Annotated in this window: 51 protein-coding genes and 1 tRNA gene (2 of these 52 running past the window's edge); 17 read left to right on the forward strand and 35 right to left on the reverse strand. The window is 59.4% G+C overall.

Annotated features, from left to right (window positions below; all coding sequences use genetic code 11):
- A protein-coding gene (locus IPP95_12475; protein QQS71986.1) for a DUF2723 domain-containing protein crosses the window boundary here: on the reverse strand, window positions 1–2,936 show its 5' portion. It extends 439 nt beyond the left edge of the window; the window shows 2,936 of its 3,375 coding nt (coding positions 1–2,936); it begins with the start codon at window positions 2,934–2,936; its stop codon lies beyond the left edge, outside the window.
- A gap of 135 nt (window positions 2,937–3,071) precedes the next feature.
- Here IPP95_12475 and IPP95_12480 point away from each other — a divergent pair.
- A tRNA-Gln gene (locus tag IPP95_12480) sits at window positions 3,072–3,144 on the forward strand.
- Between the two features lie 68 nt (window positions 3,145–3,212).
- Here the strand turns inward: IPP95_12480 and IPP95_12485 are convergent.
- The 8 genes from IPP95_12485 to IPP95_12520 form a co-directional block, all read right to left on the reverse strand.
- Window positions 3,213–3,944 carry a zinc-dependent peptidase gene (locus IPP95_12485; protein QQS71987.1) on the reverse strand — a complete coding sequence of 244 codons (732 nt, stop codon included), beginning with the start codon at window positions 3,942–3,944 and terminating at the stop codon, window positions 3,213–3,215.
- 47 nt (window positions 3,945–3,991) lie between these two features.
- A complete protein-coding gene (locus IPP95_12490) occupies window positions 3,992–4,468 on the reverse strand; it encodes a nucleoside deaminase (protein ID QQS71988.1) in 477 nt (158 codons plus the stop codon).
- A 175-nt stretch (window positions 4,469–4,643) separates the two neighbouring features.
- A complete protein-coding gene (aspS, locus tag IPP95_12495) occupies window positions 4,644–6,389 on the reverse strand; it encodes an aspartate--tRNA ligase (GenBank protein ID QQS71989.1) in 1,746 nt (581 codons plus the stop codon).
- A 47-nt stretch (window positions 6,390–6,436) separates the two neighbouring features.
- On the reverse strand, window positions 6,437–6,835 hold the full coding sequence (locus IPP95_12500) for a hypothetical protein (GenBank protein QQS71990.1): 399 nt from the start codon (window positions 6,833–6,835) through the stop codon (window positions 6,437–6,439).
- A gap of 81 nt (window positions 6,836–6,916) precedes the next feature.
- Window positions 6,917–7,318, reverse strand: a complete 402-nt coding sequence (locus IPP95_12505) for a hypothetical protein (GenBank protein QQS71991.1) — start codon at window positions 7,316–7,318, stop codon at window positions 6,917–6,919.
- A 66-nt stretch (window positions 7,319–7,384) separates the two neighbouring features.
- Window positions 7,385–8,524, reverse strand: a complete 1,140-nt coding sequence (hppD, locus tag IPP95_12510) for a 4-hydroxyphenylpyruvate dioxygenase (protein QQS71992.1) — start codon at window positions 8,522–8,524, stop codon at window positions 7,385–7,387.
- A gap of 94 nt (window positions 8,525–8,618) precedes the next feature.
- A complete protein-coding gene (locus IPP95_12515) occupies window positions 8,619–9,005 on the reverse strand; it encodes a type II toxin-antitoxin system VapC family toxin (protein QQS71993.1) in 387 nt (128 codons plus the stop codon).
- Window positions 9,002–9,214, reverse strand: a complete 213-nt coding sequence (locus tag IPP95_12520) for a DUF2281 domain-containing protein (protein ID QQS71994.1) — start codon at window positions 9,212–9,214, stop codon at window positions 9,002–9,004. The genes IPP95_12515 and IPP95_12520 overlap by 4 nt, the downstream gene beginning before the upstream one ends.
- A gap of 217 nt (window positions 9,215–9,431) precedes the next feature.
- Here IPP95_12520 and IPP95_12525 point away from each other — a divergent pair, with 217 nt between their 5' ends.
- Window positions 9,432–9,896, forward strand: coding sequence for a hypothetical protein (locus tag IPP95_12525; GenBank protein ID QQS71995.1), 465 nt, complete (start codon window positions 9,432–9,434; stop codon window positions 9,894–9,896).
- An 81-nt stretch (window positions 9,897–9,977) separates the two neighbouring features.
- Here the strand turns inward: IPP95_12525 and IPP95_12530 are convergent, their stop codons facing one another.
- From IPP95_12530 to IPP95_12540, 3 genes are all read right to left on the reverse strand, one after another.
- Window positions 9,978–11,111: a Fic family protein gene (locus tag IPP95_12530; GenBank protein QQS71996.1), complete on the reverse strand. Its 1,134-nt coding sequence runs from the start codon at window positions 11,109–11,111 to the stop codon at window positions 9,978–9,980.
- A gap of 203 nt (window positions 11,112–11,314) precedes the next feature.
- On the reverse strand, window positions 11,315–12,472 hold the full coding sequence (locus IPP95_12535; GenBank protein QQS71997.1) for a homogentisate 1,2-dioxygenase: 1,158 nt from the start codon (window positions 12,470–12,472) through the stop codon (window positions 11,315–11,317).
- A gap of 47 nt (window positions 12,473–12,519) precedes the next feature.
- Window positions 12,520–13,656 (reverse strand): rhodanese-related sulfurtransferase, encoded by a 1,137-nt coding sequence (locus tag IPP95_12540; GenBank protein QQS71998.1) that lies wholly within the window; start codon window positions 13,654–13,656, stop codon window positions 12,520–12,522.
- Between the two features lie 111 nt (window positions 13,657–13,767).
- Between IPP95_12540 and IPP95_12545 the strand changes: the two genes are divergently transcribed.
- From IPP95_12545 to gdhA, 5 genes are all read left to right on the forward strand, one after another.
- Entirely contained in the window at window positions 13,768–14,028 is a 261-nt protein-coding gene (locus IPP95_12545; GenBank protein ID QQS71999.1) for a hypothetical protein, read from the forward strand.
- Window positions 14,025–14,459: a PIN domain-containing protein gene (locus IPP95_12550; GenBank protein QQS72000.1), complete on the forward strand. Its 435-nt coding sequence runs from the start codon at window positions 14,025–14,027 to the stop codon at window positions 14,457–14,459. Before IPP95_12545 ends, IPP95_12550 begins: the two co-directional genes overlap by 4 nt.
- A gap of 10 nt (window positions 14,460–14,469) precedes the next feature.
- The gene (locus IPP95_12555; GenBank protein QQS72001.1) at window positions 14,470–15,417 is read left to right on the forward strand and encodes an NAD-dependent epimerase/dehydratase family protein; all 948 of its coding nucleotides are present in this window, start codon (window positions 14,470–14,472) and stop codon (window positions 15,415–15,417) included.
- Between the two features lie 71 nt (window positions 15,418–15,488).
- Window positions 15,489–16,391: a toxin-antitoxin system YwqK family antitoxin gene (locus IPP95_12560; protein ID QQS72002.1), complete on the forward strand. Its 903-nt coding sequence runs from the start codon at window positions 15,489–15,491 to the stop codon at window positions 16,389–16,391.
- 156 nt (window positions 16,392–16,547) lie between these two features.
- Window positions 16,548–17,915 carry an NADP-specific glutamate dehydrogenase gene (gene gdhA / locus IPP95_12565; GenBank protein QQS72003.1) on the forward strand — a complete coding sequence of 456 codons (1,368 nt, stop codon included), beginning with the start codon at window positions 16,548–16,550 and terminating at the stop codon, window positions 17,913–17,915.
- 66 nt (window positions 17,916–17,981) lie between these two features.
- Here gdhA and IPP95_12570 read toward each other — a convergent pair whose 3' ends face one another.
- Window positions 17,982–18,392, reverse strand: coding sequence for a BrxA/BrxB family bacilliredoxin (locus IPP95_12570; GenBank protein QQS72004.1), 411 nt, complete (start codon window positions 18,390–18,392; stop codon window positions 17,982–17,984).
- A 181-nt stretch (window positions 18,393–18,573) separates the two neighbouring features.
- Between IPP95_12570 and IPP95_12575 the strand changes: the two genes are divergently transcribed.
- A complete protein-coding gene (locus tag IPP95_12575) occupies window positions 18,574–22,053 on the forward strand; it encodes a M36 family metallopeptidase (protein QQS72005.1) in 3,480 nt (1,159 codons plus the stop codon).
- 239 nt (window positions 22,054–22,292) lie between these two features.
- Here IPP95_12575 and IPP95_12580 read toward each other — a convergent pair whose 3' ends face one another.
- The 17 genes from IPP95_12580 to IPP95_12660 all read right to left on the reverse strand — a co-directional run bounded on the left by IPP95_12580 (window position 22,293) and on the right by IPP95_12660 (window position 40,001).
- On the reverse strand, window positions 22,293–22,559 hold the full coding sequence (locus IPP95_12580) for a hypothetical protein (GenBank protein ID QQS72006.1): 267 nt from the start codon (window positions 22,557–22,559) through the stop codon (window positions 22,293–22,295).
- 41 nt (window positions 22,560–22,600) lie between these two features.
- A complete protein-coding gene (locus IPP95_12585; protein QQS72007.1) occupies window positions 22,601–23,125 on the reverse strand; it encodes a DUF420 domain-containing protein in 525 nt (174 codons plus the stop codon).
- A gap of 2 nt (window positions 23,126–23,127) precedes the next feature.
- Entirely contained in the window at window positions 23,128–23,835 is a 708-nt protein-coding gene (locus IPP95_12590) for an SCO family protein (GenBank protein ID QQS72008.1), read from the reverse strand.
- Window positions 23,832–24,200, reverse strand: coding sequence for a cytochrome C oxidase subunit IV family protein (locus IPP95_12595; protein ID QQS72009.1), 369 nt, complete (start codon window positions 24,198–24,200; stop codon window positions 23,832–23,834). The genes IPP95_12590 and IPP95_12595 overlap by 4 nt, the downstream gene beginning before the upstream one ends.
- 64 nt (window positions 24,201–24,264) lie before the next feature.
- Entirely contained in the window at window positions 24,265–25,113 is an 849-nt protein-coding gene (locus IPP95_12600) for a cytochrome c oxidase subunit 3 (GenBank protein QQS72010.1), read from the reverse strand.
- A gap of 22 nt (window positions 25,114–25,135) precedes the next feature.
- Entirely contained in the window at window positions 25,136–25,861 is a 726-nt protein-coding gene (locus tag IPP95_12605; GenBank protein ID QQS72011.1) for a cytochrome c oxidase subunit 3, read from the reverse strand.
- Complete coding sequence (gene cyoE, locus IPP95_12610; protein ID QQS72012.1) at window positions 25,858–26,754, reverse strand: protoheme IX farnesyltransferase; 897 nt, start codon at window positions 26,752–26,754, stop codon at window positions 25,858–25,860. Before cyoE ends, IPP95_12605 begins: the two co-directional genes overlap by 4 nt.
- Before the next feature lie 84 nt (window positions 26,755–26,838).
- On the reverse strand, window positions 26,839–28,431 hold the full coding sequence (locus IPP95_12615; GenBank protein ID QQS72013.1) for a hypothetical protein: 1,593 nt from the start codon (window positions 28,429–28,431) through the stop codon (window positions 26,839–26,841).
- Window positions 28,428–29,546, reverse strand: coding sequence for an undecaprenyl/decaprenyl-phosphate alpha-N-acetylglucosaminyl 1-phosphate transferase (locus IPP95_12620; protein QQS72014.1), 1,119 nt, complete (start codon window positions 29,544–29,546; stop codon window positions 28,428–28,430). Before IPP95_12620 ends, IPP95_12615 begins: the two co-directional genes overlap by 4 nt.
- A 14-nt stretch (window positions 29,547–29,560) precedes the next feature.
- Window positions 29,561–31,084 (reverse strand): hypothetical protein, encoded by a 1,524-nt coding sequence (locus tag IPP95_12625; protein ID QQS72015.1) that lies wholly within the window; start codon window positions 31,082–31,084, stop codon window positions 29,561–29,563.
- Window positions 31,085–31,204: 120 nt separating this feature from the next.
- Window positions 31,205–31,993, reverse strand: a complete 789-nt coding sequence (locus IPP95_12630; GenBank protein QQS72016.1) for a hypothetical protein — start codon at window positions 31,991–31,993, stop codon at window positions 31,205–31,207.
- Complete coding sequence (locus tag IPP95_12635) at window positions 31,990–32,244, reverse strand: hypothetical protein (protein QQS72017.1); 255 nt, start codon at window positions 32,242–32,244, stop codon at window positions 31,990–31,992. The genes IPP95_12630 and IPP95_12635 overlap by 4 nt, the downstream gene beginning before the upstream one ends.
- A 93-nt stretch (window positions 32,245–32,337) precedes the next feature.
- Window positions 32,338–33,276 (reverse strand): GDP-L-fucose synthase, encoded by a 939-nt coding sequence (locus tag IPP95_12640; GenBank protein QQS72018.1) that lies wholly within the window; start codon window positions 33,274–33,276, stop codon window positions 32,338–32,340.
- Window positions 33,277–33,372: 96 nt separating this feature from the next.
- Window positions 33,373–34,506 carry a GDP-mannose 4,6-dehydratase gene (gmd, locus tag IPP95_12645; GenBank protein ID QQS74265.1) on the reverse strand — a complete coding sequence of 378 codons (1,134 nt, stop codon included), beginning with the start codon at window positions 34,504–34,506 and terminating at the stop codon, window positions 33,373–33,375.
- A gap of 119 nt (window positions 34,507–34,625) precedes the next feature.
- On the reverse strand, window positions 34,626–35,435 hold the full coding sequence (gene cysQ, locus IPP95_12650; GenBank protein ID QQS74266.1) for a 3'(2'),5'-bisphosphate nucleotidase CysQ: 810 nt from the start codon (window positions 35,433–35,435) through the stop codon (window positions 34,626–34,628).
- A 229-nt stretch (window positions 35,436–35,664) separates the two neighbouring features.
- Window positions 35,665–36,963 (reverse strand): amidohydrolase family protein, encoded by a 1,299-nt coding sequence (locus IPP95_12655; protein ID QQS72019.1) that lies wholly within the window; start codon window positions 36,961–36,963, stop codon window positions 35,665–35,667.
- Window positions 36,960–40,001 (reverse strand): amidohydrolase family protein, encoded by a 3,042-nt coding sequence (locus tag IPP95_12660; protein QQS72020.1) that lies wholly within the window; start codon window positions 39,999–40,001, stop codon window positions 36,960–36,962. Before IPP95_12660 ends, IPP95_12655 begins: the two co-directional genes overlap by 4 nt.
- A gap of 109 nt (window positions 40,002–40,110) precedes the next feature.
- On the opposite strand from IPP95_12660, the gene IPP95_12665 reads away from it, so the two are divergent.
- From IPP95_12665 to IPP95_12680, 4 genes are all read left to right on the forward strand, one after another.
- Complete coding sequence (locus IPP95_12665) at window positions 40,111–40,584, forward strand: hypothetical protein (GenBank protein ID QQS72021.1); 474 nt, start codon at window positions 40,111–40,113, stop codon at window positions 40,582–40,584.
- A 20-nt stretch (window positions 40,585–40,604) separates the two neighbouring features.
- Window positions 40,605–40,913: a cytochrome c gene (locus tag IPP95_12670; protein ID QQS72022.1), complete on the forward strand. Its 309-nt coding sequence runs from the start codon at window positions 40,605–40,607 to the stop codon at window positions 40,911–40,913.
- Between the two features lie 210 nt (window positions 40,914–41,123).
- Window positions 41,124–42,368 carry a GTPase HflX gene (gene hflX, locus IPP95_12675; GenBank protein QQS72023.1) on the forward strand — a complete coding sequence of 415 codons (1,245 nt, stop codon included), beginning with the start codon at window positions 41,124–41,126 and terminating at the stop codon, window positions 42,366–42,368.
- A gap of 54 nt (window positions 42,369–42,422) precedes the next feature.
- Window positions 42,423–44,693, forward strand: a complete 2,271-nt coding sequence (locus IPP95_12680) for a transglycosylase domain-containing protein (protein ID QQS72024.1) — start codon at window positions 42,423–42,425, stop codon at window positions 44,691–44,693.
- A gap of 12 nt (window positions 44,694–44,705) precedes the next feature.
- Here the strand turns inward: IPP95_12680 and IPP95_12685 are convergent, their stop codons facing one another.
- Both IPP95_12685 and IPP95_12690 read right to left on the reverse strand, forming a co-directional pair.
- Complete coding sequence (locus tag IPP95_12685) at window positions 44,706–45,827, reverse strand: acyltransferase (GenBank protein QQS72025.1); 1,122 nt, start codon at window positions 45,825–45,827, stop codon at window positions 44,706–44,708.
- Between the two features lie 4 nt (window positions 45,828–45,831).
- Entirely contained in the window at window positions 45,832–47,652 is a 1,821-nt protein-coding gene (locus IPP95_12690) for an ABC transporter ATP-binding protein (protein QQS72026.1), read from the reverse strand.
- 199 nt (window positions 47,653–47,851) lie between these two features.
- Between IPP95_12690 and rbfA the strand changes: the two genes are divergently transcribed.
- The 5 genes from rbfA to IPP95_12715 all read left to right on the forward strand — a co-directional run bounded on the left by rbfA (window position 47,852) and on the right by IPP95_12715 (window position 54,339).
- On the forward strand, window positions 47,852–48,190 hold the full coding sequence (rbfA, locus tag IPP95_12695; GenBank protein QQS72027.1) for a 30S ribosome-binding factor RbfA: 339 nt from the start codon (window positions 47,852–47,854) through the stop codon (window positions 48,188–48,190).
- A 196-nt stretch (window positions 48,191–48,386) separates the two neighbouring features.
- Complete coding sequence (locus IPP95_12700) at window positions 48,387–49,196, forward strand: class I SAM-dependent methyltransferase (protein QQS72028.1); 810 nt, start codon at window positions 48,387–48,389, stop codon at window positions 49,194–49,196.
- Between the two features lie 99 nt (window positions 49,197–49,295).
- Window positions 49,296–50,477, forward strand: a complete 1,182-nt coding sequence (locus IPP95_12705; GenBank protein ID QQS72029.1) for a hypothetical protein — start codon at window positions 49,296–49,298, stop codon at window positions 50,475–50,477.
- Entirely contained in the window at window positions 50,474–53,017 is a 2,544-nt protein-coding gene (locus IPP95_12710; protein ID QQS72030.1) for an OmpA family protein, read from the forward strand. Before IPP95_12705 ends, IPP95_12710 begins: the two co-directional genes overlap by 4 nt.
- 101 nt (window positions 53,018–53,118) lie before the next feature.
- On the forward strand, window positions 53,119–54,339 hold the full coding sequence (locus tag IPP95_12715) for an FtsX-like permease family protein (GenBank protein ID QQS72031.1): 1,221 nt from the start codon (window positions 53,119–53,121) through the stop codon (window positions 54,337–54,339).
- Between the two features lie 148 nt (window positions 54,340–54,487).
- Here IPP95_12715 and IPP95_12720 read toward each other — a convergent pair whose 3' ends face one another.
- The 3 genes from IPP95_12720 to IPP95_12730 form a co-directional block, all read right to left on the reverse strand.
- Window positions 54,488–54,952 (reverse strand): nucleoside deaminase, encoded by a 465-nt coding sequence (locus IPP95_12720; protein ID QQS72032.1) that lies wholly within the window; start codon window positions 54,950–54,952, stop codon window positions 54,488–54,490.
- Entirely contained in the window at window positions 54,952–56,715 is a 1,764-nt protein-coding gene (recJ, locus tag IPP95_12725; GenBank protein QQS74267.1) for a single-stranded-DNA-specific exonuclease RecJ, read from the reverse strand. The genes IPP95_12720 and recJ overlap by 1 nt, the downstream gene beginning before the upstream one ends.
- 183 nt (window positions 56,716–56,898) lie before the next feature.
- Window positions 56,899–57,671, reverse strand: partial view of a polyphosphate kinase 2 family protein gene (locus tag IPP95_12730; GenBank protein ID QQS72033.1) — the 3' portion only. It continues 103 nt past the right edge of the window; only the last 773 of its 876 coding nucleotides appear in the window; its start codon lies beyond the right edge, outside the window; it ends in the stop codon at window positions 56,899–56,901.

A 57,671-nucleotide genomic window follows, 5' to 3' on the forward strand; every position in this document is an offset into this window, starting at 1 on the left:
AGGCGCAGGTTGGTGGTCATCCGCAGCACGTTCTCGTCCAGGTACACGCCCGGCTCATGATCCATGCCGCCCCATTTGAACTTGTTCATCACGTTGTCCAGCATGATGTCCGTGGCAACGCTGCCGTACGTGTTCGGGTTCGCGGATTTTTCGGATACAGGCACCAACCGGTAGGTGAGTCCTTCCAAGCGGAAGTAGTTCTGCAGGTTCAGGTAGCTGTCCGGCCCTGTGGTGACGGCGAAATAGATGGGCCGCTTCCAATCGTTGTTGGCCAAGAGGTCCATCATCAGGAAATGGTTCTTCAGCACGTACTGCTTCTTGATGCTCCAGCGCACATCGCCGGTGAAGTTGGCAGTGTCCTTGGCGGTGAGCATGCCTTGGGGGCCGAAGACGAAGGCGCTGTCCGCAGGGATGCGGAAATTCTGTGTTGGGATGTAAGCGTCCTTCACGCCCTGCTGGAAGATCTGCTGCAGGTTGCGGTCGTCCGTGGCGAAATCCATCGCACGTTTGAGGTCCAAGTAGCCCTTCACCTTCTCGTTCGGGATCAAGGCCACCACGTCCCGCGTGCCCTGCCGGTACTTGTCGGGGTCCATGTTGAACGGCACCGGCTCGCTGTCATACGCTTTGCGGCGCATCTGGTCGATGTACCAGTCGGTGTTCAAGAGGCTCAGGTTCACTACGCGCACATCCGTGCGGATGTTTTCCACCTCCTGGGCGTACCAGAGCGGGAAGGTGTCGTTGTCGCCGTTGGTGAAGAGGATCGCGTTGGGGGCGCAGCTGTTGAGGTAATCGGCAGCGAGGTCGCGGGCCGGATAGCGGTGGCTGCGGTCGTGGTCGTCCCATTCCGCGCGCACCATCACCACGGGCACCACCAAGCCGATGAGCGTGGCCACCACGGCACTGGCCCGATCGTTCCGAAGGGTCCGCATCAAGTACATGATGCCCATCGCCACGCCGCTCACGATGCCGATATAGAAAAAGCAGTAGGAGATCGAATGGTCCGCACCGGCCACGAGCTCGGTGAGGTACTTCAGGACACCGATGCCCAATGTGCCGCCAACGCCATACAGCAGCTCTTTTTGTGTGATCGACCGCGCCGCATCGAACAGTGCATATACGCCCAGGCCGATCCAGAAGGCGAAAGCATAGAACGAACCCACGTAGGCATAGTCACGTTCGCGGGGCTGGAACGGGTACTGATTGAGATAGACCACGATGGCCATGCCGGTGAAGAGGAAAAGCAGCATCACCACGCTCCAGTTGCGCAGGTCGCGAGTGAGCTGGTACACCAGCCCGATCAAGCCCAGGAGGAACGGCAGCAGATAGAGCTTGTTCATGGCCTTGTTCCCCGTCATGCTCGGCGGCAAATGGTCCTGGTTGCCCAAGCGCTGCGCGTCGATGGCCTTGATGCCCGTGTACCAGTTGCCTTCGGTGATGGCCCCGCTCCCTTGGATGTCGTTCTGCCGACCGGCGAAATTCCATAGGAAATAGCGCCAGTACATCCAGTTCACCTGGTAGTTGACGAAGAAGCGCATGTTCTCCATCTGCGTGGGTTTCTGGATCACGGAGGGCTTGCCTTCGCGATCGGTGGTGCGAACAGGGTAGCCCTTGAAATCGCTCCAATCCTTGTATGCTTGGATGTGGTTGGCCTGCGAACTGTACATCCGCGGGAACATCATGGTGGTGGCGGGATCGTATTCCGGCTCGGAGCCTTTCCGGGCATCGGTTATCACGTATTCATTGTCGATGGTGGTGCCGGGGTTTTGCGACACATAGTGGTCCGCCATCCAGCCGTCATAGAAGACCTTTTCCGTGCGTGAGCCCTTCATCACCTTGTAGGTGGCGGTGTATACGGGTGTGCCGTCACCTCGCACATTGCTCATCGTACTTCCCCAGAACTGGCCCATCAGCAAGGGGCGGTCGCCGTATTGTTCGCGGTTGAGGTAGCTCAGCAGGTTGAAGACGTTCTCCGGGTTGTTCTCGTCGATCGGCGGGTTGGCGTTGCTTCGCACCACGATCATCGCGAAGGTGCTGTACCCCAGCAGTATCACGCTCACCCCGAGGATCACCGTGTTCAGCAGGGCCTTGCCCCGGCGCTGTGTCCACATGAGGCCCCAAACGATCAGGCCGATGATGATGGCCGCATAAATGAAATTACCGCTGTTGAAGGGCAGCCCGAAGTCGTTCACGAAGAGCAGCTCGAACTTACCGGCCAGCTTTATGATGCCCGGGATGATCACCGCTTGGATCGCGCCGAGGATCACGGCGGAGATGATGAAGGTGTAGATCACCCCTTTGCGGGTCACATTGTATTTCTTGAAGTAGTAGACAAAGGCGATGGCAGGGATGCAGAGCAGGTTCAGCAGGTGGACGCCGATGCTGAGGCCCATGAGGTAGGCGATCAGGATCAACCAGCGGGTGTTGTGCGGCTTGTCGGCCTCGCTCTCCCACTTCAAAATGGCCCAGAACACGATGGCGGTGAAGAAGGAGGACATGCCGTAGACCTCGCCTTCCACGGCGCTGAACCAGAAGGAATCGCTCCAAGCATAGGCCAATGCGCCCACGATACCGCTGCCGAGGACGGCGATGATCTTGCCGGAGGTGAGCTCCTCGTCCCCCTTACGGGTGGCCATGCGCAGGGCCATGTGCGTGATGCTCCAGAAAAGGAAAAGAATGGTGAAGGCACTGGCCAAGGCGCTCAAGCTGTTCACCGCCACAGGCACATGCTCTGTGGAAACGAAGGCACCGGCCACGCGGGCCAGCAGCATGAACAGGGGTGCTCCGGGCGGGTGGCCCACCTCCAGCTTAAAGGCCGTGGCGATGAATTCGCCACAGTCCCAGAAGCTCGCCGTGGGCTCGATGGTGGAGAGGTAGGTGAAGGTGGCCACCAGGAAGATTATCCATCCGGTGATGACGTTCAGCTTCTTGAAGTTCATAGGGGTGGCGGGCTTCTGTAAGCGGCGAATGTACCGAAAGTCGCAAGCTGGGTAACTTTTACTGCGGCCGTATTGTGGAACTTTCTAAATTTGCCGCGCTTTCAAGGTGGCGCAAGCCGGTTCTGGAAGCGGTATTGGCCGATGGTGTAACTGGCAACACGTCTGATTTTGGTTCAGAAGAGTCCAGGTTCGAGCCCTGGTCGGCCAACAAAGGAAGCCCCGCGAAAGCGGGGCTTTTTTGTTGTGCAATGTCCCCCGGCGGGACGCTCGGCAAGATCATTGCCCCTGCCGCAACAACCCGCCCAACGTGCCATACAGCTCCGGCATTGCCGCGTGGAACTCCATGGGTTGCTCAAAGAAGTATTCCACCGCCACGGCAAAGAACTCGGCCGAATTGGAACCGGCATATTCCCTGAAGAAGTGTGCCTTTCCGTGGTTGATCCGCACGATCTCCGCCAACGCCAACGCATTCCACTGCTGAAGCAATGCATCGTCCAGGAAATGGTCCTCGCCGTTCTCAATGGCGTTCTCGAACCACAGCGCATGTGCGAATTCGTGCAACCCCACATTGTATGCATTCCGCGGATCGGCATAGCCTTTTACAAAGTCGCTCCAGGAAATGATGATCACCCCCGGCCCGGGGCGCACCTCACCGAGATGCGATCGGCTGTCCCGTATGGAGCGATAGGGGCCTGAAGTCACCGTGATGTGCTTGAAATGTTGCAGACGCACATCGGGAAAACCATGGAGAAGCTGCGCCGCGCATGAAGCGATCATCACCTTCATCTCATCCACCACGGTGATGCCCGAGCCTCGCCATTCCTTCCCGTTCACGAAGTCGGCCACGATCCGCTCAAAGGAGCGTTGCTTGGCGGCATCCAATTGCTGGTAGTAAGTGGCGTAGGTGGTCATCACCCGCCGTTGCTTTCGGGTCAGCTTGCTTGGGCGGTACCGGAAGAAGAGACGCATGAAGACGCTCACGGCCAACAGCCCGGCCAGAATCGCCATCCGGTAGTTCATGCCGTTCTCATCGGTGCCTCGAAGGAATTGTCCCCTCAGTAGCGCACCTTGTCCGCCAATTTCGCCCAGGCCTTGAAGACGTCCACGCCCTCATTCTGCAAGGCTTGCTGGGTGGGAATGCGCCGCTCGGAGATCGGCAATGGCAGCTCGTCGTAGATCAACTGGTCGTCAAAGCCCACCTCGGCGGCATCCGTGCGGGTAGCTGCGAAGACGATGCGGTCCGGCCGTGCCCAATAGATGGCGCCCAAGCACATGGGGCAAGGCTCGCAGCTCGTGTAGATGGTGCAGCCGATCAGTTGGAAATCACCGAGGTTTTTGCACGCGTCACGGATCGCAACTACTTCCGCATGCGCCGTAGGGTCGTTGGTGCTGGTAACTCGGTTGTTCCCGGTGCCTACCACCTTGCCGTCCTTCACCACCACGCATCCAAAGGGGCCGCCATCGCCACGTTCCATGCCTGCGCGTGAGGCCTCAATGGCCATGCGCAGAAAGCGTTCGTCCTGCTCGTTCATCGCCGGAAAGATAATGTCCGGCCCCATGACCGATGGTCCGCGACCAGGTCCGGGCACTTCAGCGTGGCATTACGCAAGTTGAGTTCGCACAACTCCGCGAATTCCGCGCCCTCTGCGGTTAAAAAACACACTCAGCCCGAATTCCTCTGTGCTCTCTGTGCCTCTGTGGTGAACCTTAGCCTTTCAACTCCAGGCCGAGCTCCTTCAACTGGATCGCGTCGATCGTCGAGGGCGCATCGATCATCACATCACGCCCAGCGTTATTCTTCGGAAATGCGATGAACTCACGGATGTCGCTGCGGCCGCCGAAGAGCGCCACCCAGCGGTCGAAGCCGAAGGCCGCGCCGCCGTGCGGAGGGGCTCCGTACTCGAAGGCATCCAGCAGGAAGCCGAACTTGAAGCGGGCCTCTTCATCGGTGAATCCGAGCACACGGAACATCGCCTCCTGCATAGCGCGGTCATGGATCCGGATGCTGCCACCGCCGATCTCCGTGCCGTTGATCACCAAGTCGTAGGCATTGGCCTTCACGTTTCCGGGATCGCTTTCCAACTTGTGCTCATCCGTCGGAACCGGCGCCGTGAACGGATGGTGCATGGCATGCCAACGGCCACTTTCTTCATCCTTCTCCAACAGTGGAAAGTCCACGACCCACAAGGGTTTGAAGACATTCGGGTCGCGCAGGTTAAGCAGATCGCCGAGGTGCAGGCGCAGTTCGTTCAATGCTTTGTGTGTCTTTTCCGCAGGGCCGGCCATAATGCAGAGCAAGTCGCCTTCCTGCATGCCGAAGCGTTCCGCCCAGCGCTGCAGATCTTCGGGTCCGTAGAACTTATCCACGGTGCTTTTCAAGCCTTCGGCACCCCAGCGCACGAAGATGATCCCGGTGGCACCCACCTGCGGGCGTTTCACGAATTCGATGAGGGCATCGGTCTGCTTGCGGCTCCACGCGGCACAACCTTCTGCCTTGATGCCAACAACGAGCTCCGCATCATCAAAAACCTTGAAGTCCTTGCCTTTTGTGATGTTGTTCAGCTCATGGAAGCGCATGTCGAAGCGCAGGTCCGGCTTGTCGCAGCCATATTCCCGCATCGCCTGGTCGTATGGCATCCGAAGGAACGGCTCGTTCATGTCCTTCCCGAGGATGGACTTGAACAGGTGCTTCGCCAAGCCTTCGAAGGTGTTGAGGATGTCCTCGCGCTCCACGAAGGCCATCTCGCAATCGATCTGGGTGAACTCCGGCTGGCGGTCCGCGCGCAGGTCTTCATCGCGGAAGCATTTCACGATCTGGAAATAGCGGTCCATGCCGGCCACCATCAGCAGTTGCTTAAACGTCTGAGGACTTTGCGGCAGCGCATAGAATTCGCCTTGGTTCATGCGGCTGGGCACCACGAAATCGCGGGCACCTTCCGGCGTGCTTTTGATCAGCACCGGCGTTTCCACTTCCAGGAATTGCTGTGCGCTGAGGTAGTTGCGCACCTCTATCGCCATGCGGTGCCGCAGCTCGAAGTTCTTCCGGACACTGGCGCGGCGCAAGTCCAGGTAGCGGTATTTCATCCGCAGCTCATCGCCGCCGTCGGTCTCCTCCTCGATGGTGAAGGGCGGCGTCTTTGCGCTGTTCATCACCTTCAGTTCCGTGGCGAAGATCTCCACCTCGCCCGTGGGCATGTTGGCGTTCTTGCTTTGCCGCTCGATCACCGTTCCGGTCACCTGCACCACATATTCACGGCCCAGGCTCCGCGCGGTGTCGCGCAAGGTGGCGTCGCTATCGGTATTGAAGGTGAGCTGCGTGATGCCGTAGCGGTCGCGGAGGTCCACGAAGGTCATACCGCCGAGGTCGCGCGTGCGTTGGACCCAACCGGCCAAGGTCACGGTCTTGCCAGCGTCGGAGAAGCGGAGTTCGCCACAGGTATGGGTGCGGTACATGGTCTTGAAAGCTGCGGCGAATGTACCGAACCGGCCCGTGATCACGGCTATTGCACCGTCAACGTCAACGCCTGTTGCGTGATGTCGCCGTCGTTTTCATCCACGGAGAACCACCATTTTTCCGTGCCGGCCTGATCGCGTGTGATCACTGTTTTCTCGAAGGTGAACGGGTCGCTGTCCACATGTACGCTGTCTTGCCGGATGCGTGGACCGTTGTCGTAGGCCACAGCCACAAAGAAGGACCGCAGGTTGTCGGAACCTTTTGAAACAGAGACGCCGATGCGCAACGTGTCCGAAAGCGGTACGGTATCGTTCAGCCAAGTGTAGCCACTGTCCGTGCGGAAGTTGATGTCGGCCGCATGGTCGCCGTCCGGCTGGTCCTTGGTGCACGCGGTGCTTGCGGAAAGGACGATCACCGGCAACAAGTAAAACACGAGGCTTCGCATTCGACAAAGGTAGACCGGTGGAATTGCGTGAAAGTTCGATCCCGCTATTTCACACCGCTTCCAACAGCGCACTACCTCCGGTCAGCAGGCGCGCATGCGGTTCCCCCGAGCCTCGTGGGTCACTTCGGCCAAGCCGAGCGCCTCCATCAACGGCGGCAGGTACACCCCGAACCGCCCGCGCAATCCCTTCTTCAGCCCGTACCAGCCCTTCACGGGGTTCTTTTCGCTGCGGCCCCAAGCTTCCACGGTCCCGTCCTTCGCGGGCTTCTGCTCATCGGCGCCTCCCAAGTCCATCCAATCGCCGTGCTTCTTCAGCATCGCGTGCAGGTCAGTGATGCAGCGAATGTCATAGAACAGAACGGTCTTGCCGACAGTGCACACGAGCACTTCCTTGCCATCCTTCTCGTCCACATGCATGGTGTATTCAGATGAGCCGGGCGGGGTCTTCAGATTCCAGGGGTTGTCTTTCGTGCGCTTTTCCATGACGAGTAAAGCTAGTCGATCTTGATCCGAGGTCGAAATGCAACGTTTCGAACGATCAGGAAACTCTCACAGCGTCCCCCGGCTCTCCTGCTCCCGTTCGATCGCCTCGAACAGCGCCTTGAAATTCCCCTTACCGAAGCTCTTCGCGCCCTTGCGTTGAATGATCTCATAGAACAACGTGGGGCGGTCCTCCACCGGTTTGCTGAAGAGTTGCAACAGGTAGCCCTCGTCGTCCACGTCCACGAGGATGCCGAGCTCTGCAAGCGGGCCGAGGTCCTCGTCGATCGGGCCCGTACGCTCCAGTAGACCTTCGTAGTAGCTCGAAGGCACTTTCAAAAATTCCACGCCACGGCTCATCAGGTCCCGCACGGTCTTCACGATGTCGTCCGTGGCCACGGCGATGTGCTGCACGCCTTCGCCGTTGTAGAAATCCAGGTATTCCTCCACCTGGCTCCGCTTCTTTCCTTTGGCCGGTTCGTTAATTGGGAACTTGATACGGCCGTTGCCGTTGCTCATCACTTTGCTCATCAGCGCGCTGTACTCCGTGCTGATGTCCTTGTCGTCGAAGCTCAGCAGGTTTGCGAAGCCCATCACCTTCTCGTAGAACTCCACCCACTTGTTCATTTGGTTCCAGCCCACGTTCGCCACCATGTGGTCCACGTATTTCAGGCCGGTGGTCTGCGGGTTGTAGGCGCTCTTCCAAGGCTTGTAGCCCGGCAGGAAAGTGCCGTTGTAATTCTTGCGCTCCACGAAGATGTGTACCGTGTCGCCGTACAGCTTGATGCCGCTCTTCACCACTTCGCCGTCAGCGTCCTTCTCCACGGTGGGCTCTATGAAACTCACGGCACCGCGCTTGACCGTCTCTTCGTAGGCTTTGCGCGCATCGTCCACCCACAGGGCGATCACCTTCACGCCATCGCCGTGCTGTCGCAAGTGGTCGTTGATCGGATGGTCCTTGGTCATCGGGGTGGTCAGCACCAGACGGATCTTGTCCTGTTCGATCACGTAGCTCGTGCGGTCCTTCACGCCGGTCTCCAAACCTGCGTAGGCTAGGCTCTGGAAGCCGAAGGCGGTCTTGTAATAGTGGGCGGCCTGCTTGGCGTTGCCCACATAGAATTCAATGTGGTCGGTGCCGAGCAGGGGGAGAAAGTCAGCCGCTGCGGGGTTGACTTTCTCGAGTTCGGGGGTTGCTGTCTGGATAGCCATGGGTCAAGGATTCAATGGTCGAACGTGGCCCAAAGTTCGGCAATTTGCAGGGAAGGTTCCGCCCATGTTCGCTGGTGGGACCTTTCGTGCCTGATCACGCCTTGATCAACGGCACATCATAAGCCGCAAAGTGTGGATCTGCCGTGAGTAGATGCATGCCTTCAGTTTTCGCTTGAGCGATCAACATGCGGTCGAAAGGGTCTCGATGATGAAGGGATAGACTGGCCAAGATCATGATATGGGCGGGGAGGATATCAAGGATGTCGAAGTTGGCTTGGTCGATGTCTTTCAGGAAGCCCTCCCTGCCTCCATTAAGTTGGAGTTTCCCCAAGCCATGCTTGATGGCCACCTCCCATACGGACGCAATACTGATGAACCTTTCGTGGTCCGGACTCACTAGCAAGGGTCTTGCAGTTTTCGCAATGCGCGGGTCGTCAAGAATGAACCAGAGGAACACATGCGTGTCCACCAGAAGCCTCATTCCATGTAAGGCTTGAAGTCGTCCAAAGGCGCATCAAAATCTTCAGCGATCACGATGCGGCCCTTCGCCAAGCCCGGTATGCCACCGCCTTTTGACGACTTCTTAGGTAATTTCTTCCGCTGGAGAAGGAACTCTACAAAGTCGATCAACTCCTTGCGCAGATCCGCAGGCAGCGAGTTGATCTTCACAAAGAGGTCAGCGCTCGACATACAGCGAAGTTAGGTATTCCGGGAGGCCATCGATATCCTCTGGGTGAAACTCCGGGGCTCGGGTCGGGCTTGGAATTTACCCCGGGCCACGACCCGGAGTTCCAAATCCTCAGCCGGATTGCCGCCTTCCGGGCTTTCCGGTACAATCCTTCACACGAGGAGTTTCAGTCCTAGGATTCATACGTTGTGCTCGGTCAGGGTACTAAATTTGTGAAAGATGAGCAATCTGAATGGTTGGTACCCCTTGACCTTGTACTTAGTCCTAGCCATGTGTATAGGATTACTTGCCACGCTGCAATTCAATGGTATAGGGTTCATTGAAACCAGTGTTTGGACTCTGGTGTTAGCGCTGGGTCTCGGCATCTTGTTTTGTCGAAGCGCGGCACGTTTTGCATTCAGTGAGCATCAGCTACGCATCCAATATCTCATGTCCAAGGATATCACCATTGACCTGTCTGCGTATGCTCTCGAAGACTACCGTCTGAACTTCTTCTCCATGGATTGGAAGTCGCAGATCTTTATCACGGGGGTACCCGACACTTTACTCTTTGTGAACACGAGGACAGGTGATAGAAAGTCCGTTGTTCTCAATTCAAGGATGTCCGACACACGCAAGCTGCTGAATTTCCTCGACGATTCTCCGGCGGCAGAGGTGCTTCGCGTGAGGGATAGGAGCAAGTAGCCCGCAGCGAGCGAGGACTACTCCGGATAGCCCGCCCCCGGCTGTATTTGAGCCGGGGGCGCACTCAAGTCATTCGCATCCTCATCCTTCAAACACCTTGAAGTATTCCTCGAACCGATAGATGCGCCCCCATTTATTGCCGGTGATCTCGCGTAGAATGCCGATGCGTTCGAAGTCGCTCATGATCTTGTAGGCGGAGGGTGAGCTTTGGCCAGTGGCTTTCATCACTTCCTCGGCCCACACGATCGGTTGCTGGAACAGGTGGTTCAACAGTTTCGGGGCAGCCTGTGTCTGTCTGCCGATGCGGGGGATCCGTACTTCGAGACACTCCTTCTTCAAGCGCAGGATCTCGCGCAAGCCGTTGGTGGCTTTGTTCGCCGTTTCGATCACCCCCACCAGAAAGAAGCGGAACCATTGCCGGATGTCGTTCTGGCTTCTCACGCGGGTCAGGTTATCGTAGTAAGCGCTGCGGTTCCGTTCGAAGAAGTCTGAGAGATAGAGCACGGGCTGATTGAGCACACCGGCGTGTACGAAGTAGAGCGTGATCATCAAGCGGCCGATCCGGCCGTTGCCGTCGAGGAAGGGGTGGATGGTCTCGAACTGGTAATGGGCCAGCGCAGCCTTGAGGACATGTGGCAGGCCGGTGCGATCGTTGTGGAACACGTTTTCCAAGTCGCTCATCAAAGGGCCTACTTCTTCCCAGGTCGGAGGAATGAAGGCGGCATCGACCAAGGTGGCTCCACCGATCCAATTCTGGCTGCGACGGAACTCGCCCGGCATCCTGTGTTCACCGCGCGCACCTTGGAGCAAGGTTGCGTGCGCCTCGCGCAACATCCGCGAGGACAAGGGCAGATCGTGCATGCTTCCCAAGCAGTGCTCCATCGCTTTCACGTAGTTGTTCACCTCGCGGCGATCGTCCCGGCGTTCGGTGGAAACGGCACGCTCATCCAAGAGCGCCTCCTCCATATTGGTCTGGGTGCCTTCGATCTTGCTGCTCACGGTTGCCTCCTTGTACACGTGCATGCGGATGAAATGCCCGATGTTCGGGACCAGTTCCCCGAAGGCGTTCAGTTCCCCAAGCTTCAGCGTAGCCTGCTCCAGAAGTCCTTGTAACTCCATGTCGTCCAGCCGGAAAGGTCGATTGATCAGTTCTGGATGGAAGGCCTTGTACCCTGCAGTGGTGGGAGTGGCTCTGCCAGCGCGGAAGGACTTCATGGTGAGGAGGTTGTGGAGCTGTTTAAAAAGCGACCTCGGCTTTTTAACTAATCGACCACAAACTTAAAAAGAATGAACCACTTTTTCAACTCTGCTGAAAAAGACCTGTCGTGTTCGCCGAGAGAGGAGTGAGCTGAACGTAGAAATCCTAAGCGAACCAAGGCAGCGTCGGAGGACAAGCAGAAATGCTCAGGGCATCCGCCTCACTCCAGCCAGCTCTTCCAGTACTTCCCGTCATCGATCTTCATCGCCTCCTCGGTCACCATCAGCGGCTTGAAGGTATCCACCATCACGGCGAGCTCGTCCGTTACTTTCTTACCGACGCTGCGTTCCATGGCGCCGGGGTGTGGGCCGTGGGTGACGCCTGCGGGGTGCAGGCTGATGTGGCCCGGTGCGATGTCGTTCCGGCTCATGAAGTCACCGTCCACATAGTACAGCATTTCATCGCTGTCGATGTTGCTGTGGTTGTACGGTGCCGGGATGGCGTCCGGGTGGTAGTCATACAATCGGGGGCAGAAGCTGCAGATCACCATGGCACTGCTCTCGAAGGTCTGGTGGATCGGCGGCGGCATGTGTACACGGCCGGTGATCGGCTCGAAGTCGTGGATGCTGAAGGCGTATGGGTAGTTGTAGCCGTCCCAGCCCACCAGGTCGAAAGGGTGCGTGGCATAGACGAACTCGTGGATCACCCCTTGCTTTTTGATCTGCACGCGGAAATCGCCCAGCTCGTCATGTGTTTCCAAGCCGTGTGGGCGACGGATATCGCGCTCGCAGAAGGGGCTGGTCTCCAGCATCTGGCCGAACCAGTTGCGGTAGCGCTTCGGCGTGTACATCGGGTTGTGGCTCTCTACGATGAGCAGTCGGTTGTCGGTCGTGTCGAACTCCAGCGTGTAGATGATGCCGCGCGGGATCAACAGGTAGTCGCCGTACTTGAGATCCAAGGTGCCGAAGGTGCTGCGCAGGCGGCCGCTGCCCTTGTGGATGAACAGCATCTCGTCGCAGTCGGCGTTCTTGTAGAAGTAGTCCACTTTTTTGGCGGTAGGGGCGGCGAGGACCACGGCCACATCGCTGTTCACCAGAATGGTCTTGCGCGCGTCGAGGTGGTCCGCTTCCGGTGTCACGTCGAAGCCTTTCAATCGCAAAGCGCGCAGGTTCTTCTCTATCGCGATCTTGGGGCTGACGTCGCGCGGCGGCTTCATCTCCTTCACCTGTGTGGGGCGGTGGACGTGGTACATCAACGAGCTCATGCCATCGAAGCCGACGGTGCCGAAGAGCTGCTCGTAGTAGTGCTTGCCTTCCGGGCTTTTGAAGACGGTGTGCCGCTTGTGCGGAATGTTGCCGAGGGTGTGGTAGATGGGCATGTGATGGTTGCGAGTTGACGCGTTGCGTGTTGTCTGTTCGCAGAAGCCTACGCGTTGTTGGTTTTCGTTTGATTGACTTTGATCAACTCCGGGTGAAGTGTTCCGTTCCGTGCGAGAAGTTCTTCCTCCACGCGGATCCGTTCACGCAATCCTTCGGGATCGTTGATCGCTTTGGTCTTGCTGCTACGCGTGCTGCGGCCTTTGCGCCAATCGCGCTGTTCTTCGATCGGCAGCAGGTGGATCTCGCGACAACTTGGTGAGCAGCAATCAGCGTATTTCGCCGCGCAGGCTTCGCATTGCACCAGCAGCATGTTACAGGTGGCTTCTTTGCAGTTGCTGATGCGGTCGCTGGCCGCGCCACATTGCATGCAGGAGCTCACCACATCATCGGTGATGCGTTCCGCGAGGCGTTCATCGAACACGAAGTTCTGTCCCTTGTAGCGGCTTTCCAGTCCTTGGGCCTTGATCTGCCGAGCATAATCGATGATGCCACCGTGTAACTGGTTCACCTTCCCGAAGCCGTGATGCTTCAGGTAGGCGCTCGCCTTTTCGCAGCGGATACCGCCGGTGCAGTACAGGAGGATCTCCGGTAGTTCTTCACCCTGAGCCTGCCGAAGGGTCATCACATCCTTCACCTCGTCTATCGCTCCGCGGAAGGTGTCCGCTTTCGGCAGGTAAGCGCCCTCGAAGTGCCCGATCAGGCACTCATAGTTGTTGCGCATGTCGATCACCAATGCGCCTTCCGCCATCTTCCGGTTGAAGCGCCCCGCGTCCAAATGCTCACCCACGTCCGTCACATCGAAGGCATCGTCGGCGAGGCCGTCCGCCACGATCTTCTTGCGCACCTTGATCATGAGCTTCAGGAAGCTCTTGCCGTCGTCCTCCACAGCGATCTTCCAAGGCACATCCTTGAATGCCTCACGCGCATCCAGATTGTTCCGGAAGGCTTCCAAATTCACCGTTGGTAGGCTCACTTGGGCATTGATCCCTTCCTGCGAAATGTAGATGCGGCCGAGGACCCCAAGGGCTTCCCATTCAGCGTAAAGCTCGTGGCGCAGGGCCTCCACTTCCGCAAGGCGGACGTAGCGGTAGAAACTGAGGGTGGTGCGCGCCTTGCCCTCAGATCCCAACCGCTCGCGTAGCAGGTCCGGATGCAGGAGGTTGCGCAGCCTATGGGTTTCCATGGATGCGAAGATATGGAGCATGGTCGGTGGGGGAGTCCGTTCAACCCCGTATTCCCTGAAGATGACTACCGTTATACGTATCCTCGACAGCATACGTATCTTTGCTGCGACATGAAGACGAAGCTCACCTTAAGCATCTCCGAAAAGCGCATCCGGCGGATCAAGGCTTACAGCGCCAGGCATCGCAAATCCGTGAGCCAGCTGGTAGAGGAATTCATCGATTCACTCGAAAAAAGCACGCGTGGGATCGGCGGTAAAGGCAAGCAGGCCCATGCCATCGACCAATTTACCGGCATGCTGACCGGAAAGATCACCGAGGCGGACCTGAAAGCGGACCCTCGTTTGGCGCACATCTACCGCAAGGGTCTATGAAGGTGTTCTTGGACACGAACATCCTGCTGGACGTACTGGATGCGTCGCGCCCGTTCCATGCCAGCAGCACGAAGATCTTTGAGGCAGTTGACAGTCAACCGTTGGAGCTCGTGCTCACAGGATTGAGCTTGGTCAACACCGAATACGTCCTGCGCCGGCAAGGGGTCCCCAAGGCCAAATTGCGTGCTTTTTTAGGGACGCTATGCACGCTTTGCAGGACGGCCAGTACGGACCTGCCGCAGATCGAAGGAGCATTGGGCGTGGATTGGCCGGATTTTGAGGATGCCGTGCAATACCATGCGGCCTTGGCCCACGGGCGTGTTCAAGTAATTGTCACCAATGATATTCCCGGTTTCCGACGCTCCCGGATACCGGTGATGACACCCGGGGAATTTGCTTCGAAGTTTCTCGAAGCCGCAGACCAACAATAAACGATCGTTCATGAAAAAGATCCTCGTTATCGGAGCCAGTGGCCAGATCGGCACCGAGCTCGTGGAAGGCCTGCGCGACCGCTTCGGGGCGGAGGACGTGGTGGCCAGCGACATCAAGGAACCGCAGGCCAAGCAGACCGGCCCCTTCGCCTTGGTGAATGCCATGGACCGGCGCGGCATCGAGCGCGTCATCGACAAGCACGGCATCACCGAGGTTTATTTGCTCGCTGCACTGCTCAGTGCCACGGCGGAAAAGGACCCGGCCTTCGCGTGGAAGCTCAACATGGAGAGCATCCTGATCATCCTCGAGCTGGCCCGGGAAGGCAAGCTGAAGAAAGTTTACTGGCCCAGCAGCATCGCCGTTTTCGGGCCTACTACGCCGAAGGACGCCACGCCGCAGCACACGGTCACTGGGCCGAGCACGGTTTACGGCATTAGCAAATTGGCTGGCGAGGGTTGGTGCGCCTACTACCATGCCCGGTATGGCGTGGACGTGCGCAGCATCCGCTATCCGGGCCTCATCGGCTGGAAAAGCGCGCCGGGCGGCGGCACCACCGATTATGCCGTCCACATCTTCCATGAGGCGATGAAGAACGGTGCCTACACCAGTTTCCTCGGGCCGAAGAGCACGTTGCCGATGATGTACATGCCTGACGCCATCCGCGCCACGATCGACCTGATGGAGGCACCGGTGGAACAGATCAAGGAGCGGGGCAGCTACAACCTTGCGGGCATCAGCTTCAGCCCGGAGGAGATCGCTGCGGAAGTGGCCCGCCACATCCCCGGCTTCCAGATGAACTATGCCCCGGATGAGCGACAGACCTACGCGGACTCTTGGCCGCGCAGCATCGATGACAGCGCCGCCCGCCATGACTGGGGCTGGAAGCCGGAGTTCGACCTCAAGGCCATGGTGGATGACATGATGGCCAATCTGCGCAGGAAGTTGGGATCCTCCTGAGCTGCTCTTGGCGCAACCCTACTGTGCTGTTTCCCGTATCGCACGGGCGTTCCCTTATCAGGGTGTTCCCCATGCGGTCCTTTAAACCATCAATTCCCGTGATCTTCGGCCTGATCCTGCTTTTTGCCGGGCAGGTCGTGGCGGCGCAAGTGAACACAAGCTCTGCACCGGACACCCTGAACAGGCTGGACGACTTAGGGCGCAAGGAGGGTTGGTGGCAGCTTTTAGCACCATTGCCGGAGAAGGTCGGATATGCCGCGGGCGCTGTGGTGGAGGAAGGACGGTACACCGACAACAAGCGGACTGGCATCTGGCGTCACTACTGGCCCAATGGCAAAGTGAAGAGCGAGATCACCTATGCGAAGGGACTTCCCAGAGGCAGCTACATCACCTATTTCGAGGACGGAACAAAGGAAGAACAAGGCGCGTGGGACCTGGACCGGAATACCGGCACGTTCAAGCGTTGGCATCCCAATGGCCGGTTGTCGCAGGAATTCATCTTCGACCAGTATGGCACACGCGACGGCGAGCAGAAGTACTACCACGAGAACGGGCAATTGGAGGCCGATGTCACCGTGAAGCAGGGCAGGGAAGAGGGTAAGTTGAAGCGCTACTATGCCAATGGTGAATTGGAGGAAACGGTGGATTTCGCCGGAGGCCGGGCCGATCAGGCTTCCTTCAAGAGCTATCGCCCTAAGCAGCGGGTACCGGAGCCCAAGCCCGATAAGGCGTCCTTGGCGGCACCGGCCAAGACCGCACAAGAGACCACAAACGCCACGGATTTCCGGGCGGAGGGCTGGAACACCTTGTACAATAACGAACATCGCCTGTCCCAACAGGGCGAGTACCGTAAAGGACGACTGTGGAACGGTAAGGTGTATAAGTATGACCGGAACGGCCTCCTTTATAAGGTGGAAGTGTACGTGGAGGGGAAATATGCCGGCAAGGCCCAGATGACCGAGGATGATCTGTGATCCAGCGGATCACGGACGCTGCATGCCAAACAAATTAAACACCCTGTAAGTAGCCTGTTCGGGAATTCATGTTCTTGACCATCACACACTGCTACATTTGCCGCCTCCATGTTCAAGGCATGGCTCTTCCACCAAAAAAAACCCGAAAAACCACCAATGGCAAAGTCGACAACTGCGGCCACCAAGGCAGTGGACGCGTTCATGGCCTATGTAAAGGCCAAAAACACCAATGAGCCTGAATTTTTACAAGCCGTGCATGAAGTGGCCGAAATGGTCATCCCCTTCATCGAGGCCAACCCCAAGTACAAGGGCAAAATGCTCCTTGAGCGCATGGTGGAACCCGAGCGAACGATCATTTTCCGCGTGCCTTGGGTGGACGATAAAGGCAACACGCAGGTGAACCGCGCCTTCCGCATCGAGTTCAACAGCGCCATCGGACCTTACAAGGGCGGCTTGCGCTTCCATCCCAGCGTGAACCTCAGCATCTTGAAATTCCTCGGGTTCGAGCAGACGTTCAAGAACAGCCTCACCACCCTGCCCATGGGCGGCGGCAAAGGCGGCAGCGATTTCGACCCTAAAGGCAAAAGCGACGGTGAGGTGATGCGCTTCTGCCAAAGCCTGATGAGCGAACTGTTCCGCCACATCGGCCCTGACACCGACGTGCCCGCAGGCGACATCGGTGTGGGCGGCCGCGAGATCGGGTACATGTTCGGCCAGTACAAGCGCTTGGCGAACGAGTTCACCGGCGTCCTTACCGGCAAAGGCGCCTCTTGGGGCGGTTCCTTGATCCGTCCGGAGGCCACCGGATACGGCTGCGTGTATTTCGCGAACGAAATGCTGGGACGCAACAAGAGCAGCTTCAAAGGCAAGATCGTGGCGGTGAGCGGCAGCGGCAACGTGGCCCAGTACGCAATTGAAAAGGCCACGCAGTTCGGGGCCAAAGTGGTCAGCGCAAGCGACAGTGACGGCAGCATCTACGACCCCACGGGGATCACCAAGGAGAAGCTTGCTTTCCTCATGGAGCTAAAGAACGTGAAGCGCGGGCGCATAGAGGAATACGCCAAGAAATTCAAAGGCAGTAAGTATGTGAAGGGCGCCCGGGTGTGGGACGTAGTGGCCAAGTGCGATGTGGCCCTGCCCTGCGCCACACAGAACGAACTGGACCTTAACAACGCAAAGGCGCTGATCAAGAAAGGGGTCAAGTATGTGGCCGAAGGGGCCAACATGCCCACAACTCCGGATGCGATCGAGGCCTTCCACGCAGCAAAAGTGTATTTCGCTCCCGGAAAGGCCAGCAACGCCGGTGGCGTGGCCACCAGCGGTCTTGAAATGAGCCAGAACAGCTTACGCCTGGCCTGGACCCGCGATGAGGTTGACGCCAAGCTCCACGCCATCATGAAGAACATCCACGCCGCCTGCGTGAAACATGGCCAGGAAGGCAACCACGTGAACTATGTGAAAGGTGCCAACATCGCCGGATTCGTGAAGGTCGCGGATGCCATGCTGGACCAAGGGGTGGTGTAAGCCGAAGAGTTTGTAGAACGAAAAAGCCCCGGAACTTCCGGGGCTTTTTCGTTCCAAGGCGGGTGCTCAGCAGAATTCGCTGTACACCATCTTCAGGTGCTCCGCGATCATCTCCGCACTGCGGCCTTCGATGTGGTGGCGTTCCACGAAATGCACCAGCTTACCGTCCTTGAACAGGGCGATGCTGGGGCTGCTTGGCGGGTAGGGGAGGAAGTGCTTGCGGGCCTGCATCACTGCGTCGGTGTCCACACCGGCGAACACGGTGGTGAGGTGGTCGGGACGCTTGTCGCCTTTCAGCGAGGCCTTCACGCCGGGACGGCAGGCGCCTGCCGCACATCCGCAGACGCTGTTCACGACGCACAGCACCGTGCCGGACTGCTTGAACGCGGTATCCACTTGCGCGGGGGTCTTCAATTCGGTGAACCCCACTTCGGTGAGGTCGGCGACCATGGGGGCGGTCAGTTCTTCTGGGTACATGTGTTGATGGGGCTAGTGTGAAGAGAAAGTGCCTACCCTACCAGGATGGCACGCGTAGGTGCAAAGATACTTTCCATGGGGATGAACCACCGTGACCTCCGTCAGCTTTGCCCGCCTGCCGCAGATCGTTGCTTGCCCCGTTGTACCGTACGGGCTAATTTGCGGGCTTGATCTTCAAGATATGCGCTTTTCTTTCCACCTGCTCCTCCTCGCGGCCCTCTCCTTCTTCACTTCACCCACAAAGGCACAAGAGCGCTCCAAGGAGCCTTCGGAGCTGGTGCGTGCCCGTTTGGTCGACAATGGATACAAAGCTGACGACCTTGCGGACCTGTTGGTCAAAGACCATTACCGCGACGCCCATAACGGGGTGGAGCATACTTTCCTGCGCCAGCGTTGGCACGGCATCGAGGTGTTCAATGGCGACATCGCGGTGCATCAGGCGGCTGACGGCCGTGTGATCGCGATGAACAACGGGGCTTGGGCCTTTTGCGGAAAGACGGCTGAAGCGCCTGAGCCCATGATCAGCGCGGAACAGGCACTGGCGAACGTATTGCGCAAGGACCTTCCCTCCGCCACGGTCCCTTCCTTGGTGTCGTCCGAGGACGGAGGGCAAAAGCTCGTGTACGATGGAACAGCCTTCAGTGGGGAACCGGTCAATGTCCAATTGATGTACCTGCCATCGGACAAGACCTTGCGTCTGGTCTGGAACGTCAATTACTACCAACCCGGCGGGGCGCATTGGTGGAGCGTGCGCATCAGCGCGAACACTGGCGAGGAACTGGACCGCAACGATTGGGTGAGCCAGTGCGGGTTCGATGAGATCATGAATAAAAGGGCGCACGATGAAGCCCCGGCACCCCCGATGATGCCTGCCGCGCCGAACGACTATAACGTCTATCCCGCTCCGTTGGAAAGCCCGAACCACGGTTCCCGTGCCATACGCAATGCACCTTGGACCGCCGCAGGCATTGCCTCACCGTACGGTTGGCACGATACCAACGGGTCGGCGGGCGCCGAGTACACCATCACCCGAGGCAATAACGTGCTGGCGCAGGAGGATGCCAACGGTAACGACGGGACCGGCTATAGCCCGGACGGCGGCGCCACATTGGATTTCGACTTCCCCATCAATTTATCACAGGAACCGGTCAATTACCAGGATGCCGCCCTGACCAACCTGTTCTACTGGAACAACATGATGCACGACGTGTGGTACCAGTACGGTTTCGATGACGTGAGCGGGAATTTTCAAGAGAACAACTATGGACGTGGTGGTGCCGGCGGAGACTACGTACTGGCGGACGGGCAGGACGGTATCGGCACGAACAACGCCAATTTCGGCACGCCCCCCGATGGCAGCAAGCCGAGGATGCAGATGTTCCTGTGGAACAGCACCTCGCCTAAGCGGGATGGTGACCTGGACAATGGTGTCATTGCGCATGAATACGGCCATGGCATCAGTAACCGTCTGGTCGGCGGACCGTCCAACGTGAATTGCTTGAACAACGCCGAACAAATGGGTGAGGGCTGGAGCGATTTTTTCGGATTGATGATGACCATGGAACCGGGGGACGCCCGCACGGACGCACGTGGTATCGGCACCTACGTGATCGGAGAGCCAGTGACCGGCCTGGGGATCCGCCCCGCCCCGTATTCCACTTCCTTCGGGGTGAACAGCTTCACCTACGCCGATACCGAGGACCCCTCCTACCAATACTCCCATGCCATCGGCTTCATCTGGTGTACCATGCTGTGGGAAATGACCTGGGACCTGGTGGACCAGTACGGTTTCGACCCGGACCTGTACAACGGGACCGGCGGGAACAACATCGCCATGCAATTGGTGATCGACGGCCTGAAGCTCACCGCTTGCAGCCCGGGTTTCGTGGACGGCAGGGACGCCATCCTCCAGGCCGATGCGCTGAACAACGGCGGGGCCAACCAGAGCCTCATCTGGTCCGCTTTCGCCAGGCGTGGACTGGGTTATGGTGCCAGCCAAGGCAGCTCGAACAGTTTGAACGACCAGACCGAGGCCTACAACCTGCCCCTGCAGAATGACATCGGCATCGCTCAGGTCCTTACTCCGGGAGCTGGTGACTTCTTCACCTGCGGCAGCACCCCTGTCACCGTCAGTGCCCAACTGCGCAACTTCGGTATTCTACCGCAAAGCGGCTTCACCGTGCGCTACTCCTTGGACGGTGCGCCCTTCGTAAGCCAAGCCTATTCGGGAACCTTGGCGGCCGGTGCTACCGAGACGTTCACCTTCACCCAGCCGGTGCTGCTCACATCCACCGGCGCTCATACATTGACGGTGGGGACCGTGCTTTCCGGTGATGAGTATCCCGGTGATGACGAAGCCAGCAACGCGCTCAATGGGGTGGTGGGTACCACCGTGGCCGCGCCACTTTCAGAGGATGTGGAAGGCGGTTCCGCCACGCCCGCAGGATGGACCCTCCAGAACCCGGACAATGCGACGACCTGGACCACCGCTACCTTGGCCGATGGCGCGGATTGCTCCTCCACCACGGCCTGGGCGATCAACAATTACAGCTACAATTCCTCGGGGCAGGAGGACCGGCTGGTCACGCCCATGATCGACCTCTCCGGGTCCTCCAACAACCACCTCACCTTCGATCATGCCTATGCGCGGTATAGTTCTTCCTATTACGATGCCTTCCGCGTGGATGTCAGCATGGATTGCGGGAACAGCTGGAACAACCTCTACAACGCGTCCGGAAGTGCTTTGGCCACCGCCGCGGACAATACTTCCAGCACTTGGGTGCCGGCGGACTGCTCCGAATGGGCTTCGCACGACTTGGATCTGAGCGCCTACGACGGGGAGGTCATCCTGCTCCGCTTCGTCAACATCAATGGCTACGGTCAACACTTGTACTTCGATAACGTGAACGTGTCCGGCACGGCCGGGGCTTCCGTGTCCGTACGCATGTATTTAGACGGCTGTTACAACACCACCGAACACCGGATGGACGACCAGTTGCGCACAAATAGCCTGTTGCCCGCCACCGAACCGTACTCCGTGTTGGGCTTCACGCTTACCGGGGGAGGAGGTGAAACGGCAGGAAGCGGTTTATTGGCCGCGACAGGAGACGATGCCATCGTGGACTGGGTGATCGTTGAACTGCGCTCCAGTGGCACGCCGGGCCAGATCGTGGAGGCCCATTGTGCCCTGCTGCAGCGTGATGGGGACGTGGTGGCCGCTGATGGTGGGTCGGCGTTGCACTTTGCAGCACCGGTCGGCGACTACTACATCGCCGTGAGGCATCGGAACCACTTGGGTTGCATGTCGGCGACAACGCGAACACTTTCAGCCACCCCCACTTTGGTCGACTTCAGCCTGAGCTCAACCGCCACATACGGCACGGATGCACGCCGCACCAGGGACGGGAAGCTGCTGCTCTGGTCCGGCAATGTCGTGCGCGATGGTGCCCTACGCTATACCGGCACGGGCAATGACCGCGATCCGATCCTGACGACCATCGGTCAAAGCGTGCCCTCGGCGACGACGACAGGATATGAGCCCAGCGACGTGAACTTGGACGGGGTGGTGAAATACACCGGTTCTAACAACGACCGGGATGCGATCCTTCAGAGCATCGGGGGGGCCACCCCCACCGACGCACGCACGGAACAACTGCCGTAGCATGAACGGCCCGGAAATGCCCGGACCACTTTTAATACCAATTCGTCACACAGATCCGTCCGATCCACTCGCTCTTTTCCGCCCATGCTTCTCCAGAAAATGGTTCCGTAGCTATGGCTATGCAACATTTTTCTGTATCGCCTGGCCGAAAATTGCTTCGCGGTTTTAGTCGTATCCATATGACGAAATGGTATAAGGACGATCGGTAGAGGCGGGCAGCCGTTCCGGGCGCACGGGTTTCAACCTTGCGCGGACCGGAATTCCTTGATGAAGCCCACGATCCGCTTCCGGAAGAACAGGAAGAGGAGGATGTAGGGCACGGTCATCATGAACAGGATGCCCTTGTTCAAGCCTGCTCCCACGGCCTGACTTCCGCCATAGACGTTGCCCCCGGGCTGCGTTTCCGCCACGGCTTTGCACATGGAACAGCCCTGCGCCCAGACATCGGCAGGCAGGAACACCACCACCAAGAAGGTGGCAATGGGCAACAGGCGGCGGAAGATCATCGATACAAAGGTAATCGCGGTGGGACCGTCTTCTCCGAGGTTCAGTAGTACGGAGCGCACATCAGATAGACCAATACCCCCGTGATGCTCACATAAAGCCACAGGGGCAGGGTCCAGCGGGCGATCTTCCGGTGCTTGGCGAAACGTCCGCTAAGGGCCCTGATCAAGGTGATCAGCACCAGAGGAGCGATGGCCACCGCCAGGATGATGTGCGAGATCAATACCGGATAGTAGATCCAGCCCAGCGCCCCGCCATACTTCACCGAAGGGAAGCTGCCGTGCTGTACCACATAGCTGACGAGGAAGAGCGCGCTGAGCCCCACTGCCGTCAACATCAGTCGTTGGTGCAGAAGAATATTCTTCCTGAGGATGGCGCGCCAAGCGGCGATCAGTGCAAGGGCGGCCATGCCGTTCAGCACGGCGTTCACCTTGGGCAGGGTGGAAGGGGAGAGCCCGCCCACCACGATCATCTTCGGGCCGAGATAGAGGAAGGTGATGACCCCGACGAGCAGGATACTGAGGGTCCAGGCGAAGGTCTTGCCTTGGCGATCGGTCATGGAGGCCATGATCACCGGCCAGATGGCTTGTCCTCCTGCCGAGCCCGTGCCTTTTCCTCCAGCAAGAGCATCTTCAGGTCCGTCAAGAGGTCGCGCATGGCCTCGGTGTCCGTCCCGTCAAACATCCCCCGGATGTGGTGGCGCTTGTCCACGAGCACGAACTGGGGGGAGTGTACGAACTGCTCCGCTGCGGAACTGTCCTTGCTCGCGCTGAGCAGGTAGCCCAGATTGCCTTGCCTATAAATGTCCGGGGCGTTGCCGGTGAGGAATTTCCATCGGGTGGGGTCCGCCTCCAAGCGCTTGGCGTATGCTTTCAGCACGGTGGGCGTATCGTGCTCAGGGTCCACGGTGTGGCTGAGGAAGAGCACGTCCTTGTAGGAGGGGTCGTCCAATTGAAGCTGCAATTGCTGCATCTGGACGCTCATGCGGGGGCAGATGCTGGTGCACCGAGTGAAGAAAAAGTCCACGATCAACACCTTCCCCTCGATGTCCTTGTCGGTGAAAGGCTCACCGTCCTCGTCAATGAAATGGAACGAAGGCACCGTGAAGTAGGTGGTGTCCCCAGAGGCGTGTACCTCGCGCTCACCGAGGTAGGGCAGGTAAGTGTAGTGGCTCTTGGAGCCCCAAAAGAGAAATATCGCCCCGGGTATCAGTACCAACAAAAGGAGCAATAGGGCGGCCTTCTTGCCTTTGCCAGCCGGTTCCGGTCCTTGTCTCACAGGAAATTCATCAGTGCCTCATGGATGTAATTGGACTCCCAGATGGCGATGAAAATGAGGTAGAGGAGAAAGAGGGCGTACGGCAAGAGGATCATGCTGCGGATGTTCCTACGCTCGTCGCCCAAGTGCATGAAGGACATCACGATGTACGTGGCTTTCACCAAGGTGAGAACGATGAAGGTCCATTTCACCCAATGCCAGGACCCCGGCATCCATGTGCGCCAGAACACGCCTAAAAGCACCTCGAATGTGGTGATCACAGAAAGGAGGATGGTGACGAAGAGGATCTTCTTGCGGATCGACCTGCCTTCCTCCTCGCTGTGGCCTGCGTCCAAGCTGTATTCGATGATGTCGTCGCGTTCCATGTAAACCGCCGTAGCCCGGCGAAGGTGTTGGTTTATTCAGTTAGGTCAGGCCAAGGCGTTTTGGTCACACGAGATAGAAGAAGGTGAAGACGAACACCCACACAAGATCCACGAAGTGCCAGTAGAGACCGGCTTTCTCCACCATTTCATAGTGGCCGCGCCGATGGAACACGCCCTTGATCACCATGATGAGGACGATGAGGTTGATGATCACTCCGCTGAAGACGTGGAATCCGTGGAAGCCGGTGATGAAGAAGAAGAAATTAGCATAGGAGGGCGGGCCATACTCATTCTCGGTCATGTTCGCGCCGCTGGTGACATGCACGGCGTTCTGGTAGAGTTTGTAGGCTTCGGGGCCTCTCAACACCTCTTCCGAGCGCGTGCTGCCAAGGGTCATGGCGAACGTGGCGGGATCATAGGTCTCGCCATGGTGCAGGTTCTCCTCCAAGAAGGCGGTCCGCCCGTCGGCCAGGGTGACGCGGGCATTGCTCCCGTGGATGAAGTGGGCCCACTCGTAGGCCTGTGAACCCACGAAGAACAGGCCGCCCAGCACGGTGAGGAAGAGCCATTTCACCACGCCCTTCTTGTCCATACGGTGCCCCGCCTCCACGGCCAGCACCATGGTGACGGAGCTGATGATGAGGATGAAGGTCATCAGGGCCACGTACATCAGGGGCATGTTGCCCGAAATACCGGGGAACTTGCTGAAGACATACTCGCCCACGGGCCATTCCATGCCGGGAAGCAGTGAATGGCGTGCGAAGCCGTACGATACCAACAGACCGCTGAAGGTAAGGGCGTCGGACACGAGGAAGAACCAGATCATCAACTTCCCGTAGCTCACGCTGAACGGGGAGCGGCCGCCGCCCCATAGGACGTCGTTGCTCAAGGTTTTGGATGCGTCTCCTGACATGGGAAGTATTTCGGTGGCAATGTTAGTGAACGTAGGCCAAGAACAAAAGCAGGTAGACCCAGAGGCCCGCCAAAAAGTGCCAGAAGATAGTGCCCGCCCACAAACCTTGGTGATCTTCCCGGCCATAGCGGCCCAGAAGTGCCTTGACCGACATCACCAGCAGGGCGATGAGCCCGCCGATGATGTGGGCGAAGTGGGCATAGGTGAGCACAAAGAAATAGGAGCTGGCGGCATTCATGGACTCGTCCATTTCGGCGTTCAACGGACGGGTGAAGGCCTTATCATCCGGCAGGTAATACAGGTCGCCGTTCTTCACCAGGGTCAGGCCGCGGCGCTCGATGGTGTAATCGGTCCCATAAACCTCGTTCACGTTCTTCAGGCGGCTCGCCAAGGCATATCCGTCCTTCAGCAATGCCCCCCAGCCCTTGAGCTGGCTGGCGCTGAAGCCGAGACCAAGGGCCAAGGTGATCAACACCCACGGTGCGACGGAGCGTTTACGGTCCTTTCGGGCCTGTACCAAGGCCATGTGGATGGTGAGACTGCTGATGATGATGATGCCGGTGCTCCACCAAAAGATCTCCGGCAGCCGGAAATTCACCCAATACTCGGAGCCGCCTTTGCTCACCATATAGGCGCTCGTGAGCCCGGCAAAGAACATCACGATGGAGAAGAGCATGAGGAAGGTGAGGTTCCTCTTGGCCTTGATCATCCGGGCCTTGCGTTCCGCGGTCTCTTCCTGCTCGCTCATAACTTGTCAAGTACGTAGGCCAGTTGCACAACGGGGAGATAGAGGAAACTGGCGAACATCAGACGGCGCGCGTCAGCCTTGTCCAACGAACGCATCAGGCGCAACGCGTGCAGCAGCATCCACAGCCCCAGCAAGGCCGCCGTCAGTGCCGACCAAGGGCCGGCCAGGCCGAAGACCCACGGCAACAGGCCCGTGAGCAGGGCGAAAAAGGTATACAGGACGATGAGGAAGCCGCTATACCGGTCACGCCCGCCGCGGGAGGGAAGAAGGTGATAGCCGGCCTTGGCATAGTCGTCATTCAGCACCCAGGCAATGCTCCAGAAGTGGGGGAATTGCCACATGAACTGCATTGCGAAGAGCAGGCCCGGCCCCAGACCGAATTGCCCCGTGGCGGCCACATAGCCCAGCATGGGCGGGAAGGCGCCCGGGAAAGCACCGACAAAGACGGCCCACGAGCTGAAGCGTTTCATCGGCGTGTAAAGCGCCACGTACATGAACAGGGAGAGGAGGCCAAGAATTCCCGTGAGGGGGCCGAAGGTGTCCCAGAGAATGAAGGTGCCGACGGCGCCTGCGAGCAAGGCGGCGACGGTCGCTTCGGTCATGCTCATGGAGCGCCTCACCAACGGACGTTCGGCCGTGCGCGACATCAGGCTGTCCTGCTCCACCTCGATCACCTGGTTCAGCGCATTGGAAGCACCGGTGACCAGTAGCCCGCCCACCGTCAGCAACAAGGCGTTCACGATGCTGAAACCGCCGATCGGAACGCCCATGCCGTAACCCAGCACGGCGCTTACCACCACCAAGGAAGCCAGCCGCAGCTTGAACAGCGCTGCGAGGTCTTTCACTTTCGCCACCGCACCGATCCTGACGGTGTATGTTTCCCGGGTTTCCAAATCGGCGGCGAAAGTAAGACATGGGCACTTGTCCCGGTGCTCCTTTTCCGGAACGGGCCGGACGCAGTGATCCCTGTTGGGCGGTCAGTGGCGCACCGTTCGGAAGCGGTGGCTGTTGTGCAGGTTGGACGAGATCCCGGCCCGCACGTAGTTCGTCATCAACGAAGGCGCTTCGCCGCCGGTCTCAGCGCGGTAGGTCCATGCCAGTTCCAACATGATCCCCGATCGCGGTTCGAGCAGCCAGCCGGCCCGCAGTTCGTTCTGGACCACCGTCTGTTGGGCCGGCTCGCCCAGGTAGTAGCCATAGCTCTGGAACTTCCCCTCATCCGTGAGTACCCGGTCGTCCTCCGGCAGATAGATGTTGTTGCCATAGCTATTATTGGGTCCGGAGGCCGTGTCGCGGCCCATGATCGCGTAGCTGAGGATATCACCGATCAGCCAGCGCCCGTGACGCCACTCTCCCTCTGCCAAGCCTTCCAGAAAGCCGCTGCCGTACGGATGCGCCAGCGGTTCGCCGTAGTGCGCATAGTTCTGCCGGGTGTCCGTGTGCGTGTACATGAAGGGCCTCACATAATTCACTTCGCCCCGGAGCATCAGCCCTTTCTGGCGGAACGCGTCATGCGCCACCGCACCCACTTGCACCCCCTGCTTGTTGCCGTACCATCCTGCCCCGGCACGAACGTTCCCGAGAAGGAATTCGTCCAGGATCACCTGGGAATAGAGCTGGATCTTTTTACCCAACTTCATGTTCAGTGCGATCCCGAGCAGGGCATTGTCAGGGGAGCCGAGGCCGTATTCCACCGGCCGGTAGAAGATCACCGGGTTCACATACGAGAGGTCAAAGCCGCGCGGATATTTCGGGTCGTTGTCCTGCCATACGATCGCCTCGAACAGCCCTACGTTCAAGCGCTTGGAGACGTTCCAGCTGAGGTAGTGCATGCTGGTGAACTTCTTGGCAAAACGCGTCGGGTCGCCTCCCGCGCCGCGGATATCGTCCATCAGGGTGAAGAGGTTCACATACCGGATGTGCCATGCGGTGGTGGTGATCTTGAAGTAAGGATAGCTGTATGCCTCATCGCTGAGAAAGAGCGACCGGTGGCCTTCCCCGATAAAATTGCGGCCCTTGCCCAGGGTGATATGGAAATACTCCCCGGCCTTGTAGTCGGCATAAGCATTCCAGTCATAATGGGCCACTGTGTTACCGGAACGGTGCGCAAAACCTTCGCCGGGCGTGACCTCCGAGGCCCGCGTTGCGCTGTCCAGATAGTTGGGCAGCATTTCGGTCCAGGCTTCCACGTCCACTCCGAAGGTGAGGCGCGGCGTGGCGTTCCAACCCACCCAACCTCCTAGGCCGGCGCGATACTTCAGCAAGTCATTTTCCCCGAAGGATGCACCGGCCAAGGCATCGACCAGTGGCCCTCCGTACCAGCGGTGGGCGGGGTCGGCCATGCGGTCCATCCATGGTTTCCAAGCGGAAGGAAGGACCGTGTCGGCGGCGGCCACGGCTTTCAGATCATCGCGGAAGTAGGGTCGGACGGCGCTGTGTGCAGCGACGTCGGACCGGTGTATGAGGGCGGTCCATGGCGCGTCCACCGTTCCGCTCAACGGAAGCAGTCCTTGTTGGGCGAATACGGAAACGGGCGCCGTGAGCGCCAAAAGGCAAAGTCCCCGGATCATGCCTTGTCCCGTTTGCGGATGAAGAAAGGCACCATGGCCAGCCCGAACGCGGCGACACCGAGCAACAGCAGTCCCTTGTTCGGCAGTACGTCGCGGGTGGTGAGGCTCAGAAGGATGATAGCGATGGCATAGGCATAGAGCACGGCCACCGTGCCGCGATGGCCCAGGCCGAGCGCTAGCAGCCGGTGGTGGATGTGGTTCCTGTCCGCCAGGAACGGGGAGGTGCCACGTGCCATGCGCACCACGAAAACGCGGAAGGTGTCCACCAGCGGGAAGGCGATCACGGACATGGCGAACAAGGGCGTGGGCACGGTGCGCAGCCAGACGGGCAGTCGCGCGGTGTCGTGGTCCACCACGCGCATGGCCAGCACGCTCAGGATGGCACCGATGATCAGCGAGCCGCTATCACCCATGAAGATGCGCGCAGGGTGGGTGTTGAAAATGAGAAAGCCCACCAACGCACCGGCCAGCGTGAAGGCAAGCAGTGCCAATGCCACATCACCTGCCCAATACAGCCAAAAGCCGTACGCCACGGCACTGATCAGGCCGATGCCGCCCGCCAGGCCGTCCACGCCGTCGATGAGGTTGAATGCGTTCACCAGCACGATGTAGGTGAAGAAGGAGAAAGCGATGCTCACCTCATTGGCGAGCTCGTAAAGCCCGAGGATCCCGTGCATGTCGCGGATGCGGATGTCGCCCATGATCACCAGGATGTACGCCACCACGAAATGGCCCACCAGTTTCTTCACCGGGGAGAAGCCGATGATGTCGTCCTTCACTCCGATGAAGAACAGCAGCACCATTACGGCGATCACGATCTTGAAGTCCGCGTAGGCCGTGCCCATTTCGATGTAGAGCGCGTGGAAATCAGCCATGGTTCCCGCAAGGTCGGCCCGGGCATGCGGGAACCACAGGCTGTAGCTGAAGATGATGGCGGCGAAGATGATGATGCCCCCGATGGTGGGCACGCTGCGGCTATGGAGCTTGCGCCCCTCGGTCGGCTCGTCCACCAAATGCTTCATCCGGGCCACCTTGATGAGGCTGGGCATGGTGAAGAGCACCACGAAGAACGCGGTGAGGAAGCCCATCAGCAATATGTATCCGTGCTCTTTCACCGTTCAGCCAATGGTCAAATATCGTAGTACCTGTTGAATAGTCCGGTATGCCAAGCGATGTAGAGCACGCCGCTGTTACGGTCGGTCCGTGCCGGTTGGAGGTCCCGCATGGAATAACCCAGCGTGAGCTGCATGTTGGTCATCTGGTTCATCCGCCAGGAAACATTGAGTCCGGCATAGAGCCGCTGCTGTTGCTTGCCCGTGGTGCCTATGGGCATGTCCGGGCCGAAGATGGTGCTTCCCGGTACATCCTCGATCCCGGAGGCAAAGGGGTGTTGCTCCATGCTCAGTTCACCTTGGAACCAGATCTTCTGCCGGATCCCATAATCCACGCGCAGCACGGCTTCGGCATAGCTCGTGCCCAAGGGCGAGGCCAATGGCTGGTTGTTGTGCGTCCAGCTCATGCGCGCTTCGTTCCTTACATAGGCGTAGGGCGTAGCCTGGTTGAATTCCGCCAGCAGGTGCAGGTCCTTCCGGAACAGGTCGAACCACTGCATGCCTACCTGCCATGCATAACGGCTGCGGCCCGGATCCGTGAGTGCGAATTGTCCGTAGGCGAACATCTTGTCCGTGACCTTGTACTTGGCGTCTACGCCCAGCACTTGGGTGTTGGGGCCGTCGAAGCCGTTCACGATGGTGTTCACCCCGATCACCGGGTTCATCTGCATGGCATTGAAGGGGCGCACACCGCTTGTGTCGATCGTCTTCCACAGGGTGCCCTCGAACAGGCCCAATTGTACAGGGCCGAGGTTTACGCTCAGGTATTGGAAGGAGGCGCGCTTCCAATAGAAGAGCGATTCACTGGCCTCACCCGTGGGCAACCGGTTCGCCTCGCCCACCAGTTGCAACTTCGCGAAAATGGTGGTGTACTGGAAACGCTTGTTGGTGGTGAGCGCGCTGAACTTCACGTACGGATAAGGCGAGGCGTTGTCGCTGAGCAGCACCGAACGGTAGCCGTTGCCCACGAAGTGCCGCCCCTGCCCGAGCTGCGCGTTGAACCACGGTCGCGGTGACCAGCTCACGTTGCCGGTGGCCCAGGCAAAGTCCAAACCGCGCGAGTTGAAGGTCTTGATGCGCCCTTGGCCGGGCACCACGCCTTGGATCTGGGCATAACGGTAGAGATAGGCAGGCAGCACGGCCTGGTTTTCGTAGAAGGAGCTTTGGAAGGAGACCGTGGGACCCAAGTCCACGGCAAGCTGGAACCCGCGTCCATTGTGGCTCAGAAAAAGTTCGTTCGTGAACAGGTCGTTCTCTTGAAATTCCTGGCCAAGCTCAAACTGCAGCACGGGGTCGATGGTCATTTTGAAGCCACCGTCCTTCACGTTGATCAAGTGTTCCTTGATCAACTTTTGCGTGATCCAATAGTACTGGTGCGAGCTGTCCGGCCGGAAGCCCATCACGTTATGCAGGTCCGCGCGGCTTTGGATGATGGGCCGCATGCCCGTATGCATCGTGCTGCTCTTCTCCGCCCCGTTGCGGTCCAGGTCGTAGTAGATGTCCCGGTTCAGCGGAATATCGTTCTGCTGTGCTAAGGCCAACAGCGCTGACAGGAGCGCTCCAAGAGCGGTGAATATGCGGGGGCAAGAGCGGAGCATCCCTTTTCGGACCGGGGCCGAAGGTAGAGGAAGGGAGGTGGGCGGTGAAGAGGGCTGCGGTGATCAAGCGTGTTCGCCCTTGTCCATGAGCTTAAGGATCTCCGCAGCATAGTCATCGGACCTTCCCCCAATGTAAGGTCGCTTGGTGACAATGATCTTGGTCGGTCCGTAACTACCATGCCAATGGATCATTTGGTCAGGATCGATCTTGTGGGGCAGTTCGATCCCCAAGTGATTGATGAACGGCTCGGCCCATTCCCAATTGGTGAGCACGATGGCATACTTCGGCTTGAGTTCGTCCAGCTCTAATTGGAACAATTCGACCGCCTTGGGTTCATGTGCAGCATACTCCGACATATCCGGATTCCCGCCTTCCGCTGGAGCGATCTTCATCAGGTTGGACCACACGAGGTGCTCGCACCATGTCCGTCTTTCCCTGTCAAACCCATGGTAGTCTGAGACAACCTTGTATGAAGTCTGCCAAAAGAAGGAGCGATAAAGCTGGTACGCACTCCAATTCAGGTTGATCCAATCCAAGGGGCCGACCTCATCAATCGGGTCATCCACGGTATTTGAGAAGTTCCGTGCATCACGGGTAAGGACGACAGGGACAAGGTCCCATTTGTTCAGATTGATTTTAATTTCCCAAGTGTTGGGTGCTTGTCCATAAACGATGATGTCCGATCTCTTCTTTTCGGGATTTCCGAAGGAGGGATAGAAGAGGCAATACTCTTCATTGAGATAAGCTGGTTCTCCCCTCATGCGAGCAACGAAGCCCTCTACAGCCTTCGCGAAAAGCGCGTCGTACTCAGGACTCAGCAGGGAAACATCATCCTTGGTCGGGTCGCTCATCCGATCCGATGTTGCAGCTTATGCGCTTTGTTGCGCCAGCCCGATTGGCTCTTGGAATTCACGTATTGCACCTTGAGGTCCGGAAAACTGGTCACGAACTTGATCTTCTTGTCCGGAAAGGAGGTGTCGAAAAACCAGATGGCATCGCTGCCTTTGGCCTCGGACTTGTTTTTGGTCACGAATACGAGCAAGTCCGGGAAGGAGGTAACGATCTGGACCTTGATATCCTCAAAGGAGGTGACTTCCTTCATAATGGCCATCCGCAGTTGATTTGGTAACGACAATGTAGCCAAGTTCCCTTGAAGCATTCCGGACGTTGGCCGATCAACGGGATAACTGCCCCCTTACACTTTCGCCCCCTCGTACTTCTTAAAAGCCTCGTACACCTCGGTGATGCCATCACGCAATTCGATGGTATGCTTCCAGCCCATGTTGTGCAGGTGGGAGACGTCCATCAGCTTGCGCGGCGTGCCATCGGGCTTGCTGCTGTCCCACTTCAATTCACCGTCAAAGCCGACGATGTCCTTGATCAATTCCGCGAGGGCCTTGATGGTGAGGTCGGTGCCGGTGCCGATGTTGACGAAGAGTTCCTCGTGGTAGTTCTTCAGCAGGAAGAAGCAGGCGTCGGCCAGATCGTTCACATGGAGGAATTCGCGCATGGGCGATCCCGTGCCCCAGACCTCCACGGTCGGCGCGCCTTCCTGCTTGGCCGCATGGAACTTGCGGATCAGCGCGGGCATCACGTGGCTGTTTTTCAGGTCGTAGTTGTCGTTGGGCCCGTAGAGGTTGGTGGGCATGGCGCTGATGTAGTCGCAGCCGTATTGGCGGCGGTAGCTCTCCACCATTTTGATGCCGGCGATCTTGGCGATGGCGTAAGGTTCGTTGGTCTCCTCCAGTAATCCGGTGAGCAGGCTTTCCTCCTTTAGCGGCTGCGGCGCGAGCTTCGGATAGATGCAGGATGATCCGAGGAAGAGCAGTCGCTTCACGCCGTTCTCGTAGGCCTGATGGATCACGTTGTTCTGGATCATCAGGTTCTCGTAGATGAACTGCGCGCGGTAGGTATTGTTGGCCTGGATGCCGCCCACCTTCGCCGCTGCGAGCACCACGTGATCTGGCTTTTCCCTGCGGAAGAAGTCGCGCACCGCGGCCTGGTCTTTCAGGTCCAGCTCGCTGCTGGTGCGGGCCACGATGTTGTTGAAGCCGTCCTTCTGGAGGCGGCGCGTGATGGCGCTTCCCACCATGCCGCGGTGTCCTGCGATGTAGATCTTGTCTTGCTTTTCCATGGAAACAATAGTTAAACGGTTACGGGTTGGCGAGTTACGGGTTGGCGGGTTGCAACACCCGAACCCGTACCGGTTAACCCGTAACGCACATGGCGATCACTCCTCCTCGTTGAGGATCTTGTGTCCGCCTTTCTTCAGGTATACGTCGCGCTCGAAGAGCTTTACGTCCTCGCGCACCATTTCCTTCACGAGGTCTTTCAGTTCGTAGGTGTGCTTCCAGCCGAGCACCCTGCGGGCCTTACTGGGGTCCCCCTCAAGGTGGTCCACTTCCGCCGGGCGGTAGTAGCGCGCGTCGATGGACACAACGGTCTTTCCGGTTTTTTTATCGATGCCTCTTTCCTTCACGCCCTTGCCTTTCCATTCCAGTTTCATGCCGGCCTCTGCGAAGGCGAGGTCCACGAAGTGGCGTACGGTGTAGGTTTTGCCGGTGGCGAGCACGAAGTCGTCCGGTTTCTTGGCTTGCAGCATGCGCCACATGCCCTCCACGTAGTCCTTCGCATGGCCCCAGTCGCGCTTGCTGTCCATGTTGCCCAAGTACAGGGTGTCCTGCAGGCCCAGCTTGATCTTGGCCGCTGCACGCGTGATCTTGCGGGTCACGAAGGTCTCGCCGCGCAGCGGGCTCTCGTGGTTGAAGAGGATGCCGTTGCAAGCGAAGATGCCGTAGCTCTCGCGGTAGTTCTTGGTGATCCAAAAGCCGTACAGCTTCGCCACGCCGTAGGGGCTGCGCGGGTAGAAAGGCGTCTCCTCGTTCTGCGCGCTGTGGATCACGCCGCCGTAAAGCTCGCTGGTGCTGGCCTGGTAGAAGCGCGTCTTCTTCTCAAGGCCGAGAATGCGGATGGCCTCTAAAAAACGCAGCGTACCGATGCCGTCCGCGTTGGCGGTGTATTCCGGCAGTTCGAAGCTCACGGCCACATGGCTCATGGCGGCAAGGTTGTAGATCTCGTCCGGCTGGATCTGCTGTACCAAGCGGACGCAGTTGACACTGTCGGTGAGGTCGCCGTAGTGCAGGAAGAAGGGGAGGCCCTTCTCGTGCTTGTCGTGGTAGAGGTGGTCGATGCGGTCCGTGTTGAGGAGCGAACTGCGGCGCTTCACGCCATGCACCTCGTAGCCCTTGTTCAGCAGCAATTCGCTGAGGTAGGCCCCATCCTGTCCGGTGATGCCGGTGATGAGAGCGACCTTGCGTTTTCCCTTTTTTGGAGCGGCTTTTTTCGGGGCGGACCTGGCTGTCACCTTTCTCGCAGCGGCGGTTTTGGCGGGTGCCTTTTTTGCCGTGACGGGCTTTGTCTTTTTGGAGGGGGTGGCCTTTGCGGCCGTTTTCTTCTTTGCCATGTCTCTCTTCCTTCTCGGTTTTATTGAACGATGAACCACTGGTTCAACAGGTCGTATTTGTTGTAGCGCATCGGCTGGCCGGTGCTGATGTCCACAAGGCTCTTCCCGGCCTCATCGGCGATGGCATGGCCTGCGGCGGTGTCCCACTCCATGGTGGGTGCATAGCGCGGATAGGCATCGGCGGCTCCTTCGGCCACCAAGCAGATCTTCAGCGCGCTGCCCATGCTCACGGTAGCCACCTTGCCGTGTTCCTTCTCCATGCGTTGGATGTAGGCGTCGGTATCGGGGGAAGCGTGCGAGCGGCTGGCTACGATGGTGAAGGCTTCCCTGTGGTGCGGCATGGGCAGGCGCATTGCGCTGGCAGCGGCTTCATACGCGGTCTTGCCGGTGAAGGTTGTTGCTTTTTCCAGCCGGTAGGAGCCGCCATCCTTCCACGCGAGGTAGAGGATGTCCTTCACGGGCACGTATAGCACCCCGGCAACCGGCCGGTGTGATCCGAGGCTTCCGGCGGGCTCAGCGTCCTTTGCCATCAGGGCGATGTTCACCGTGAACTCCCCGTTGCGCTTGATGAATTCCTTGGTGCCGTCCACGGGGTCCACGAGCCAGTACATGCCCCACGCCTGTCGTTCGGCGGGAGGGAGATGCTTGCCTTCCTCGCTGAGCACGGGCAGGCCGGTCTTTTCCAGCTCCTTCGCGATGGCGGCATGCGCGCGCTTGTCCGCCTCGGTGAGGGGACTTCTATCGTCCTTCAATTCGACGTTGATGGGGCGGGAATAGACGTCCAAGATCTCGCGGCCGGCTGCGAAGGCGGCTGCGATCGCACGGTCCATCAGGGGAAGAAGTTCGCTCATGGCGGCGAAGGTAGCTCGATGGATGGAACGCTGATGACGCTGAAAGAGTGGATCGACGCAGTTCGGATCGGTGCCATTTGATGGGGGAATACGGTGAGCAGAGTTGAGGATATCGCTTCTCCAACGACGTGTCCATGACGGGCTTCATGATTTGCGATGAAGTTGGGAAACATCATCGCGGCCAAGCCTGACAACTGACAACTGACAACTACCTCCGGTACCGCTCCTCATACTGCTGCCAGAGCTGTTTCTGGCCATCGTCCAGAGAGATCCGTCTACCGTCGATGAAGGCCTCGGTGACGTTGTTGGTGCGCATGTCCAACGCATCGCCGGTGGAGATGAAAAGCGTGGCGGACTTGCCGGCCTCCAGACTGCCGTAGCGCTTGTCGATGCCGAGGATCGCAGCTGCGTCGAGCGTGATCGCGCGTAGCGCATCCTCACGGGAAAGCCCGTAGGCGCTGGCGGTCCCGGCGAGGAAGCCCAGGTTGCGTGAACCCATTCGCTCCATATCGCCGCTGTATCCGAGGCAGAATCGTACGCCGCGTTCCTTGAGCATGGCGGGAAGGCGATAGGGCAGGTCCACGTCCTCATCCTCGCGCTGGGGCAACGTGTGCAGGCGTTGCAAGATCACGTCCACTTTTTTTTCACGGAGCAGGTCGGCCACACGCCAAGCGTCGTAGCCTCCGACGATCACGGTACGCTGCACGCCCATCTCCCGGGTAAAGAGCACTGCTTCTTGGATCTCGCGTACGGCATTGGTATGGACGAAGAGCGATCTCTTTCCGTTGAAAAGACCGCGCACGGCCTCCAGCCGGAGGTCCGTCTTTTCCGGCTGCGCCAGTTCCGCATAGGCTTTGGCGCGCAGGAAGAACGCGCGGATCTCAGCGAGATCTTTTGCCCGCTTGTCGGCCTCTTCTTTTTCCGTGGTGCCCGGCTCGGCCCACCAGCCCGTGTGTTGGAACGCTTCCGGCCAGTTCAGGTGGATACCATCCCCGGCGCACACCACCGCGTCGTTATTGTTCCAAGCGTCCAATTGCACGATGCCGCTGGTGCCGCTGATCACATTGCCGCGCGGGGCGATCTGCGCCAGCAGCACCCCGTTGGCCCGCACCGTGGGGATGATCTTGGAGCCCGCATCATAGGCGCTGAGGGCGCGTACCTCGGGTTCCGTCCGGCCCATTTCCGCCTCGTCCACGGAAGCCCGCACGGCATCGATCTCCACCAGCCCGAGCGTAGCGTCCGGAAGGATGAAGCCGGGGTAGATCTGGCTGCCGGGAGCATTGATCACGGTGTCATAGACGGCTTTCACGCCATAACCGTAGCCCACGTAATCGATGGTGCCGTTGCGGAAGCCCACCGCGCCATCATCGAAGGTGCGCCCGTCGCCGACGTGCACGGTGCCGCCTTTCACCAGGATGGACCTCGTCGGCACCGGGGCGGGGGAAGGCCGTTGCGCGAACAGCGCCGCGACCGCGCAGATACCGATGATGGAAGCTGCTGCTCTCATGGATGCTCCCCGATGGTCTCACAATGCCACTGGTCCGGTTCCTGGCGCCTCGCCTTGCGCACGGCAGCGCCTGCCTGCTTGGCGGCGAGCATCTTCGCCACGATGCGTGAGCGCTCTGCCTCGGCCTTCATGTGCTGGTCCAGATCGCGCCGACGGTCGTAGTAGCGCACGCCGTCCACGAAGGTCATCATCGCCTTGGCCCGGATGCCGAGCGGGTTGTCGTTCCAAAGAACGAGGTCCGCGTCCTTACCGACTTCCACGCTGCCCATTCGCTCGTCCAGATGTAAGGCTTTCGCAGGGTTCAGGGTCACCATCTTCCAAGCGCCCTCCGGGGAAACACCGCCGTACTTCACCGTCTTCGCGGCTTCTTGGTTCAGGCGCCTCCCCATCTCCGCGTCGTCGCTGTTGATGCAGGTGTTCACGCCTTGTTCGTTCAGGATCGCGGCATTGTACGGGATGGCGTCGTTCACCTCGAATTTGTACGCCCACCAATCGCTGAAGGTGGACGCATTGGCGCCGTGCTGCTTCAGTTCACGGGCCACTTTGTAGCCTTCCAGCACATGGGTGAAGGTGTTCACTTGGAAGCCCATGCTGTCGGCGACGTGCATCAGCATCAGGATCTCGCTCTGCACATAGCTGTGGCAGGTGACGTGGCGCGTACCGGCGAGGATCTCCGCCAAGGCGTCCAACTCCAGATCACGGCGCGGCGGCGTGGCCTTCGCTTTCTCCTTGGGCTTCATCGCGTCGTAAGCCGCCCGTTCCGCCGCGTAGTCCTTCGCCCGGTGGAAGGCATCGTAGAACACTTGCTCCACGCCCATGCGGGTTTGCGGGAAGCGGTCAGAAGATCCCCAGTTGCTGCGTTTTACGTTCTCACCGAGCGCGAACTTGATGAAGCCCGGCGCACCTGCGATGGGGAGATCGTCCGCATCGCGGCCCCAGCGCAGTTTGATCAATGAGCTTTGCCCGCCTATCGCGTTGGCCGAGCCATGCAGTTGCTGCACCGCCGTGACGCCGCCTGCGAGCGCACGGTACAGGTTGATGTCGTCCGGGTCGATCACATCGCCCACGCGCACTTCCGAAGTCACGGACTGCGCGCCTTCGTTCACGCCGCTCGCGATGCCGATGTGGGAATGTTCATCGATGATGCCGCTTGTGAGGTGCATGCCGGAGGCATCGATCTCCGGCACCGTCAAGCGTTCCTTTGGGAAGAGGCTGGCCGCGCTGAGCTTTGGCCCCACGGCGACGATGCGGCCCTTCCGGATGCAGACGTCGGTGTTCGGCAGGGTGCCTTGCGGACCGTTGCTCCACACCGTGGCGTTGCGGAAAATGACCGTCTCGGTGTCGGGCAGTTGGGTGCTGCCGAAGGCGTTCATGGGGTACCACACCTCGCCCGGGGGCAGCGAAAGGATGCTGTCCAAAGCCGCAAGCGCATTTTTTTCCTTCACCGTGCCCCGGCCGTTGGCGCGTTGCCTTATCGCGCTCCAGGCGAACCATTCACCGGTGGGGCCTTGGGCTTGTCCATCCCAGATGCCGCCCCGGTCGTGGATCACGCCGTTCAGCCGGACAGGACCCGCAAAGCCCAGTTTTTCCCCTTGGAACCAGAGCGAGACCACCGGCCCCGCGATGGTCAGGATGGCCTTTTCCCACGTGGTGTCGGCCCCGGCGCTGCGTACTTCGGCTATCGGCTTTTCGGACGTCCCCTTCACGCGGAGCTTGAGGATCACGGAGCGAAGGTTCAGGTCGAAGGTGCCGCGCGGATCCTCGTTCTCCAGCGGCTTTAGGATGAAACGCCTGCCATCGGCCCAGGTCTCGTGGATCACGTTCTCCGGGTCCAGCAAATGCTTGGAACTGATGATGAGGTCGGCGTGCACACCGGGACCCAACGTGCCCACCTGATCGCTCAGTTGGAAAAGCCGGGCGGGTACGGTGGTCAGTGCTGCGAGGGCCGTGGCGGTGTCCAATCCCGCACGGACCATCTGCCGCAGTGCGGGCCACATCTCTGCAGGTTCCCTCAGGCCTTGGGCGGTGAAGGCGAAGACGCCGCCAGCCTCAGCGATGCGGCCCGCGTTGGACGGTGCAAGTTCCCAATCCTTCAATTCGCCGAGGGTGACTTCCAGCGCATCAAAGGGGTCCTCCACATCGTATGCCTCCGGTAATACAAGCGGGATGATCAGCGGTGAACCGGTGCCGAGGATATCGGCAAGACGCAGATAAGCATCACCGCCGCCCTTGAGGATGAAGTTCAGCCCGAACTCCTTGCCGAGTTTGGCCGCACGGAGCATGTTCGCGTGGCCGTCCGCCTCGAACACCAGTGGCAGTTGCAGTTGCGTGTTGAGCGCTTCCAGATCAGCGTCGCTCTGTTTCTTTTCGCCCCCGGCGGCATACCAACGGGTGTCATACAGCGCCTGGCGCAACAAAGCGATGCTGCCCATGAGGGAGCCGGGGTAAACATCCGGCGAGCTGCCTTTGTTGAAGGAGAAGTTCGCTGTGGCACGTGGCAGGAAGATGTCTTCCGCAGGAGTGCGGTCCGCTAGTGTGATGGCGCAACCGGTGCCGCGGGCAATGCCGTCCATGCGCTGGGCCACCACGGTGGTGAAGCCTTGGGCGCGCAATACGGACGCGCGCTTCTCATCCGGCACGTACAGCTCGTCCGCGTTCGTGCTTGCGACAATGGCGCGGTCCCAATAGTGTGCACCTTTTACCTCCTTCGCCTTGCCGCGGTCCCGGGCAGCGATGCCGAGGTCGCTGAAGGGGTCAATGAGGCCGGGCCACACGTGCAGCCCGCTCAGGTCATGCACCTCGGCACCGGCGGGCACGCGCACCCTTTTCCCGACTTCAAGGATGCGTTCGCCTTGGATCAGCACCGTGGCGTCGGTCAGGGTTTCTGTAGGCGAAACGTGTACCGTGGCGTGGACCAGCGCGATGGGCAGTTCGGCGCGGTCATGGGGGCCGTTCACGGGTGCGTTCTCCTGCGCGGACGCCGTAAAGTCAGCGAACAGAAAGGCCCAAGCGGCCAGCAGGAGGCTATGGATGCGCACGGTCTCGAAAGAAAGGCGCAAGGTAGCGGCACACCCAAGGCGCTCCCGCTTTAATTGCCGTTCTTGTCCACAGGCTACTTTTGACACCCTGCCAAAGCTCCACAATTCCATGAACGTTGCCGCTGCCACCCCCATCGACCTTGCTCCGGTCTTTCTCTTCTTCCACAGCCTGCTCCGCTGGGGTATCCTGCTCACGGTGGCCGTGGCGGGCTTTAACGCGTTGATGGGCTGGCTCCGGAGCGGGCCGGTGATCACATGGCAACGTGCCGTGGCCATTTGGGCGATGATACTGTGCCATGTACAGCTCGTGATCGGGTTCATTCTTTATGGTCTTGATAGCGCAAATGGCAAATTCGACCGGATGACCCCGGACAGCATGCGTTATTGGAAATTCGAGCACATGGGCATGATGGTGATCGCGATCGCGTTGGTCACCATCGGGCGGCTTTCCAGCAAGAAGGCCAAGTCCGAGCGGGGCAAGCACATGCGCGTGGCCATCTTCTACCTGCTGGCCTTGGTGTTGATGTTGGCAATGATCCCGTGGCCCGAAACCGCAATGGGAGAAGGACGGGGATGGCTATGAAACCGGGGATCCTTTCCCTGGTGGGCCTTGTAGGGGTACTATTGGCCTGTTCCGCCGCGTGTGGCGCCATGGAGGAGAAGCCCGGCAGCCCCGGCGAAGCCATCTTCTGGGACCAATGCGTGATGTGCCATGGCCGAATGGGGGACCTGAAGATGAGCGGTGCGAAGGACCTCACGAAAAGTGCATTGACCAAGGGCGAGATGATCGCGATCGTCACCAATGGGAAAGCAGGCATGATCGGCTACGGTGAGCGGCTCTCCAAAAAGGAGGTCGAGGAAGTGGTGGACCATGTGCGCAGCTTGCATGAGGTGGCCCGGTCAGACAATTAGAAGATCAGTATTTCGACAAGCTCAACAACCTGATCAATAATTGAAAAGTATTATCCGCTTTTATCCGTGGTTCAATAACATGAGCATACAAAGAATTTGATCCGCGGCCATCAGCCCTTTCAGTATCACCGCGCCTACGCTTAGCTTCGGGCTCCTTCGCCAAAGCGCTTCGGCGACGGCGCGCGAAGCGCAGTCTGCGTTCCATCCGAAATGATCGACCCACAAGAAACCCGCATCACCGCCGAGAAAGCCGTGCTCATCGGCCTTGCCACTGACCGCCAGACGCCCGAGCAGGTGGAGGAGTATTTGGACGAGCTGGACTTCCTCGCCAATACCGCCGGCATCGTCACGGAGAAGCGCTTCACCCAACGCCTGCACAAGCCGGACGGCAAGTTCCACATCGGTTCCGGCAAGCTCGCCGAGATCAAGTCCTGGATCGATGATAAGGCACCGGATGCCTGCGTGATCTTCGATGATGAGCTATCCCCCGCGCAGCAACGCAACTTGGAGAAGGAGCTGGACCGGCCGGTGCTCGACCGCCCGCGCTTGATCCTGGACATCTTCGCGAGCCGCGCCCGTACCGCTCACGCCAAGACACAAGTGGAGCTCGCTCAGTACGAATACATGCTGCCGCGCCTGACCAAGCTGTGGACACACTTAGAGCGGCAGCGCGGCGGCACGGGTACACGCGGTGGAGCGGGCGAGAAGGAGATCGAGACGGACCGCCGCCTGGTGCGCGACCGCATCAGCCTGCTCAAAAAGCAACTGAAGGACATCGACCGGCAGAAGCAGACCCAACGCGGCAACCGCGGCAAGCTGGTGCGCGTGGCCTTGGTGGGCTATACCAACGTGGGCAAGAGCACGCTGATGAACGTGCTGAGCAAGAGCGATGTCTTCGCGGAGAACAAGCTCTTCGCCACGCTGGACACCACGGTGCGCAAGGTGGTGCTCGGCAACTTGCCCTTCCTGCTCAGCGATACGGTGGGCTTCATCCGCAAGCTGCCCCACCAATTGATCGAGAGCTTCAAGAGCACGTTGGATGAAACACGAGAGGCTGATCTTCTCCTGCACATCGTTGACATAAGCCATCCGCAGTTCGAGAGCCAGTACAACACGGTGCGGCAAACGCTGGAGGAGATCGGTGCCGGCGGAAAACCGGTGATCGTCGTCTTCAACAAGATCGACGCCTACAAACCCGCACCGCACGACCCGCACGACCTCGCACCCAAGCGGGAGGACCAATACACCTTGGAGGAGATGGAGCGCACATGGATGTCACGCATCGCCCACAAGGACGCGGACGGCGAGGAAGCCATCTTCATCTCCGCCATACGGAAGGACAACATCGACACGCTACGGAAGTTGATGTACGAGCGGGTGAAGGCGATCCACATCGCACGGTATCCTTACGAAACAGATCTGTTGTTCCGGGATTGGTCGGTGGAGGAGGAGTGAGAAGGGAAGGAAAGCTCTTGGTTCCATCGGCGATCGTTTACGGGGTATCCCGCAATGGCAAAGAAGAAAAAGAAGAAGCCGTCCAAAGGAGCAGCATTCCTTTGGAAGACGCTCTTCCTCCTGCTGGCCGTCGGCTTCATCGCCGTCTTCATCTTGATCTTCCTCGTGCGCAAGGACGTCTTTGGCAAGCTGCCCAGCACGGAAGAACTTGCGGCATTGCGTAACGAGGAAGCGACGTTGATCCTCTCCTCGAACGGTGCGGTGATCGGCAAAGTCTTCGCGGAGGACCGCACCAATGTGCATTGGAAGGACATCCCATCGCATGTGGTGAACGCGCTCGTCTCCACGGAGGACCAACGCTTCTTCGAGCATGAGGGCGTGGACGCGATGAGTTACGTGCGCGTGCTGTTCCGGACCATCATTGCGCGGGACCGGAGCGGCGGCGGGGGCAGCACGATCTCGCAGCAGCTGATCAAGAACCTCTACGGCCGGGAACGCCACGGATTTCTCACCGTGCCGGTGAACAAGATCAAAGAGGCGTTGGTGGCGCAGCGTTTGGAGAAGGTCTATTCCAAGGAGGACGTGATCACGCTCTACCTGAACTCGGTCCCGTTCGGTGAGAACATCTACGGCATCGAGGCCGCGTCGGAGCGCTACTTCAGCAAGCCCGCCACGAAGTTGAAGGTGGAGGAAGGCGCGGTGCTCGTCGGCATGTTGAAGGCGAACACCGGCTACAATCCGAGGTTGCATCCCGAGGCGGCGAAGCGTAGACGCGACCAGGTGCTGGCGCTGATGGCGGGTAACGGTAAACTCTCCAACAAGCTTCGGGACAGCCTGCAGGCGCTTCCGCTGATGATCCGGTACGCAGGCGTCGATGCGCTGGACGCCTACGGCTATTTCGATGCGCAAGTGACGAAGCAGGCCAAGGCGATCCTTGCTGATCTGGGGAAGAAGAGCAGTACTTCCTACGACATTGAGAAGGACGGCCTGCGGATCTACACCACGTTGGACACCTCATTACAACAGGCCGCCTTGCGGGCGGTGCAGAAGCAGCTCTCCTCCATGCAGCCCAAACTGGACAACCAGTTGCGCGCGCAGAACGCACGGAAAAGCTGGGAGAAGTCCCAAGGGAAAAGGGCCACGGCAGCTTGGAGTACAAATGAAAAGTCCGTGCGCGATGTGTTCACGTGGAACGATGCACCGCCGGACACCATGAGCTACCGCGACAGCCTGTGGCACTATCACAGCATGCTGCAAGCGGCCTTCCTGATGGTGGATCCTTCCAGCGGAAAGGTGCGTGCGTACAGTGGTGGCAACGACTTCCGCACCCTTCCTTTCGATCAGGTGGAAAGCCACCGGCCGATCGCCTCCACCATCAAACCGGTGATCTATGCTGCCGGTCTGCGCAAGGGATTGGCCCCCTGCACCTATTTGAACAACGAGCGGAAGACCTATGACGAATATGACGGCTGGTCGCCGGAGAACTTCGAAAAGGACAGCATCGGTGGGCAAGTGGCGATGTGGTACGCATTGGTGCATTCGATGAACATCCCCACGGTGGATCTCTATTTCCGCACCGGGGTGGGCACCATCCGAGACACGTTCAAGTCTCTTGGCCTGCCTATTGGCGGGGTCGACAATCCATCGTTGGCCTTGGGTGCCGCGGATATTTCCTTGAAGGAGATCGTGCGGGCCTATTCCGCTTTTGCGAACGGGGGCCTGGTGCGCGACCCGCAGATGATCGAGAAGATCACTGATGCCCATGGGAAGGTGATCTACCAGGGCCGGATGGCTTCCGCCAAGCGTGCGCTCGATGAGGAGGTCGCGGAAGCAGTCACGGCGATGTTGCGACGTGCGGTGGACCATGGCACCGGTGCCTCCATACGCTCTCGCTTCGGTGTACGTGCCGCTTTGGCGGGAAAGACAGGCACCTCACAGGATTACAGCGATGCGTGGTTCATGGCCTACACGCCGGGATTGGTGGCGGGGACATGGGTGGGCGCCCGTGACCCGGCCGTCCATTTCAGCAGCGGCCTAGGTACCGGGGCGCAGTTGGCGTTGCCCATCATCGGGGGCACGCTGGCCGAGGTGGAACGCTCATCCATCATGCGCAAGGCCTATCTCCAGGCTTTCCCGGAGGACAGCACGGAGATCGACATGAACTGCGAGCCACGCCGATCGAGCAACCTCATCGATCGCTTCTTGGACGTGATCTTCCAGCGGGAACCCGGTTCCGTGGACAAGCAGCACGACCCGGAAGAGCCGGAGCGAAAGGAAGAGGAGAAGGGGGGATTCTTCCAGCGGCTGTTCCCGAAGAAGGAATAGGAGGCATGAACCTCAGACGGCGGTGCCGGAACTTGGCCAATGGCGCGCCAGCCAACGGCCCAGCGGTGCCCGCAGCTGCATGAAAGGCCGCTCCCAGAACCGGTAGATCAATGCGGCTATGGTGACCGTGGCACCTAAGAACAAGGCGTAGTACATGGCACATTTCCAGGCCACGGGATCGGGGACGCGATGGCCAAAGAGGTAGAGCATGGGCAGGTGGACCAGGTAGATCGCATAGGTGATGAGGCTGAGGCCGCGCATGGGGCGCTGGAACACGCTGCCGTTCTTCCAGCCTGAAAGGATCGGAAGGAACAGGGCCACGGAGAAGGGTTCGAGACTTTCCAAGGCAAAGGTGGCGAAGCGGGGCGCAGCGTCGTAGCCACGGGTGCAATAGGTGAGCAGGAGATAGAGGCCCAGCAGTATTGCGGGCCAGCGTACCCGCCTCCATGGTATCGGCCAGCCCCGCGCCACCCAAGCCGCCAGCATGCCGTACCCCGGCGCATCCAGCCGCGTGATCACCAGCTTGTGTATCCAAAGTGCCCAAGTGGTCTGTTCAAGAACATGGTGCGCGACGCTGGAACGCCCCACGACCGGGAGGACGATGAACAGCACGCAAGCCAACAGGAATGCATTTCTGCCGCGCAGTCCGAAAAGCGCGATCGTCCCGAAGACGATCAGGGGGAACAGCAGGTAGAACCACTCCTCGACCGCAAGCGACCAGGATTCCCAGAAGAACAGGTCCAACGGAAGGTGGAAGTTCTGCATGAACACCGCGTAGGCAGCGGTCATGTGCCCGAGCATGCCCGGTGCGGCGCCCACGGATACCAAGAGGATGTTCAGCAGCAGAAAGAGGTAGTAGTTCGGGAGCGTGCGCAACCAGCGCCGTTGCATGAAATCGAGGAAGCGCAAAGGAGCTGGGCCCGGCTTGGACGAAGCGTCCAGCAACATGCCACCGATCAGATAGCCGCTCAGCACGAAGAACACACCGACCCAATCGATGGAAGGAACGACCGGGAAGCGGGGCCAATGATCGGCCACCAAATGGCTCGTGTGGGCGAGCATCACCATCACACCCGCCATGGCGCGCATCACGTCGAGGCCGAAGATCCGTCCACCAACGCGTTCGCCGCTCATCGGCTTAGGCGAAGGCCTGCAGGTCGCAGAGTTTGCGGTATTGCCCTTCTGCGGCGAACAACTGTGCGTGCGTGCCGCGTTCGATGATGTGGCCGCGGTCCAGCACGATGATCTCATCGCAATGCTGGATCGTGCTCAGGCGGTGCGCGATCACCAAGGAGGTCCGGTCCTTCATCAGCTTGAAGAGCGCGTCCTGCACCAGCCGTTCGCTTTCGGTGTCCAATGCTGAAGTGGCCTCGTCCAAGATGAGGATCGCCGGGTCGCCCAGCACGGCACGCGCGATGGCGATGCGCTGTTTCTGCCCGCCGCTCAAGCGGTTCCCGGCGTCACCGATACTCGTTTGATAGCCGTTCGGCATGCGGACGATGAACTCATGCGCATTGGCGATCTCCGCGGCGCGCTGGATATCAGTCTCGCTGATGCCCGGCCTACCGAAGGCGATATTGGATGCTATGCTCTCGTTGAACAACAGGCTGTCCTGGGTCACGATGCCCATCAATGCGCGCAGGTCCTTGATGCGCAGGTCGCGGAGGTCGGCACCATCGATCGTTACAGCACCTCCTGTAACATCGAAGAAGCGCGGGAGAAGCCCGGCCAAGGTGGTCTTTCCACCGCCGCTGGTGCCGACGAGCGCTACGCTTTTTCCCTTTGGAACGGTGAGGTCGACATGCTGAAGCACCGGTTTCTCATCGTATGCGAACGACACGTCCTTGAATTCAACCTTCTCCGTGAACGCGGCGATGGGCCTTGCGTCCGGTTTCTCCACCACGGTGTTCGGTGTTTCCAACAGGTCGAAAACGCGCTGGGCGCTGGAAGACCCGCGCACGATGCCGGAGTATCCTTGGGAAAAGCCCTTGATCGGCGTGAGCAATTGCGAGAAGATGATGATGAAGCCTAAGAAGCTGTCACCGCTGAGGCTGGCATCGGGACCTAACACCAAGGTGCCTCCGAGGAATGCGATCGCCGCCATCACGGCCGTGCCCAAGGTCTCGCTCAAGGGGGAGGCCACGTCCTGCCGGTTCAGCATACTGATGCTGGAGCGCATGAGCAGTTCGTTCTCCTGCTCGAACCGGCGCCGCATGGCATCTTCACCGTTGAAGGCCTTCACCACACGCATGCCCGTGAGGGTCTCTTCCACACGGCCCAGCAGGTCGGCGCTTTTCTCCTGCACGCGCGTGCTGCGGCGCTTCAGGCTCTTGCTGATGCGCGAGATGATGAGCCCGCTGATGGGCAGCAGCAGCAGTGACCACAAGGTGAGCTGCGGCGAGAGCGTCACCATGGTGCCGAGGAACAGGATCACCGCGATCGGCTCCCGGAACACCATTTCGATGGAATACATCACCGAGTATTCCAGCACCTGCATATCGTTGGTGATGAGGGAGAGCAAGTTGCCTTTACGCTCGTCGTTGTGGTAGCGCAACGGCAGCTCCAACATCTTATCGAAGATCTTGGAACGCACATCACGGATGATCCGGTTGCGGAAGGTGCAGATGGAGCGCACGGCGAGGTAGCGGAACACGTTCTTCAACAGGAACATGGCGACCACCGTACTGCAGATGATCCCCAGGGCACCGATCTGGCCGTGCAGTTCGATCAAGTGTGTGAGGGACCAATTGAAGCCCTGTTCCAAGGACGCCTTGTCCCAAGCGAGCACTGGTTTTTCATACACCGCTTTTGTCTGCCCCAGCAGGAGCCGCAGAAAGGGTATAAAAAGCAGCATGCTGGCCAGGTGGAACACGGTGGCCAGCAGGTTGAACACACCGTTCATCAGCGCATACCGGCCATACGGCCGGCCGAAGCGCATGATGCGGAGGAAATTCTTCATGGAAAGTGGCAAAGGTATTCGGAAGGTGTACCGCTGGTCCGATAAGGGAGATACCACGAAGGGCACAAAGAACACAAAGGAAAGTCCGGCGGCCGTAAGCCACTCTTCGTGTACTTCGTGTTCTTAGTGGTCCAATGCTTTTCCTTCTCTCTGTGCCTCTGTGGTGAAAAACGCATTCCTCGCCGTCTATCTTCGCGCCATGGACAGCGTCCGACAGAACAAGGTGAACAGCCTTCTCCAGCAGGAGATGGCCGAGGTGATGCAGGGGCACAACCACGCCCTGCTGCCCGGCGGCCTCATCACCGTTACCGCCGTGCGCGTAAGCCCGGACCTCGGTATCGCGAAGATCTATATCAGCCTTTTTCCTGTGAAGGACAAGCAGACCGTGCTGGACAACGTGCGTAACATGGGCCACAAACTGCGCGGGGAATTAGGCCATCGTGTAGGGAAGCAGCTGCGGATCGTGCCGGAGCTGCTTTTTTACATTGATGACTCCTTGGACCGCATCGAGGAGATCGACAATTTGTTGAAGAAGTAATGGTGCAGTTGTCAGTTGTCAGTTGTCGGTTGTCAGGCTGTAGTGGGCAGTCGGCAGTAGCAGTCGGCAGTGTGCGTCGGCAGTACCCGGTACCATGTCCACTATACCCAATACCAGAAACTCCGATCACCACCACGCATTTCTCCGCGCCTCAGCGCCTCGGTGGCCATTCTCCATCTTTCATCGCGCTCGTTCCATGCAGTATGATCCGGTGAAGCGCCGCCTCGGCGCGGTTTTCAACAGCACGCCGCTCCTGCGTAAGGTGTTCTACCGGCTGCTGGACCTGCTATTGCTGCGCGCGTGGCACATCCACAAGGAGCTGCGCGAATGGTCCAAGGACAAGCGCGGTCGGGAGCTGGCGATCTATGACGCCGGTGCGGGCTTCGGCCAGTACAGCTATTGGCTCAGCGGTCTTTCCCGGAAATGGAGCATCACCGCCATCGACGTGAAGGAAGAGCAGGTGGCGGACTGCAATGCTTTCTTTCAAGCCATCGGCAGGCCACAGGTGAAGTTCGAAGTGGGTGACGTGACGAAATTCCAGCGCCCCGAGACCTTCGAGCTGGTGGTGTGCGTGGACGTGATGGAGCACATTCTGGAGGACGGTGCCGCGCTGCGCTGCTATTCGACCTCGTTGAAGACCGGCGGCATGCTCATCATCAGCACGCCCAGCGACCAAGGGGGCAGCGATGTACACGGGGAGGAGGAAGGCTCCTTCATCGAAGAGCACGTGCGCGACGGGTACAATATTCAGGACATTGAGGCGAAGGCCCTGCGCAATGGCTTCAGCAGGGTGGAGGCACGCTACAGCTACGGCTCACCGGGAAAGATCAGCTGGAAGCTCAGCATGAAATGGCCCTTGCTGATGCTGCAGGCCAGCAAGCTGTTCTTCATTGTGCTGCCCATCTATTACCTCATCGCCTATCCGATCGCCTTCGTGCTGAACTGGTTTGACGTGCATACGAAGCACGCCACCGGCACGGGCTTGATCGTGAAGGCGTGGAAGTGAGCGTCTGACGGGCGTTCCCGAACAAACAGGTGCTGCAACTTGTTGCAAGTATGGAATTTTTCCCGTACCTTCTTGGCAGCAACTGAACATCCCTCTTACATGATAAAACCCCGTACGCTATGTGCCATCTTGGCACTGCTTTCCTTGAGCCTTGCCGGATCGGCCCAATACCAGCCCGTCGTCTTCGATCCCGGGTCCAACCTGCTCGGCAATGGCCAGCCACTGCCTGCTGAAAAGCAGTGGAGCATCACCGGCCCGGTAGCTCCCGATATCGGTATTGTAGAGGCGCGCATCTATGAGGATGCGGCCATGAAGCACATGGCCACGAAGGGCCGTTGGGAACAGACCGAGCTGGGCAACAGCCCCTCGTTCAACATCAACTTGGACCAGAAACTGCGGGGCAACGCAAAGTACACGGTGGTCCTTGGCTTTTACAGCTCCATAGGCCGCGAAGCCTCCGACACCTTGGCCGCCAGGCTGAGCGCATACCTTGGAGCCTACGTGGACCAAAGCGTGGACGTCAGCAGCAACCGCACCCGTCTTACTAAGCCGGTGGGACAAGTGATGGATGAATTGAGCATCATCGTGCGGCGCGGTACGGACAACTACAGAAGCCGCTTGGACATGCCGTTCGCGGGCTTTTCCCAGCTGGTGGAGGACAAACTGGCGAGGCTGAACGACACACGCCTGTCCGATGCGAAATACCTGTTCAAGAAGAAAAAGGACGAGGACAAGCGGGACCAACGGATCGACATGGCGCGCCACGAGATCGGCGCCGTGAAAGCCATGCTCAACGCCGAGCTGCACTCCTATCTGGACCGCGAGATGATGGTATTGCAGCACCGTACCGTGCTCACCGACCAGGCCACGGAGCATACACCGAACACGATATCCTTGAACGTGGGTTACGGAGGCATCTACAATAGCGGTACTGCGGACGATCTCTCTTACGGCCAAGCCCCATACGTCGGCATATCCTTTCCGCTTGGCCGCCGTGCCTTTTCCTCCCGTTTTTGGTCGAACAGCTCCATTTCACTTGGCGCATTCGTAGAGAATACCGAGGACCATGACGGCACCGTCGTTACCGGCCCTTTGATCGACCGGCCGATCTATCTCGGATACGGCTACCGTGTGTTCCGCATGATCCGGCTGAACGCGGGCGGCACCTTGGTGCAGAAGGACACGCCGAACCTTGACGGCGGTACATCGAGCTCGCTGGAAGTGCGGCCCTTCATAGGCGTAAGCCTTGAGATCAACCTTTGGCTCGGCATCGGAAAATGAGGTGGGCCGTGCTTTTCCCCTTGTTGCTTTTGGCGGTCTCGGCCATGGGCCAACAGGATCTTTTCCAATGGCGCATTGCTGCGCATGCCGGCATCACACGCTCCCTTTCGGACATCGAAAGCTCCTACAACGATGTAAACTGGGACCGTTCCCGGGTGCAGGGGCTGGAGTTGTCCAAGTCCCTCGGCTACGGTGTTTCCTTGGGTCTTGGGGTTGAACACGCCCTTGTTTCCGGCAATGACGTGCTCACGGGCCGGAAGGACAGGGCGTTGAACTTCATGTCGGAACTGTACACCGCCCAGATGGAGCTGACATTCCGCATGGACAACGGTAAGCTGCTGAAGTACGATGCGCGCTTTGCACCGTTCGTGGCCTTGGGCGTAGGCGTAGGCAAATATGACGTGTTCGGCGACCTGCACTCCGCCAGCGGTTCGCGGTACTATCATTGGAGCGACGGCACGATCCGCGACCAGGCCGAAAGCGGTAGCAATGCCGCCAACGCCACTGTGATCACGCAGGATGGCGATTTCGAGACGCGATCGACCGATCTGGCTACCGAGGACAACAAACCGAAGGATCAAAACTTTGTGTTCATCCCGGCACGGATCGGCCTGAAGTGGCGCATTTGTGACCGGATGGCTGCGGAGCTTTATTACGGGTTCAATTGGACGTTCACGGACTGGATCGATGATGTCCATGATGCCTATCCGGCCAGACAGCCGCAAGGTGAACTGGCGTATATCAGCAACCCCACCGGCCGCATTGGTCAACGTGGAGACCCAGGTACGAACGACAAGTACCAGTCCATCGGGCTCAATTTGGCCTACTACTTTGGAAAGCGCTCCACAAGTTATCGCATGGAGCCCATCTATGTGGACGACCGGTCGTTACCACCGCCGTCGCCCGCCGCCAAGCCCGTGGCGAAGCCTCCGGCACAGCCCGCACCCACCAACGTGGTGATCAATGTGGAGCGCATCACGGTGGGCCGGCTTTCGGTGGATACGCTGGTGGTGGGCACCATCGTGGAGCGCAAAAAGGCCGCACAGGACAGTGCTGCGGGTCATACCATCCGAAAGACCGGGTTGGACAGCCTTCTCCAGAACACTGCCGGGCAGGACACTTCGGGTATCGACAGTTTGCGTAATGCCGACTTGGACAGCTTGGGGACCATCATGTCGGACAGCCTTCGAACAGCGTTGCCCCCTGCCAAGATCGAAATGCACGAAGACACCATCGTGCCTGCATTGCCGGACACGCCTCGCGCTCCGGAGCCCGACAGCCTTCGAACAGTTCCGCCCGTTCCCGAAGTTGAAGCACTTGGGGACAGCATCATGCCTGTATTGGCGGACACGCTACGCGCTCCGGAGCCGGACAGCCTGTTGGCACCGACGCGGAAAGGTTTGGAGGAGCCCCGGCCCGACAGTGTGGTGCCGTTGTTGCCCGACACGGTGCAGCAGCTCGAAACGGACAGCCTTCCGGCAGGCTCCTTAAAGCAACGGTATATGGGCGCTGACAGCCTCGTGAAGGTCGAGGCGCCCGTTATCATCCGGGACACGCTTCAAGAGCAGAGAGCCGAGAGCATCGTGGAAGTCAATACACAGCAAGTGGTACACGACACGGTACATGTGTATCGCGAGCGCTCGACAGTCGCCGGACGTGTGGACACCGTGTATGTGGACCGGCCGGTACCTGCGGCCGGACAAGAGCAACAAGCTCCGACCAGCACGCAGCCGCCGCAGCAGGTGATCATCCGTGAGGAGCCGCGCGAGCGTTCGAGAACAAGCGTGGTGCCCGTGATCGTGTCCACGAACAACACGAAGACCGTGGCAGACCCCGCACTGCAGGACAGCCTGCTGAAGATGAAGGCCGAGAACATCAGGTTGCGGCATCTCGCGGACAGCTTGCGCACCGGCACCTCCGGGACCTATCCGATCGACACCACCGCAACGTTCCCGGACACCACCATTCAACCGGGCATCAATGCCGGGTATTACCCCGTGATCATGAACGGCCTCCTCGCTGACCGTATAGCCACGTTGGAGCGCTACATCGAGGTGATGGACGACCAAAGAAGCGCGGTGGAAACGGATTCGCTCAAGCGGCGCATCGAGGCGATGGACCGGGAGCTGGAAGACCTCCGGGCAAAGCATGCGACCGCGAAGGATAGCGGTGAGGTCCGTACCGTAACGGGAATAGAGGAAACATTCGTGGACACCGTGGTCTTCAGCAGCGGAAGCAGCCGGGTCGGGTCCGTGGCCCGCCTCCAACTGTTGAAGTCCGGCAAACGCCTTGCCGCCGCCCATGTCCAACGCGTGCTGGTGACCGGCACCACGGACAAGTCCGGCGACGCGGGCTTCAACTTACGGCTGTCCCAAGAACGGGCGGATGCTGTGAAGCGCGTGCTCGTGGAAGCGGGTGTTCCCATAGGCGCCATCACCGCAAAGGGTTTGGGGGAGCGGTTGGCGCGGCACGTGTATGACGAAAGCGAACGTGTGGTGGTGGTGCAGGCCATAATTCCCGGTGGAAAAGAGCAGGAGTAAATGAGCATCAGGGTGAATGGCGAAAGGGGCGTACCCTCGCTCCTTCATTCTCTCCTGCCCTCTCCCACTATAGTCGCCCCGGTTCACGTTTACTTTGGGGCGTGAACCTCCCGCTCCTCTTCGCCCGCCGCTACCTGCTGGCCAAACGCGGCCGCAATGCGATCAACATCATCACGCTGATCAGCATCGTGGTGGTGGCGGTGGTGACGGCGGCAATGGTCGTGGTGCTCAGCACGCTCAACGGCATCTCCCTGCTGGTGGACACGCTCTACAGCCCTTTTGATCAGGACATCACGATTTCTGCCGCTGTGGGCAAGACCTTCCAGCGCGACAGTCTCGACCTCGCGGTCATCAAGGCTTTGCCCGAGGTGCAGCGGACGAGCTGGGTGATCGAGGAGAACGTACTGCTCCGCTCCGGCGGCCAACAGACGGTGGCCACGATGAAGGGTGTGGAACCGCAGTATCTCGAAATGAGCCGCCTGCCCACGCAGATGTATAGCGGCGATGCCGAGTTCGATGGCGTCACGGGGCCTTTAGTGATCCTGGGCGCGGCTCTGAAAGACGGCCTGGGAGTGCCCAAGGATGATGGCGTCACACGGCCATTGGATGTTGCCGCACTGGTCCGTGGCCGCACGCCGGGCAAGCTGTCCCAGTCCTCGTTCGAGCAGCAACGCGTGGCCGTGGCAGGTGCTTTCACGATCAACTTGGAGTTCGACAACCAGTATATGCTCGCGCCGATCGGTCTGGCGGCCGAGCTATTGCACTACGGCGACGCGGTGAATGCGTTGGAGATCCAAGCGGTGAAAGGGACCGACCCCGAACGGTTGCAACGAAAGATCGAAGCCATAGCCGGTCCGCGTTTCACGGTGAGGACGCGCCACCAGAAGAACGCGCTGATGTACAGCACGAACGCCACGGAGAAGTGGTTCACCTTCATCGTGCTCGCTTTCATCGGGCTCATTGGGGCCTTCAATATAATCGCCTCGCTCACGCTGATGATGATCGAGAAGCGACAGGATATGCGCACGCTCAGTGGCATGGGCGTCACGGAAGGCTTCATCCGCCGCGTGTTCTTTCTGGAAGGCCTGCTGATCGTGCTCGTCGGCACGGTCAGTGGCTTGGTGGTCGGCCTCGGATTGTGCGGCTTACAGGAATGGACCGGCATGGTGTCCTTGCAGGATTCCGTGGTGGAGAGCTATCCCGTGCTGGTCATGTGGACGGATCTCATACTGATCTTCTTCGCCGTGATGGCCATAGGAACGCTCGCGGCCTGGGTGCCGTTGCGAAGCTTGAGCCGGAGGTATTTGGCTGCTTCGCAGTAGTTGTCAGTTGTTAGTTGTCCGTTGTCAGGATTATCTGGATCTTCTGTACCACCCTGCGCATTCAGTATTTCCTATGGGCAGCTGACCACGTTCCGGAGGCGCGATCGCCGAGAGTGACCTGACAACAACCAACTGACAACGGACAACTCTATTTCAGTGACCTCTTCTTCTTGAAGAACGCTTTCATCAGGTCCGCACAGGCAGGTTCCAATACACCGCCGGTCACTTCGGTCTTCGGGTGCAGGAGCATGTGGCCCACGCGGCGGTACCCGGCTTTCTCGTCGAAAGCGCCGAAGACGATGCGGCCGATATGGCCCCATGCCAATGCTCCAGCGCACATCACGCACGGTTCCACGGTCACGTACAGCGTGCAGTCCTGCAGGTACTTGCCGCCGATATGTTCCGCAGCTGCCGTGATGGCCTGCATTTCCGCGTGCGCGGTGACGTCATTGAGCCGCTCGGTGAGGTTGTGGCCGCGAGCGATGATGCGGTCGCTGGCCACGATCACCGCGCCGATGGGCACCTCGTCCGCCGCAAAGGCCTGCTCCGCCTCGCGCAGCGCGTGCCGCATCCAATGTTCGTCGTCGTGGGGAGGAAGTAAGGCTTCCGGCATCAGGCGGTGGCCGTTTCCATGGTGGCGCCCTCTTCGTCCTCGAGCACGCCCGCGATCCCCGGTTTGATGTCCTTCACGCTCAGCTGCGTGGAAACCTTGCCCTGCCAGTGGTTCTGCTCGATCGCATAAAGCATGCTGAACGGCTCGCCGGAGCGCAGCAGGTCGAAGTGCTCGCCTTGGCGGAAGGCGATCGCATCCAGCTCGACCTTCGGAGACTTCGGATGGGCCACCTTGAATTTCAAATGGTCACCGCCGGTGCCGAGAAGTCGCACGTCCTTGGCGATCACGCCGCGCGTAAGGAACACCGGTTTCATGTTGCAGGGACCGAATGGCTCCATGCCATCAATACCGCGGATGAACGGCGGCTGGATCTCCGACAGGCCGATCTCCAGGTCCACCTCCTCCTCAGGGATGCGCATGGAAGGCTCAATTGTTTCACGCACTACTTCCTCAAATCGCAGGCGGAAGGCTTCCACGTTCTCCGGCTTCATGGTGAGGCCGGCCGCATACATGTGTCCGCCATATTGCTCCAGCAGATCGCTGCATGCCCCGATGGCGTCGTGGACGTTGAAGCCCTTCACGCTGCGCGCGCTGCCGCTCACCTTGCCGTTGCTCTCCGTGAGCACCACCGTGGGGCGATAGTGCTGTTCGATAAGCCGTGAGGCCACGATGCCCACCACGCCCTTGTGCCAGTTCGGGTTGAACACCACGGTGCTCCAGGATCCCTTCAGGAAGGCATCGGTCTCGAAGAGCTCAAGAGCTTCCTCCGTGATCGACTTGTCCAGGTCCTGCCGTGCGGAGTTGTTCCCGTCGACGCGTCGCCCGATGTTCTCCGCCTCATTGTCCGTCTTGGCCAGCAACAGTTCCACCGCTTGCTGCCCGTGCTCGATCCGCCCGGCCGCGTTGATCCGGGGGCCCAGCACAAAGACGAGGTCCATGATGGAAAGCCGGCGCTTGAAATTGGACATCCCCAGGATCGCCTTGATCCCCGGCCGGGGTTCCCTGTCGTTCAAGCCCTTCAACCCGAAATGGGCGAGGGTGCGGTTCTCCCCGTCCAGCGGCACGATGTCGCAACCTATGCTCACAGCCACCAGGTCCAGCAATTCCCCGACCTCACCGAACGGCATGTCGTTCTGCTGCGCGAAGGCCTGCATCAACTTGAAGCCGATGCCGCAACCGCTGAGTTCCTTGAACGGGTAGGCGCAATCGGAGCGCTTGGGGTCGAGCACGGCGACCGCATCCGGTATGGTTTCGCCAGGCAGGTGGTGGTCACAGATGATGAAGTCGATGCCTCTCTCATTGGCATAGGCCACCTTGTCCACGGACTTAATTCCACAGTCCAGCGCGATGATCAGCGATATGCCTTTCTCTGCGGCGCGATCGATGCCGAGCGAGGATATACCATAGCCTTCCGCATAGCGGTCGGGGATGTAGTACATGATGTCACCCGTGCAGCGCGATAGCACGCTGTAAACAAGGGCCACTGAAGTGGTGCCGTCCACATCGTAGTCGCCGTAGACCATGATGCCTTCCTTGTCGCGCAACGCCTGATTGATCCGTTCCACCGCACGGTCCATGTCCTTCATCAGGAAGGGGTCGTGCAGATGTTCAATGCGCGGGTGGTAAAAGCCCTTGGCCTCTGCGGGAGTGTGTATCCCCCGCTGTGCGAGCAGGGTCGCGAGCTCCGGCGTGCTGCGCGTGTGCGTCAGCCCGGCCACCACCTCCGGGTCCACCGGAGGCTTCAATCTCCATCGCTTGGTCATTGCGGACATGCGTGCAAGTTACCGTTGCCGGTGATTTCTACCGCAAAGGACGCGAAGAACACGAAGAGGTGCGCTGCTGGCGTCCGGTCTCCGTTACGGACAGGTGCTTCTCTCTGCGCTTAACGTTCCGCCCTTTCTTCGTGTACTTCGCGTCCTTCGTGGTAGTCCTTCAGAGGTCCTCCTTCATTCTGCGTTCAACGCCTTCGCCACCTCCGGTAATTCCGCAGCGGCCTTATCGCTCATTGTCGGGATCTGCGGGTCCATCGCCTCCAATTGTTCGCGCACTGCACGGCAAATGATGGCTCGCGTCTCCCACTGGTCGTCCGCCGGAACGATATACCATGGTGCATGGCTTGCGGATGTGGCGCAAATGGCCGCTTCGTAGGCCGCCATGTATTCATCCCAATGGCCCCGTTCCTTCACGTCGCCCATGCTGAATTTCCAGTTCTTTTCCGGGTCTTCGATGCGTTCCAAGAACCGCTCTTTCTGCGCTTCACGCCCCATGTGCAAGTAGAACTTCATAATGGTGGTGCCTTGGCGTGAAAGATGTTCCTCGAAGTTGCGGATGCTGGCGTAGCGCGCTTCCCAGAAGTCCTTGCCGGGGTCATTCCCAGAGGTGATGCCGGGGAGATGCTGGCCCACCAAGTATTCCGGATGCACTTTTACCACGAGCACCTCCTCGTAGTGGCTGCGGTTGTGGACGCCGAACATGCCCGTGGAAGGGGTGGCTTTCGCATGGCGCCAGAGGAAGTCATGGGCCAGCTCATCGGTGGTCGGCGCCTTGAAGCTGGTCACACGGCACCCTTGCGGATTCACATCGCCCAGTACCCGCGCGATGCAGCTGTCCTTTCCGGCGGCGTCCATCGCCTGGAAGATCAACAGCAGCGACCGGTTGTTCTCCGCGTACAGCTTGTCCTGCAATTTGCCGATCTGCTTCGCGTCCTGCTTCACGGAGT

The sequence above is a fragment of the Flavobacteriales bacterium genome, assembly GCA_016700415.1.
GTDB lineage: Bacteria > Bacteroidota > Bacteroidia > Flavobacteriales_F > PHOS-HE28 > PHOS-HE28.

Coding starts and splice junctions, on each gene's coding strand:
- IPP95_12485 (QQS71987.1), bottom strand. CDS start 3,944: ATGGCGATTCTGGCCGGGCTGTTGGCCGTGAGCGTCTTCATGCGTCTC.
- IPP95_12490 (QQS71988.1), bottom strand. CDS start 4,468: ATGAACGAGCAGGACGAACGCTTTCTGCGCATGGCCATTGAGGCCTCA.
- aspS (QQS71989.1), bottom strand. CDS start 6,389: ATGTACCGCACCCATACCTGTGGCGAACTCCGCTTCTCCGACGCTGGC.
- IPP95_12500 (QQS71990.1), bottom strand. CDS start 6,835: ATGCGAAGCCTCGTGTTTTACTTGTTGCCGGTGATCGTCCTTTCCGCA.
- IPP95_12505 (QQS71991.1), bottom strand. CDS start 7,318: ATGGAAAAGCGCACGAAAGACAACCCCTGGAATCTGAAGACCCCGCCC.
- hppD (QQS71992.1), bottom strand. CDS start 8,524: ATGGCTATCCAGACAGCAACCCCCGAACTCGAGAAAGTCAACCCCGCA.
- IPP95_12515 (QQS71993.1), bottom strand. CDS start 9,005: ATGAGGCTTCTGGTGGACACGCATGTGTTCCTCTGGTTCATTCTTGAC.
- IPP95_12520 (QQS71994.1), bottom strand. CDS start 9,214: ATGTCGAGCGCTGACCTCTTTGTGAAGATCAACTCGCTGCCTGCGGAT.
- IPP95_12525 (QQS71995.1), top strand. CDS start 9,432: ATGAGCAATCTGAATGGTTGGTACCCCTTGACCTTGTACTTAGTCCTA.
- IPP95_12530 (QQS71996.1), bottom strand. CDS start 11,111: ATGAAGTCCTTCCGCGCTGGCAGAGCCACTCCCACCACTGCAGGGTAC.
- IPP95_12535 (QQS71997.1), bottom strand. CDS start 12,472: ATGCCCATCTACCACACCCTCGGCAACATTCCGCACAAGCGGCACACC.
- IPP95_12540 (QQS71998.1), bottom strand. CDS start 13,656: ATGGAAACCCATAGGCTGCGCAACCTCCTGCATCCGGACCTGCTACGC.
- IPP95_12545 (QQS71999.1), top strand. CDS start 13,768: ATGAAGACGAAGCTCACCTTAAGCATCTCCGAAAAGCGCATCCGGCGG.
- IPP95_12550 (QQS72000.1), top strand. CDS start 14,025: ATGAAGGTGTTCTTGGACACGAACATCCTGCTGGACGTACTGGATGCG.
- IPP95_12555 (QQS72001.1), top strand. CDS start 14,470: ATGAAAAAGATCCTCGTTATCGGAGCCAGTGGCCAGATCGGCACCGAG.
- IPP95_12560 (QQS72002.1), top strand. CDS start 15,489: ATGCGGTCCTTTAAACCATCAATTCCCGTGATCTTCGGCCTGATCCTG.
- gdhA (QQS72003.1), top strand. CDS start 16,548: ATGGCAAAGTCGACAACTGCGGCCACCAAGGCAGTGGACGCGTTCATG.
- IPP95_12570 (QQS72004.1), bottom strand. CDS start 18,392: ATGTACCCAGAAGAACTGACCGCCCCCATGGTCGCCGACCTCACCGAA.
- IPP95_12575 (QQS72005.1), top strand. CDS start 18,574: ATGCGCTTTTCTTTCCACCTGCTCCTCCTCGCGGCCCTCTCCTTCTTC.
- IPP95_12580 (QQS72006.1), bottom strand. CDS start 22,559: ATGATCTTCCGCCGCCTGTTGCCCATTGCCACCTTCTTGGTGGTGGTG.
- IPP95_12585 (QQS72007.1), bottom strand. CDS start 23,125: ATGGCCTCCATGACCGATCGCCAAGGCAAGACCTTCGCCTGGACCCTC.
- IPP95_12595 (QQS72009.1), bottom strand. CDS start 24,200: ATGGAACGCGACGACATCATCGAATACAGCTTGGACGCAGGCCACAGC.
- IPP95_12600 (QQS72010.1), bottom strand. CDS start 25,113: ATGTCAGGAGACGCATCCAAAACCTTGAGCAACGACGTCCTATGGGGC.
- IPP95_12605 (QQS72011.1), bottom strand. CDS start 25,861: ATGAGCGAGCAGGAAGAGACCGCGGAACGCAAGGCCCGGATGATCAAG.
- IPP95_12615 (QQS72013.1), bottom strand. CDS start 28,431: ATGATCCGGGGACTTTGCCTTTTGGCGCTCACGGCGCCCGTTTCCGTA.
- IPP95_12630 (QQS72016.1), bottom strand. CDS start 31,993: ATGAGCGACCCGACCAAGGATGATGTTTCCCTGCTGAGTCCTGAGTAC.
- IPP95_12635 (QQS72017.1), bottom strand. CDS start 32,244: ATGAAGGAAGTCACCTCCTTTGAGGATATCAAGGTCCAGATCGTTACC.
- IPP95_12640 (QQS72018.1), bottom strand. CDS start 33,276: ATGGAAAAGCAAGACAAGATCTACATCGCAGGACACCGCGGCATGGTG.
- cysQ (QQS74266.1), bottom strand. CDS start 35,435: ATGGACCGTGCGATCGCAGCCGCCTTCGCAGCCGGCCGCGAGATCTTG.
- IPP95_12655 (QQS72019.1), bottom strand. CDS start 36,963: ATGAGAGCAGCAGCTTCCATCATCGGTATCTGCGCGGTCGCGGCGCTG.
- IPP95_12665 (QQS72021.1), top strand. CDS start 40,111: ATGAACGTTGCCGCTGCCACCCCCATCGACCTTGCTCCGGTCTTTCTC.
- hflX (QQS72023.1), top strand. CDS start 41,124: ATGATCGACCCACAAGAAACCCGCATCACCGCCGAGAAAGCCGTGCTC.
- IPP95_12680 (QQS72024.1), top strand. CDS start 42,423: ATGGCAAAGAAGAAAAAGAAGAAGCCGTCCAAAGGAGCAGCATTCCTT.
- IPP95_12685 (QQS72025.1), bottom strand. CDS start 45,827: ATGAGCGGCGAACGCGTTGGTGGACGGATCTTCGGCCTCGACGTGATG.
- IPP95_12690 (QQS72026.1), bottom strand. CDS start 47,652: ATGAAGAATTTCCTCCGCATCATGCGCTTCGGCCGGCCGTATGGCCGG.
- rbfA (QQS72027.1), top strand. CDS start 47,852: ATGGACAGCGTCCGACAGAACAAGGTGAACAGCCTTCTCCAGCAGGAG.
- IPP95_12700 (QQS72028.1), top strand. CDS start 48,387: ATGCAGTATGATCCGGTGAAGCGCCGCCTCGGCGCGGTTTTCAACAGC.
- IPP95_12705 (QQS72029.1), top strand. CDS start 49,296: ATGATAAAACCCCGTACGCTATGTGCCATCTTGGCACTGCTTTCCTTG.
- IPP95_12710 (QQS72030.1), top strand. CDS start 50,474: ATGAGGTGGGCCGTGCTTTTCCCCTTGTTGCTTTTGGCGGTCTCGGCC.
- IPP95_12720 (QQS72032.1), bottom strand. CDS start 54,952: ATGCCGGAAGCCTTACTTCCTCCCCACGACGACGAACATTGGATGCGG.
- recJ (QQS74267.1), bottom strand. CDS start 56,715: ATGACCAAGCGATGGAGATTGAAGCCTCCGGTGGACCCGGAGGTGGTG.